The following is a 43,990-nucleotide window of genomic DNA, read 5'->3' as shown; positions in this document are numbered from 1 at the left end:
TCGATTTAGAAAATGGAATCTATCTGTACACCATTAAAATAGATGGACAAGTGGCCGATTCTAAAAAAATGGTGGTATTAAAATAATCTATCAATCAATATCTCAAAAAAACTCAAAGCCTTATTAGTATGACTAGTAAGGCTTTTATTTAACTGAAACTTGTTATAGCACCAACAGGAATTGTATCCCAAAGGAATTGAAGCTTTCTCTATAGCCGTTTCAAGGATTAATACTCCACAACCACCCTATGACTATTTGAACTCTTATAATAAACCTTACTATTTCTAAACATGGTAAAACTTAATGCCAAATAGAAAACATTAGTTTCAAAGTTTTCATAAGGCTTTACATCTACACCATCTATTTTCTCTACAAAATCGGCATTATGAAATGGAGTAAGGTAATATTTGAATTTTAGATTAGCTCCGTAGGGAAACTGAAATCCTACAAATACCGAATGATAATAAGTAGGGACTCTATCACTAAACCATACATTAAACTTCCCTGTTTTTACTTCATTTTCGAAAGTCTTCTCTTTATAGTTAAATGGCAATTCGAATTCATATCCTCCATAAACAAAGAACGAATCCATATTTCCTAACTTAAATCCAACAGGAATACCTAAATCGTATACACGATATTTCTTTTTCACTTGTGTGGAATTATCTTTGGCAATAAAACCAACATTTCTAACATTCAATCCGAAAAACATTCCGGCATGGTCACCAAAATCTACATTTCCGAGGCTCTGAACATTAAACCATGGTGAAAAACGAACTATATTTTGTGGAGTAGGCGCGTCCCCAGAATTAATTTCGGCGAGGGATAAAATGAGCTCCCCGCCAGAGGTAGTATAAAACTTCTGCGCAAATAAGCCATGGGCCATTAATCCTATCAATAGAGTGAATAATAATTTTCTCATAATATTAATTTTGTTGATTTGATTTCTTCTAAGACGAATTAGTGACAATAAAGTTACTAAAGATTTTTATGAGACAAAATGGAATTGAGCAAACATACCCTATTTCTTTTTGGCACTTGGTAAAATCCTCTCTTCCTTTGTGATAAAGCTATTGCACAAAGTTTCACAAAAGAAACTCAAAGGTTGACAAAGAAGAGAATCTATCTTTTGCTGGGGATATCCCATTTTGATATTCCTGAAATCTAAGCAGGTTTAAATTTAAACATTCAAATGCATTTGCCCTGAATAAGGAATAGACATTTAAAAATGACAATAAGCCCATTTTCAGTTTAAAGCAGATGTTCACTAGGATCCCAAAACACCTCTTTTAAGTTTATAATTTGATCGCCATCCACTTTCACCCCTTCACTCTCCAGCAAATCCTTCATTAAATTTTCTTGACCAAAATGGTGCTTACCTGACAAAACCCCTGCTCTATTCACAACTCGATGAGCTGGCACATCCTGTTGATGGCTTCCATTCATGGCCCAACCCACCATTCTCGCACTTCTCGCAGCACCCAAATACTTTGCAATTGCTCCATAGCTAGTCACCCGACCATAGGGAATCAAGCGTGCCACTTGATAGACCTTATCAAAAAAACTAGGCTCCTCCAGTTTACTCATCAGAAGGTAATTTATCTAATTCATTGGAGTTATAAGCCTCGTTTAATGAATATAAAGCATAATTTATCGGAATACCTTTTGCTAAATACTGCTTCTCATAGAATGTCTGAATTTTTGGTGCATCACCATCATAATCCGACTGATATAAATCGTAAGAATGAAATTCTAGAGGAAGTTTAAAATAGTTAATCACCTCCATAGAATAGTCAAATAATTCTCTGCTATCTGTTTTAATATGAATGATACCATTGGGCTTTAAGATCTGACGGTAGAGATTCAGAAAACGAGGAGACGAGAGTCTTCTTCTTTCGTATTTTGGTTGCGGATCAGAAAAGGTTAGCCAAATCTCATCTACTTCATTGGGACCAAAAAAATGTAGAATTTGCTCAATTTTAGTTCTGATAAAAGCCACATTACCCAAGCCTGCTTCTCGTGCATCCGTTGCGCCTCGCCACATTCTGGCTCCTTTTAAATCTACACCAATAAAATTCTTATTGGGATATTTTTGAGCTAAACCCACAGTGTACTCCCCTTTACCACAACCCAATTCTAAAACAACGGGATGATCATTCTTGAAAAAACCGGCTCTCCACTTTCCCTTTAATGGAATTCCTGCTATCACCTCATGCCAATAAGGTTGAAAAAATAATGGATTTTCTGCATTTTCAGCAAACTGTTCTAGTTTCTTGCGAGCCATATTCTTTTTTTTGCAAATATATAATCTTAGCTAAATAAAAAAAAGCAATACAGCCTGAGCCATATTGCTTTCTAAAATTATTTTAAAACCCTTTATTTAGTTTCCACTAAAGGAATTTCTAATGCCAGCTCAGCATTTATTAAAGCATTTATTTTATTGTCAATTTGGAAGAAGCGAGTAGCTTTAGAAGGAGATATTACTTTCTTAAACTTCTTATAATACTTCATTTCTAATTTACTTACAGCTTGTTTTAGCTTGATGTTTCTAGTCATTAATTCATTCGCCTTCACATCATCTAAGTTACTATAGTTTTCGGCATAATCCTTAATGATTTTGATGCGCTCTGTTTGCAATTTATACTCTTCAGCTGAAAACTCTTCATAAAGCGGCCAAAAAACAGCAGCTTCAGCATCAGTAAAAACCATATTGGCTGCTACGGCAGCTTTTTTCTCAGTTTTCAATACTGATCTTTCTATTTCTATAATGTCATCAATTGATTGACTCCAAACGGGAGCTACAAACATGACCATCATTAATGCAAATAATAATTTCTTAATTTGATCCATTTTATATTGTTTTTAATATGATTAAAATTCTTTCTTTAACTGCTTCACCCAAGCCTCCACACTAGCCTGAACATTGCCTGCTTGGTTTTCAAAATCCAATGGCAAACCAACAAAAACACCATCTCTTAAAGCCTGAGACTGATCAAATATATAGCCTTCATTTGGAGTAAAACCAATAACCCTTCCTCCTCTTACTTCAAGAAAATCGGCCATAACACCAATGGCATCTACAAAGTTATCAGGATATCCTTTTTGGTCTCCAGCTCCATAAATAGCAAAAGTTTTTCCTTCCAACGAGTTTTCCTCAACGCTAGGCAAGAATTCATCCCAATAATTAGGTAATTCTCCATCCCACCAGGTTGGCACTCCTAAGATAAAATGACTGAATTTATCAAAATCATCTTCGGTAGCTTCCTCAACATTAACAGCTTCAATTGCTTTTTCGCCAAAGGCATTAAGAATAATTTCCGCAGCGGTACTTGTGTTCTTAGTATTAAAACTATAAAATAATCCTATCTTATTCATATCTCTATCTCCAAATTTAGTAATTTAATAATTCTCTCGAGGCATCTAAAATTCTTTTAGCATTGGGAAGAATGGCGTTTTCAAGAATCCTATTAAAACCTACGGGTGTAAACTCTGCTCCAATTCGTTTTACTGGTGCATCTAAAAACTCAAAAGCATCAGCTGAAATTTGAGCAGCAACTTCTCCTCCAAATCCACCAAAAACTTTGTCTTCATGTACCACCAAAACTCTGTTTGTTTTCTTTACACTCTTCAAAATACCTTCTTTATCTAAAGGCAATAAGGAACGTAAATCTAATACTTCCACATTAGCACCATCCTCTTTTTGCAAAGTTTCAGCCACTTCTAAACTCATTGGCAAAGTATTTCCATAAGTAATGATGGTCATATCTGTACCTTCTCTTCTGATTCTGCATTTTCCAAAAGGAACTTCAAAATCATCTGGGCAATAAGCCTCTGCTTTTGGATCATTATATAATGCTTTAGGCTCTAGGAAAAGAGTAATTCCTTTGGAACGTATTGAAGTTCTTAGTAAACCAGCAGCATCATCTGCAAAAGCAGGATAAACCACTCTAATCCCCGGGAAGGTAGTCAAAGTTCCTTCAATATTTTGAGAATGATATAATCCACCTCCAATATATCCACCCGAAGCTAACCTGATGGTCACATTAGGAACAAACTTACCATTTGAACGATAATAATCATGGGAAGACTCTACCAATTGCTCCATAGCTGGCCAAAAATAATCTGCAAATTCAGCTCCTTCTACAACGATTCTTATATCATCATTATAACGACTCATCCCATTTGCTGTACCTACAATAAAATCTTCAGCGATTGGTGCATTAAAAACTCTTTTTACTCCAAATTCCTGCTGTAAACCTTTAGAGACATTGAAAATTCCTCCCTTATCCTTATTGGCCATATCTTGACCCCATATATAAGTATCTGGATTACGACGGAATTCCGATTTTAAGGTTTCATTTAAAGCGGTAATAAGTTTAATTTTTTTGCCAGAGTTTTGAGTATGCAGACCCTCTGGATATTTTATACTTACCACCGGTTCTGGAGTCACAAAATCATGGATTGAATCTGGACTTGGATCTTTTGCTGTGATGGCAATTTTATGAGCTTTCTTAACTGCTTTAATTGCTTTTTCTTCAATGGCGGCTAACTCTTCTTCTGTAAACCTTTTATAACGAGTTAGCATTCTACGATATTTCGCCAAAGGATCGTATTCCTTTACATAATTTCTTTCTTGCTCATCTCTATACAATAGATGATCATCAGAATTAGAATGCGAGCCCATTCTCACACAATTTGCATGAAGAAGCACAGGGTTTCCTGTTTCTAAAGCATGTTGCTTGGCTTCATGCATAGCGTTCATGGAATCAAAAACGTCCTTACCATTACAATGAATAAGATGAAGATTCTTATAGCCACTGAAATTATCTATTACTTTTCTATTGGCTGTTTGGTCTTTCTTAGGTACAGAAATTCCATATCCATTATCTTGAATAACAAAAATAACAGGCAATTGCTCTCTATCGGCACCAGTAATGGCCTCATAAACATAACCCTCAGAAACAGAGCTTTCTCCTTGAGAACTAATAGCTACTGCTTTTTCGCCATAAGTTTTAATGGCACGAGCAACTCCAACTGCATGCAAAGTATGGTTACCAGTACAGGAAGAAACATTTTCTATATTCCACTCTGGCTTGGCAAAGTGGTTGGACATGTGACGACCACCTGATGAAGGATCATCAGCTTTAGAAATACCATTTAAGATAATTTCTGTTTCCGTCATCCCAGCTGAAATAGCCGTTAACATATCTCTGTAATAAGGAAAGAGGTAATCTTTATTCTTTTCAAATATTTGACCAATAGCCAACTGAATTCCATCGTGCCCCGCATATGGTGCATGATATGACCATCCCAATGCTTGTTTTAAATAATTTGGCGCTTTTTCATCTAATTTTCTGCCTAAATACATTAAATAATACCAGTTCTCTAAAGTTTCTTTAGGCGTATGCTTAATGCTGTATTTTTTATTTGTCATTTTAATCCGTTTAATTCAAACCCTTTTAAATTCTAAACTTGTTGTTATCTAGCGATAAATTATGGAGCAAATTTACAAATAAGTTTTAATTTAGATTAGTTTTAAATAAGTAAAAAATCTCCAATCTGCTCTATTTAAGAAGATTTAACTAGATTTTGGGTAAAAATGATTCCACAAAAACGATACGAATGTTTAGACTTCATCATGATTCTAAGGGTGCTAGCAGCAATAGCAATAAAACAGCTATCCAACATGTAATAAAAAACTGTTAAATTTTAGTGATACCGTAATCTTTGGCTCTGATTTTGTGTTAGTGGGATATAAATTATATAAATAACCATCAAATTGGTTATTTTTGCACTATAAAGACATTTTTTAATGATAAAATTTATTCAGAATCATACATCAGAACAACTAGTTAAGGCAGTTGTTGACGGAATGCAAGAGAGAAAAGCACAAGAAATAACCACTATTGACTTAAGAAGTATACCTACAGCAATTTGTGACTTCTTTGTGGTATGCCATGGAAGCTCAAACACTCAAGTAGAAGCCATAGCAGAATCAGTGGGAATGGAAGCAAAAAAACAACTGAACGACAGACCATTACATGTAGAAGGCGCACAAGCTGCTGAGTGGATATTAATGGACTATGTGGACGTTGTGGTTCATGTATTTCAAGAAACAAGCCGTAGATTTTACAATCTAGAAGGTTTGTGGGCTGATGCCGAGATAACTACTGTACAAGAAAGTATGACAAAATAACCTAGACAGAATGGCAGATAACAATAATAATACAAACCCGAAGAATCAATCCAAAAACCCACTAAACCCAGGAGGGAAGCCAGGGAAACCGAAATTCAGTTTTTATTGGATTTACGGTATTATGGCCGTCATTTTTATAGCTTTAACTTTCTTTGGAAATGATACCATCTCTAAAGAAACGGATTGGGGTCAGGTAAAGACCATGCTCAACAATGGAGATGTTGAAAAAATCATTCTTGTCAATAAAGAAATCGCAGAGATATATGTAAAAGCAGATAAGAAATCTAATTACGATATCAAAACTGAAGGGGGCTCATTAACCAAAAAGCCTGATTTTTCTTATCAGATTGGCAGCATAGAATCTTTTGAAAAAAGAGTTCAGGAAGCTCAAAAAAATTCCCCTGAACCGATTTTTATTCGAAACGAAACCCGTCAAGATTGGGGTAAAGATATTTTCGGATGGGTCTTTCCTATCCTCTTACTCGTTGGGGTTTGGTTCTTTATTATGCGAATGATGAGCAAAGGCGGTGCTGGAGGAGGCCAAATTTTCAATATTGGCAAATCAAAAGCTCAGCTCTTTGATAAAGAAAGTTCTGTATCCGTTAACTTTAAAGATGTTGCTGGTTTAAAAGAAGCAAAAGTAGAAGTAATGGAAATTGTAGACTTCCTCAAGAAACCCAAAAAATACACTGAACTTGGAGGTAAAATTCCAAAAGGAGCGCTACTTGTTGGCCCCCCAGGTACTGGTAAAACACTGTTAGCCAAAGCCGTCGCTGGTGAAGCTAAAGTACCGTTTTTCTCTCTTTCAGGTTCTGATTTTGTAGAGATGTTTGTAGGTGTGGGAGCTTCTAGAGTTCGTGACCTCTTCAAGCAAGCCAAAGAAAAAGCACCCTGTATCATTTTCATTGATGAGATTGATGCTATTGGTAGAGCTAGAGGAAAAAATGCCATGACTGGAGCCAACGACGAAAGGGAAAATACATTAAATCAGCTTTTAACAGAGATGGATGGTTTTGGTAGTAATGCTGGAGTTATCATTTTAGCCGCCACCAATAGAGCCGACATTTTAGACACTGCCTTATTAAGAGCAGGTCGTTTTGATAGACAAATCCATGTGGAACTTCCAGAACTAGAAGAAAGAAGAGCTATTTTTGAAGTTCATACCAAACCTTTAAAAATTGGTTCTCATGTGGATATTGAGATGTTAGCCAAACAAACCCCTGGTTTTTCAGGTGCTGATATTGCCAATGTTTGTAATGAAGCTGCATTAATTGCTGCTCGACAAGATAAGAAACAAATAGAAAAGCAAGATTTCTTCGATGCTATTGATAGAATAATTGGTGGGTTGGAGAAAAGAAGCAAAATCATCAACAAACAGGAAAAAGAAGTGATTGCTTATCACGAATCTGGTCATGCTACTGTAAGTTGGTTATTGGAACACGCTCACCCATTAGTAAAAGTCACTATTGTCCCTCGCGGTAAAGCTTTAGGCGCTGCATGGTATGTTCCAGAAGAACGACAAATCACAACTAAAGAACAGATGATGGACGAGATGTGTGCCACATTAGGAGGCCGTGCTGCTGAACAAGTCATCTTCAATAAAATTTCTACTGGTGCTTTAAACGATTTGGAGAAAGTAAGCAAACAAGCCTTTAATATGGTGGCATTCTTTGGATTGAATGATAAGCTTGGAAACATATCTTATTATGATTCTTCAGGACAACAAGAATATCAATTCCAGAAGCCTTATAGTGAAAAAACAGCTCAGGTCATTGATTTTGAAGTTAGTAAATTAATAGAGGAGGCTTATAAAAGAGCTTTAGATCTTTTAGATAAAAACAAAGACAAGCTTAGCATGCTAGCCAATGTATTAATGGAAAAAGAAGTTATTTTCCGTGAAGATTTGGAGAAAATTTTCGGTTCTCGCTCTTGGGATGAAGGTAAAGATCATCTCATGATTAACAGAGGAAACGAAAATGAATCCACTACTGAAGCAGTAAAAGAAGAAACTGTTGAGGCTAAAGTTGAAGAGCCTAAAGAAGAAAAAGTATAGAGATTTAAGTTTATAAAGATGGACGAGATTACCTCAAGGGAAAAGATTCTAAAGGAAGTTAGAAATGGTTTAATGACCAAATTAGACAATCCTTATGTATCAGTAAATTTGGAGAAGCCTATCATGAAGCCTCTCGAAGAATCCATCGATCTACAATTTGCTCAAGAATTATCTGCATTAGGTGGGAAATTCATCTTTTGTGAAAATGAAAAAGAACTGACCGATATCCTCTCCTTATTACTAAAAGAAGAGAATATTGGTCCTCTATTTTGTAAACATCAAGATTTAAGAAAGCACCTAGATCTAGCAAAAATAGAATATCTTTCAAAAGATGAAGATCTAAAAGATTGCAAATCGGGACTCACAGAATGCGAATTCCTAATCGCCCGATTTGGTTCTGCTTTAATGTCCTCCTCATTAAGTTCTGGCCGTAAATTATACAGCTGGCCAGAGGTTCATCTAATTGTGGCCTATGCTTCTCAATTAGTTCCTGAAACTAGTGATGCGATTATTGGCATGCGCGAGCGTTATAATGGCGTTTTGCCATCGATGATGACCATGGTAACTGGAGCCAGTAGAACGGCTGATATTGAGAAAACCTTGGTTATGGGAGCCCATGGGCCAAAAGAGCTTTTCGTATTTTTTATTGACGATTTAATGGAATAAAATTTGAAAAATCTAATCATAAGAACTTTAGCAGGAGCTGTATTTGCTTCACTAATCATCGGAAGCATCCTATATCACCCTATCGCAGTTTTTATTGTGTTTTTTGCTTTTAATGCCATCGCTCTTTTTGAATATACTCGTATGTTCAAAAAACAAGGTAGTCCAATCCAAACAAGCTCTGTCATTTTCATGGGTAGTTTGATTTATTTACTCATTGGTTCTTATGCCAACGGCTGGATAGAAGTAAAAATGCTATACGCTATCATTCCTCTTACTTTCATCTTTTTCATTAGTTCATTATTCCAAAGAACCGAGAGTCCATTCGAAGATTTAGGTATAAAAGTATTATCACTCATCTATATTGCCATTCCCTTTGGTTTATTCAATATAGTTGCCAATATGGGAATGATTGGCGAAAATCAAACCGAACCATTATTACTTATTAGCTTCTTCGTTTTGGTGTGGTCAAGCGATACTTTTGCCTATTTAAGCGGAATTAGCTTTGGAAATCATCGTTTATTTGAGCGCATTTCCCCAAAAAAATCTTGGGAAGGAAGTATCGGAGGAGCTATTGCTACCATGATTATTGCATGGTTTATTGGTTATTACTCTGGAATATTTACGCCTTGGATCTGGGTTATTATCGCGCTATTTATCGTAATAACAGCAACTTTGGGTGATTTAGTGGAAAGTATGCTGAAACGCCAAACCAAAGTTAAAGATAGTGGCAACATCATGCCTGGGCACGGTGGAATCTTAGATCGCTTTGATGCAGCTATATTTTCTATACCTTTTTATGTATTTTTACTATATTTGCTGGCTTAGTAGAATCGAATGAAACTCCATAGAGAAGGAAAAAACATAATACGAAATTCATTTTTTATAGTAGCATTGCTAGCTTTTGCATTGTTATATTTTGGACCCCAGATCTGGTGGTACCAAGTACCTATAGGCATAGCCGCGATTATTTTCTACACTCTAATTGTTCGTTTTTTCCGTGTTCCAAATAGAGAATTTATTTCTAAAGATGGCCATATCATGTCGCCAGCTGATGGAAAAATTGTGATCATTCAAGAAGTTTTTGAGGATGAATACATTAAGGAAAAATGCCTACAAATAAGTGTTTTCATGTCGCCATACAATGTTCACATCAATTGGTTCCCATTCAAAGGAAAAGTAAGATATTACAAATACCATCCTGGTAAATATCTAGTAGCTTGGCATCCAAAATCATCTTTATTGAACGAACGCACTTCCGTTTGTATAGAAAATGAAAACAAGCAATTGGTTATGCTTAGACAAATTGCCGGAGCAGTAGCTCGAAGAATAGTTTGTTATGCCAAAGTCGGACAAGAGGTAAATCAAAACGACGAAGTTGGCTTTATCAAATTTGGTAGCCGAGTAGATTTATACTTACCTATCACAGCCAAACCTTTGGTTTCTGTCGATGAAAAAGTGGTGGGTGGAAGAACTGTTCTAGCCAAATTCTAAATCCTTTTTTTGTTTTTCTAACATTTTAGTTAAATCCCTTGGGGTGAATTTTATTATTTTTGCTATCCATGAATTCCAGAAAATCCTATATCGAAAAACTTGTTGAACAAGGCGAACATCAAACTCAAGACTTTAAATTTGAGGTATCTGACTCGAAAAAGATTGCCCGCACACTTTCGGCTTTTTCAAATACCAATGGTGGAAAACTTTTAATTGGAGTTAAAGACAATGGAGCATTGGCAGGAGTAAGATCAGAGGAGGAATTCCATATGCTTCAAGCAGCTGCCCAGATGTATTGCAAACCCGAAGTTCCCTTAAAGTTCAAAGAATGGAATGTTCTAGGTAAGCTCATTTTGGAAGTCTCCATTAAAAAGACAGAAGAAGAGCTGGTTTCTGCACCTGATAAAAATGGTGCCTTTAAAGTTTTCATACGACTAAATGATCAGAATATATTAGCCAACGGAATGTTTATTAAAGCATGGCAACAAAAGAGAAATGCTCGCCCTGTGAAAATCAATTATACAGATATAGAAAAAGAATTTCTGAACCAGATAAACGAGAAACAACCAATCAGCTGGAGTCAGTTGAGAAAACAATTGAAACTCACACCAAAAAAAACCAATCAGCTCCTACTCGATTTCCTACTATTGGAAATAATAGAACTAAAAATCTCCGAAAAAGGTTATTTTTATCAACTCAATGAAAAACAATTTGAAAAGGTTGAATCCATATGGAAGTGATAACAGTATTTAGTCTCTAATGTAGAACCTTACAAATATATTTAAAATAATTAAGAATGAAATTACAAAGCAAAGGCCCAAAGAAAGAAGAAAAGGTAAAGTTTCCTGTGAAATTTGATTTAAAGGTAATCATGACTACTCAAGAAAACAATCAAGATAATATTGACCTTTTAGAGCCTGTTTTAAAAAACCTAAATATTAGTTTTGGTAAATGGAGTCATAAACCAAGCGGCAAAGGAACCTATACAAGCTATTCGGTTAATGTTAAAATTATAAGCCAAGAAATATTAACCCAAGTATATAATGATTTAAAAGTTGTACCTGGATTTAAAATGGCATTATAATGATTAAGATAAAAGAAATCAGTAAACAATTTGGAGACTTTACCGCTCTGGATAAGTTAAGCTTACATATCAAAAAAGGCGAGTTTTACAGCCTCTTGGGGCCTAATGGAGCAGGAAAGACTACTTGTATTAATATCATTTCAAATATTACAAAAGCAAGTAGTGGAGAAGTAGAAATTGCTGGTTTCAATAGTCTTAAACAAAAGCAAGATATCAAAAAAACCATTGGAGTTATTCCACAAGAAATAGCCTTATATGAAGATCTGTCTGCTTTTGAGAATTTAAAATTCTGGGGAAAAATCAATCAGGTTTCATCCAATATTTTGACTGATAAAATTCATGAGATATTGCGGTTTCTGGATTTATACGACACTAGAAATCAAAAAATAAGTTCATATAGTGGCGGAATGAAAAGGCGGATTAATATAGCTGCAGCTCTACTCCATGATCCAGAAATTCTATTCATGGATGAACCTACGGTAGGTATCGATCCGCAAAGTAGGCTTTTTACTTATGAGATATTTGAGAAGCTCCATCAACAAGGTAAAACCATATTTTACACCTCGCATAATATGGAAGAAGTAGAACGCCTTTCGGACAGAATAGGCATTATTGACCATGGTCAATTAATTGCAGAAGGAAGCCAGAAAGAGTTAAAAGAGCATTTAAAGATGGAGGAAACACTAGTGATTAGCTTTGAGAAAAAAGTGGACGAGGCCCTACTTTCTAACTCCATTTCCTCGTCCAACTCCTTCTACTTCCAAAATCAACAATTATTTGTCTCCTCCAAAAACGCCAATGAAGATTTGGTGCATTTATTGCAATCCTTTAGTCAAAACGAGATAAAAGTGAATCAAATTGAGATACAGAAAGTAAATTTAGAGATGATATTTTTAAAGCTAACCGGTAATAAATTAAGGGATTAATATGTTTGAGATAGCCAGAAAAGATTTATTACAATCATTTAAAGACAAAAAAGGATTATTATTATCCTTTCTACTTCCAATAGTACTCATTGCATTATTTTCCTTGGTCTATGGTGGCTTTCAAAGCTCCTCAAAAGACAGAGCCCAATCCTTATTATTTTGCGATGATGATCAGTCCGTTTTAAGTCATGATTTATTATCTGAATTAGAAGCCGAAAAAGGCCTCAAATTAACTATAAAACCATTAAGCGAAGCAGAAACATTGGTCATCAATGGAGACTTCCCTTCTGCCCTTCTGATTTATAAAGGGTTTGAGGATTCTATCAATCAAGGAAAATCTACTCCAGTAGAATTCATTTATGATGAGTCAAGAGAATTGGAGATGGGCCTGACTCAAAAAGCACTCATGTCTACTCTTATGCCATTTTTAGGAGAGCAAGGAAGTAAAAGCCAAGTCCATTCTTTTATTAATGATAAATATGGAGATGAAATGCCCGAAGAAATGATAGCTGAAATCCATGATGATATAGATCAACAATTCAGTCCAGACCAAGAAGAAACGAGTGTGGGAACAAGTTCCATAGAATCACGAGCCGTTTCAGTAAAAGAAGACATGCCTTGGGGTTTGATACAAGCATTCGCAGGAACCTCGGTTATGATGCTCCTCTTCAGCATTACAGGAATGGGGAGCTCCATTATCAAAGAAAGAGATACAGGCACCTTAAAAAGAATCCTCTACTCTCCCATTAAACCATGGCAGATTATCTTAGGTAAATTCGGAAGTGGTTTTGTTTTTGCCATGATACAAATGAGCATATTAGTTCTGTTTGCTTGGTTAGCTTTCGGTCTAGACATCTTTAGAAACTTCTCCGGACTGATTTTACTTGTTTTTGCCACCGCGATGGCCGTTAGTGGATTTGGAATCCTCATTGCCTCCTTAGCTAGAAGTCAAAAACAAGTTGAAAGCTTAAGCTTAATCATCATCTTGGTAATGTCAGCTTTGGGAGGCAGTATGATGCCATTATTTCTATTTCCTGAAATCATAAAAACTGTAGCCCATTTTACCATTAATTATTGGGCTATAGATGGCTTCTATGATGTACTGGGTAGAGATGTTGGATTGATGGGTATTATGCAAAATACTCTGATGCTTTTACTCTTCTCCATATTGAGCAGTATAATTGCTATTTTTGTTTTCAACAAAAGACTTAAAAAAGATTTTTAATTATGTTATTTATTATTTCTCCTGCAAAAACATTAGACTATGAAAGCCCTATTTCAGTTCAAGGCCAATCAAATATCCCTTTCCTAAAAGAAAGCAAGCAATTGGTCAAAGTTTTAAAGAAATATAAAGCTGATGATATTGCTAAACTAATGGGCGTAAGCTCAAAAATTGCTTATTTAAACTACGATCGATTTGCGCAATGGAAAGCTCCTTTTATAAAGGGAGAATCGAGACAGGCACTTTATGCATTTAAAGGAGAAGTCTATAATGGGCTAGATGCCTATTCTCTTAGCCAAGAAGATGCCGATTATGCCCAAGAACACATGAGGATGCTGTCTGGCTTATATGGACTTTTGAGGCCTTATGATATGATTCTACCCTATCGACTTGAAATGGGAACCAAACTTCATACTGAAAAGTTTAGAAATCTATATGAGTTTTGGGGAGATAAAATCACCAAGAATATACAAAAAGCAATAGAAGAGAGTGGAACAAGTGTTTTGGTGAATTTAGCTTCGAATGAGTATTTCAAATCAGTTAATACCTCGAAAATTAAAAGCCCTATCATTACTCCGATTTTTAAAGAAGCCAAAGGTGATTCTTATAAAGTGATTGCAATATTTGCTAAAAAAGCCAGAGGATTAATGAGCCGCTATATCATCGAGAACAAAATACAAAACCCTGAAGAATTAAAACACTTCGACAAAGAAGGCTATTTCTTTAATGCAGAGCTGAGTACCGAAACCGAACTAACATTTACAAGAGGATGATTATAGGAATGTACATATACGCTTTAATCTCCTTTTTATTAGGAGCTTATAGTATTTACAAAAAGAAAGCTATTTTGGCCTTTTTCTTTTTCTTTATGGGAGTGATTCTAGGAATTACAGGGTGGGTAGCAGTATATTACTACCCCCATATTATGCCTTTTTAATAAAACATTTCAGCAACCTTTTCACGGGTTCCCTCTATCTTTCTACCGTTGTAATTCAACACTGAGTTCTTTTCTATTAAATGCTTAACCTGACAATTCACGAGCTTGAGTTTCTTGGTATCAAAAACTGCTGTACCATACTCTGGTTTCTTTCTTAATGCTACCAAACCATAATAACAATTTTCGATATTTACATTCTCAATACTAACATGAGATAGATCTTTAGAAGCAGCTCCAATATTACAATTAGTAATATTAGTATTCTTCACCCAAAGTGTTGAACCTTCACCTCCACTAATTCCTTTATCTTGGATATTGGTGATTTCACAATTTTCTATATAAATTTGGCTGGTACTAAAATCGATGGCATCGTTTCCTACCCTGTCGAAGCTTGAATAATCTAATAAACCTGTACAAAAATCAGAATCAAAAGCATCGGCATAGATATCTTCAAACTTAGATTTGGTCACATGAAAATCGGATCGTATGATGTTTAACGCATCTTCACAATGATTTTTAAGGAAGCTGCAATTTGTAATATCAACATCTGATTCGTAAAAATTAACTGCTCCAGTTAGGTTCCAACCATCATACTCAAGTGTGTTTAAGTCTTCGAAAACCACATGAGACAATAGACTTCTTTTATTTGCTTGTAGCACAATAAATGCATTTGCAGTAGTATCAGTTGAGTATATTTTAATAGGCTGCTCTTTCGTCCCTAGCATATATACAGGCGAATGCGAAATAATGGTTCCTTCATTTAGGATATTCACTTGAGCTCCTGCTTCAAAAACTACTACTTTACCCTTAGGTACTAAAACTTTGCTTGTTAATTCATGAATTCCTCTAACTATTAACGAATCTCCTCTGTCTTCAAATAACTCACAAGTTTCTATGTTAAAGTTCCTCAATAATTCCTGATATGGACTAGGATTTGTATTCTTTCTAAACAACGAGAGTTCTGAGAACAGAATCTCCTCATGTCCTATCACACGATAGGCCAACTGGTTAGCATTAGAGGTATATCTATACTCAATAGTGGTATCAGCCATATTACCTTGATAAGCTTGAACATAAAAAGGTGATTCGAACAAATAAAGCATTTTACTGTTTTCATCTGCCAAACCTAGCACTTCAATTTCTTTACCAAAGAAATTCTCAACTTTAATATTAGCGATACCCAATTGTTCTTGGGAATAATATGCATTAACAAAAAAAGGTATAACAGCAGGTAAATAGGTGGTATCTCCCTTTACATTTTCTACAATTAGCTCGGTTTTATCATAAACTCCAGATTCTATACTATCCCTAAGCTTAGGCAATTGGGGACGCAAAATCTCAGCATTTCTCATGATAAAATGAGGATCGAAATCATAAGTAGTGAACTCTTCTGCAATTAATTTCGTGTAGCGACTTGTTTCTTCCAATTCACTGTCAATAAATTCTTGCAAGAATATGGGATCAGTATATTTCTCTAAATAGAATAGATATTTATCGAGAAATACTTTAGAAGTAAAAATATGCTTTAACATCTGATGTTCAGACTCCCCTATCCAGTTTTTATTCATGATAAATGCAGATAAAATTGGTTCTTCTTCCTCATCATAATAATCAGTGAAATTATCAAAATCAATAGGCTCTAGCTTACAAATAACTGGGTTAAAATAAAGTCGTTGGTTGTGCCAAACAATACCATGTCTACCATTTGTGATATCAATTAATGCCCAGTATCTGGCCAATACATCAACATTAAACAATTCCTCTACTGGACTTAATAAATTTTTATATTGATATACTAAACTATGTGCAATTTCAAATTGGCTTTTTAAATTAGGTTTGGCCAAGGTTTTACTCAAGCCAAAGGCACCAACTTTAGCTGCCTCATAATATGGATAATTATATATGAGATCGGTAGTCATTTCCTTTTGTCGCTCTCTCCACAAAGGGTTTTCATCAATCTTTAAGATAGGCCCTTCACGTCGCAAATTATATTCGATTAATTGTTTAGCAAAATGCTCTTCATAAGCATAGATACCTATACTCTGACCATTTAAATAAACAGGAGTGAACCCATACCTTGTAGTTAAAACATCTTCTTGATTAAACAATTGGTGGGCAAAATACTCATGTACAAAGTACCGTGTAACAGGGTTTTGTAATGAAAAGACTCTCATTCTTTTAAAGGTATAATCATCTCTCATTTTTGTTCTAAACGACCACTTTTGTCCTTCCAAATGGTCTAGCCAATCCCCCTTAAGGCGAGCCTTAATTGGCATGACCCTGTTTTCATCTGACATAACTCCTTTCATCCATTCTCCGTCACTAAAATGGATTCTACTCATAAAAGCATTATAACGCTTTTCATTGAACTTCTTCATCTTAGAATCAGAGAAATACAAATGTACCTTTTCATCATCTTTAAAATCGGGGTATTTAACCACTCCTAATTCTTTTATCCTCAGGTCATCAAAATATACAGAATCGCCATTTATATTCCACACATAAACTTTCAGAAGAGAAATATTTGGAGGAATCTGAACCTCAATCTCAATTTTCTCCCAATCATTTTCGTCTTTTTCAATTGATTCTTTTTGACCGATCCACAAACTTCTTACAATATCGCCTTGGACAACAAGAGCAGATTCTGCTGAATTGCCCTTCCGCCAAACACTTATCAAAAATCGCTCATCTCCTTTTATATTTTCAAAGTCAGTACTTAATCCATAAGCTTTTTCTTTAGTCAATAATACACTGTGCACTCCTGAATGACTCTCTTTTGAAGACAAAAATCCTCCAAGCTTCATGTTTTGATTTATCAAGGGCATGCCTGAATCATACCAAAAAACATTATCCTCATCTAAAGCGGCAGAATCGACAGAACAATAAATCTCAGGTCTTAATCCATCATTAGTATCCTGAAATTGACAAGAAGCAAACCAAATAGAAATAGCAAAAAATGCTATATTAAAATACCACTTAAAAGAATGTATGATATGGGTATGATTTTGCATATTTTATATTGCTAAATGATAATTAAAAACCTCTATACCAAATACATATTTAGAAAACTTCCCTAATCGAAAAGGCAGATATTTAGTCACATTACCAACTGTAGTATCATACTGCATATCATATTTCAATTCCAGTACAGTAATGTCTTTTTGCTTAACCATTTCCAAAAACCCTCTGTTTTTAGAACTGAAATTATAAAACGCCATCGTATGATCAATGGTAAATCTATAATGTTTATTAAATGATTTATAATACTTTCTCTTGTAAGTATTCAAAAGAGTTGGTGTTAAATACAAGAGCTCATCCACTACCCATGCCGGAATATCCGATGAACTAAATAACTTTTGAATTTCTTGTTTTGTTATATTTCGATGAAAATTAAATGAATTTAATTTGAAAGACAATTTCCTGCCAACAGCTCCAGTCTTCAATTTAAATTCTAAGATAGGAGATTCTACTTTGGTAAAAGTATCACCATACCATCTAATTCGCACTTTCACTCGTTTACTTTTGCCAAAATGATTATCGTAATAATTACGAAGATTTTCAGTATCGAAGTAGACATTATTAATTTGACGCTCGTAATAAGCAGGTCGAAAGGCGCCAGGATTCATCTTTACAATTTTCTCTACATAAGGCACACCACCTCTCTCAATGACGAACTTACGCTCGAATCGACTGGTTTTTAACTCCGTATATTCTTTACTTAAGGCCATTAATAAGCTTTACTATCTAAGAAAGATATATTCAATTCTGGGTATTTAGTTCTTACTTCAGTGCGGAAAGCTTCTAATTTTTCAGATTTTTTAATATCAGCAACAAAGGAAATTTCTAAAGTATCTTGATTTTCATCGTAGCGCTTGAGCTGAAACTTATTAAAATGGCTTTTCATAATGGACTGAACTTCTTTAAGTTTCACATCTGAATTACCTTCAGTATTTAAGGTAACGAAAAGATTTTGTGACTCATCGCGTCCATTTAAGAAGAAACGAGACCATAAGATCACCATTAAAACACCAAAAGCTGTAGCTACAATATATACTTGATTGGCACCAAGTCCTAATCCCATGGCAATGGCAAAGAATAGATAAGCTAATTCTTCTGGTTCCTTAATAGCAGCTCTAAATCGAACAATAGAAAGCGCACCTACCAAACCTAATGATAAGGCTAGTGAAGATTTTACGATAGTAATAATCAACATGGTTGTAAAAGCCAAAAGCATAAAATTCGCGCCAAAGTCTTTTCTATTTGACAGAGTCTTAGCTACCTTTTGGTAGGTTAAAGACAATAACCAACTCATAATGATGATAAGAACTGAGCTCACTAAAAAATCATTGACTGATAAGTTCACATTTTCTGTGATCAAAAACTTCTCAAAGAGATTCCACTTATTTTCCATAAAATAGGGTTTACATAATTTTTGCAAAAATATGATTATAATTTAAGCTATGAAATGTTTTCAAAATATATATTAATTTCAAACGAAACCTTTATAACTGTTTTTATGTCTATTTATTATTAACTTTACAGTTTATTATTTTATTGGGTACTTGACCACATTTTTACAATTTATGCATTATGAAAACACCACTTATCAGATTATTTCTTTTGATTTTCATTTTTTCTCAATCATTTTTTGAGTTGCTCAAAATAAAGGACAAGATGATTTTGAAGCTCCAACCAATCTTTATGTTACCCCAACTGGGTTCATAAGTTGGGACACTGTAAATGAATCTCAAAATGATTTTATGTTTTATCGAATCTGGATGGATGAAATATTTATTGATGATTACATTTGGGGAAACTGATATTACCTTGAAGAAAATAGTGTTTGGTTTCCTTTATTTATTCCAAACCAAATATATACAATAAAAATAGCAGCAATATATAGTTTAGGTTCGTCTGATGCCGTGTATTTTGATTTTATTTACCTCCCTTCTGGGTCCTTCCAAGGAGTCGAGAATGTTCAAATTGAAGACTTTGGTAATGATTTTTTATTCACTTGGAATCCCATTTCATCAAAAGAAGATGATTACGAATGTATTGGAACCAATATCTATAAAAACGATGAACTTTTGATGTTCGTTCCTTAACCTGACACCTCTTTTTTATATGAAAATGTTGACCCAGGATACTTTACTTATTGTTTGAGGAGAGTTTATACCGAAGATGGTGGCGAGCACTCTTGGGATTCCGATTCTGAAGAAAACTGTCTAGATGCTGGCTATAGTGAATCTCCTAACCCACCAAAAGAGTTAATTGCTTTCAGGACTGGTTCTAATCAAAGCACTGCAGTTTTAAACTGGACTCCTCCATCCATTTATGACAATAAGGAACTCTTACACTATAATATATACCGAGAAGGGGAATTAATAAATTCAGAACCTTATTTTGATACTATATATTACGATGATAATATAGGCCCAGAGGATATTTGCTATGAAATTACCGCCGTGTATAGTCAAGCGGGCGAATCTGAACCTTCAAATGTGGCTTGTGCTATGATGGTTTGGGGTACCAATGAACTAGAGATTAATACTTCTATATATCCCAACCCCGCTGCAAGTATATTAAAAATAGAAGCTGAGCACCAAATAAAGAATATAAAAATACTAAATGAGTTGGGACAGAACTTGATGATAAGTGGTGATATTATAAAACAATACTACCAACTTGATATTAGCGGCTTTGAAAATGGATTATATTTTTTAGCCATTGAATTTGAAAAAGGAGTCATCACAAAGAAACTGATCATTCAAAAATAATTCCTAAATTAGATCTCCACAAAAAATTTAATACAATGAGATACTATTTAGAAAACGAACACCTTCACATAGGTGTGAATGCCATTGGCGCTGAACTTTGTCACCTACAATCAAAAAAAAGCAATATTGAATATATCTGGCAGGCTGATCCTGATATTTGGGGGAATCACGCTCCGATCCTATTCCCTATAGTTGGAGGATTAAAAGAAGATAAATACATTTTCGAAGGACAAGAATACCATCTTCCTCGTCATGGCTTTATCAGAAGAAACGATCAATTGAAATTAGTTGAATACAACAAGACTGATTTAAAGCTCCAACTCTCGTCCAGCCCAATTACACTAAATTACTATCCTTTTGAATTCGACTTCCAAATTAGTTTTAGACTCCTCGATAAAACACTGAAAATCACTCATAAAATCATCAATAAAGATGACAAAACCATGTACTTCTCCTTAGGTGGACATCCGGCTTTTAATTGCCCACTAAAAGAAAATGAAAAATATGACGATTATTTTTTAGAATTTGAGCATAAGGAATATCTAAACACTTGGAATTTAGATAAAAATGGAATGATAAAAGAGGAGGGTGATTTAGTCATGAACCAGACTAATAAACTAAATCTACATCTAGATTTATTTAATAATGACGCAATAATTTTTAAGAATTTAAAGAGTAGACAAGTGAGTTTGAGTCACAAAAACCGTGGCCCGCAGCTAACGGTAAAATTTAAGGATTTTCCATCACTTGGAATATGGGCAAAGCCAAAAGCTCCATTTATTTGTATTGAATCCTGGCTGGGATATGCCGATTCTTCCGATACCAATCAAATATTTGCTGAAAAAGAAGCCATACTTAGTTTAGAAGCAGGGAAAGCATATACAGCTTCCTACTCCATTAAAATAGAAGACTAAACTATTTTACTAATTTTGTGTTCTAAAAATAACTTAAATGCGAAAGCTTCTATTTATTCTATTTGGATTCCCTCTTCTTGCTTTGGCTCAGCCTGGGAATTATTGGACAAATAGTTTTAATACAGAAGCTTCTTTGCTTTCTGGCGCAGTGGTTGGCGGCAATGCAGAAATTACTGCCATATTTTATAATCCAGCTGGGATTGCTGATATTGAAGAATCGCGAATAGATTTAAATGCTAGCCTTTTTAATTTAGAATATAAAAAATACACCAACCCCTTGGGTGAAGGTACCGAAATGGAGAATTGGGTTTTTAAGGTGTTTCCTCGTTTTGCTTCTTATCTTTTTCAATCAAAAAGAGTTAAACATACCAGTTTTCAAATTGCTGTTTTTAATAAAAATAGCACACAAACCTCCATCTATAATAGGGTACGACTCAGCAATACCAACATCTCCAATCAAATGTTTAAAGAGGAATACACTGGTCTTTTTGATTTGAATAGCAAATTTGATGATTATTGGGGAAGTTTTGGTTGGTCAACTAGGCTTAACGAAAAGTGGTCTATCGGATGTAGCATTAACATAAGTGTTCAAAGCTTAAATTATTTTCGTTCTGCCACAGCAAACATCACTCCCGTTGATAACAATCCTATTACAGATTCTATTCCAAGGGTTTCTAGCAATTGGCAGTCATATGAAAAACTAAAAGCATATAATTGGCGACTGATTGGGAAATTAGGCATATTATATAAAGCCAAAAATTGGAGTTCAGGACTAAGCCTCACCTTGCCCTCAATAAGATTATTTGGTGATGCAGATGTCAATAAAACAGTCAGTCAAAGCAATATATTTCATGATGGGCAATTTATAGATGATTTTTATCATAATGAGTATCCTCAATATGTATATTTTAAAATGCAAGATCCTTTATCTCTTTCTGTTGGCCTTAGATTTTCTCCCACAAAAAGCAGGAGCGAATACTATTTTACCATGGAATATTTCATGGCAATTAAAGAATATCAATCTATAGATCCAAGCAGAAAAACTTCCGATAAAAGCACATTAGGAAGCGATTTCTCGGCTTATAATTTCGGTAACAGGCAAATCATCAACTTTGCTGTTGGATACAAACTTTTCCTTAAGGAAAATTTGGGATTTCTTGCAGGGTTCAGAACCGACTTCAACCCATATATACAAGGTTATAATCCGAAGTTTTGGGAATCGAATGGATTTGAGAATTTAAATGTGGATTTATTTCACCTCACTGGAGGTGTGAACTTCAAATACCATAAAGCAGCCTTCGTTGTCGGACTTCAACATTCATATGGCTTCAAACAAAACCAAACCGAGTTTATCAATTTCTCGGAACCTGTTGCTTATAACCAAGACACCAAATTAGCCCTGCAAGGCAGCAGAAAAAACAATATGAAATACAGCTATTCCTCTTTGGGTTTTTACTTTAGCTTCTCTGTTTCCTTCTAAGCTTTTTCTCTAGGATAGTCTATACTAAAATGGAGTCCTATACTTTCCTTTCGCATCTGAGCCATTTTAATAACTAGATATCCTACATTTATTAGATTTCTTAGTTCACAAATCTCAATGGAAAGGCTTGACCTATCAAATAAAGATTCTGTCTCACGATATATAATTTCTAATCGATCAAGAGCCCTCTTTAATCTCACATTACTTCTTACAATACCCACATAATTACTCATCATTGATTGTAGCTCTTTGGTACTCTGAGTAATCAATACCATTTCTTCATTATCTATCACTCCTTCATCGTTCCAATCTGGAATACCTTCGCAAAACGAAACTTGATCGATGAGAGATTTGCTATCAACAGCAGCACGATGACTAAAGACTACAGACTCCAAAAGTGAGTTCGATGCCAGGCGATTAGCACCATGCAATCCGGTAGCCGCACATTCTCCAGAAGCATATAGGTTTTTAATGGAAGATTTTCCATTTTTGTCTACTTTTATACCTCCGCAACTATAGTGAGCCGAAGGAACCACGGGAATCTGATCTCGAGAAATATCCATTCCCAAATCTAAACATTTAGCATATACTTTAGGAAAACTATTCATTAAAGATTCCTTAGAAAGGTGCGTACAATCGAGAAACACATGTTCTTCACCGCTATGTTTTAATTCATTATCGATGGCACGAGCCACAATATCTCGAGGAGCAAGAGAGCCGCGTTTATCATAGTCTTCCATAAAAGCCCTTCCCTCACTATCCTTTAAAATCCCACCAAAACCTCTTAAGGCTTCGGTGATTAGAAAAGCTGGTTTCTCTCCTGGATTAAATAAAGACGTAGGATGAAACTGAACAAACTCCATGGATTCCACGTCTCCTTTGGCTCTATACACCATGGCAATTCCATCTCCTGTTGCTATTTCTGGGTTGGTGGTGCTGGCATATAAATTTCCAAGACCTCCAGTGGCTACCATAGTGATTTTAGCAAGAACAGTATGTATTTTATCTTTTTGAGGATTATAAACATAAGCTCCATAACATTCCACATCGGTGGTTTGTTTATCCCTTTTTAAATCAACATGAATATCTTTTCTCTTTCTTCTTACACGAATACCCAGATGATGTTGAGTGATAATATCAATTGTGAAATGGTTCTCCCATATTTCAATATTGGGATGATTTTGAGCTTTTTCTAATAAAGCCCTTTCTATTTCTAAACCAGTGCTGTCTTTATGATGCAACACTCTGTGTTCGCTGTGTCCTCCTTCTCTGCCCAACTCGTACTCTCCTAGTGAATTTTTATCGAACTGGGTTCCCCAATCTATCAACTCCTTAATTCTAGCTGTTGATTCAGTGATGGTCATCCTCACTACATCTGGATCACTCAGGTAATCACCAGCATTCATAGTATCTTCGATATGTTTTTCATAAGAATCAGGATTATACATAACCGCAGCTATACCTCCTTGGGCATACTTGGTAGCCGTCTCATCTGATTTGCTTTTGGTCACAATAAGCACACTTCCTTTTTCAGCTACTTTTAAAGCATAAGACAATCCGGCTATTCCTGAGCCTATCACTAAAAAATCTATTTCTTTACGCATAAAAACAATATTTAAGACACCAATGATTAGTCTATATATAATATTCTCATTACATCACTCCATCATCGCAGAAGATAGGCAATAGATGTAAGAATGGCTAAATTAGTGAAATGACAAAAACCAAAATCATTCCTCCCTAGTTTTTTTCAGATTTAAGTGAATCACGATCTGTAGAAATTCCTACTTTTGCATAAATCTATTTCATGAATTTTCAAAAGCCTCTTATTATTGATCTTAAACTAGCCTTGGAGAAAGCAGCAAAATACTGTGCCTACCAAGAACGATGTCATTGGGAAGTGGAAAGGAAATTAAAAGAATGGAATATTGATGAAGACATTCAAGACGAAGTGATTTCAGAACTTATTCAACAGAACTTCCTTAATGAAGAAAGATATGCCAAAGCATTTGTGCAAGGCAAAGTAAATATCAAGAAATGGGGACGATATAAGATAAAAATGGAACTACAATCACGTCAAATTTCCACATATTCTATAAATAAAGCACTACTAGAAATTGATGAGGAGAAATATATACTAAATTTGCAGGAATTATTACAAAAAAAGTCCCAGACTGTTATAGCTCAAAATGATTTTGAAAAGAAAATGAAACTTCTAAAATTCTTATCATCAAAAGGCTATGAAACAGAAATCATTAACGAACAGATAGAAAATCATGGTATTACAGGATGATATAAAAGCATTAAAAGCTCGAATAGATGCTTTGAGGAGGTATCTTTGACATTGATAGAAAGACAATCGAAGTCATAGAAACGGAAGAAAGAACACAGGCACCCGATTTCTGGGACAATGCCAAAGAAGCAGAGAAAATACTGAAAGAATTACGAAGCCTAAAGAAATGGGTCACAGATTTTGAGGAGGTCATAGAATCACATGGCGACCTAGAAGTCATGCTCGAGTTTCTACAAGCTGGAGAATCCATAGAAGAGGAGTTGGACGAGCAGTATCAAAGTTGCTTAAAGTTGATTGAGGATTTAGAGTTCCTCAACATGCTCAGCTCGGAAGAAGACAAGATGGGAGCCATCTTGAAAATTAATCCGGGTGCTGGCGGAACAGAAAGCCAAGACTGGGCCGAGATGCTCATGCGAATGTATATCCGTTGGGGAGAGGATAATGGCTTTAAGGTAAAAACCGTTGATTATCAAGAAGCCGATGTTGCAGGAATTAAAACAGTAAGCTTGGAGTTTGAAGGCGATTTTGCCTATGGATATTTAAAAGGAGAAAATGGCGTACATCGCCTAGTTAGAATCTCTCCATTCGACTCTGCTGGTAAGAGACACACTTCCTTTGCCTCGGTATATTCCTATCCTATTATTGACGATGCCATAGAGATCGCTATTAATCCTGCACATATTTCTTGGGATACTTTCCGTTCTAGCGGTCCTGGTGGCCAGAATGTAAACAAAGTAGAAACAGCAGTACGTTTAAAACACTCAGAAAGTGGATTGATTATAGAATGTCAAGAAACCCGCTCGCAAGGCCAAAACCGAGAGAAAGCCATGCAGATGCTCAAATCACAGCTCTATGAGATTGAGTTGAGAAAAAAGCAAGAAGCCTTAGATGCCATAGAAAATACGAAAAAGAAAATAGAATGGGGATCACAGATTCGTAATTATGTAATGCATCCTTATAAGTTAGTAAAAGACTTAAGAACCAGCTATGAAACTTCCAATGTCCAATCGGTAATGGATGGTAATTTAAACGGATTTATCAAAGCCTATTTAATGGAATATGGTTCTTCACATACTGAACAAAAGGGAATTTAATGGTAATAACAGCCTAATAATGATTAAAGGTTTCTCGTTACACTTTGAAATTAATGTGCTTTGGCAACTGAATAGGAAGAAGATATTTGCTTTAGACAAAGCTAAAAACAAAACATCGGTTAAATCAACTACTTTAAGGTCATTTTAATCACTTCAATTCTGTTTTCAGTCGCTTTCACTATTTTAAAACAGTAGTCCTTAATAGTTATTTCTTCGCCTGGATGGGGGATACTTCCACTATTGATGATAATATAGCCAGCTAGAGTTTCATAGTCTTCGCCTTCTGGAATTCTCAAGTGATATTTTTCATTGATATGATCTATTTCAATTCGTGCAGAAAACAGGTATTCTTTCTCACTGATTTTACGCTCTATTTGCATTTCTTTATCATGTTCATCTTGAATTTCGCCAAAAATCTCCTCCATAATATCTTCCATGGAAACGATACCACTGGTTCCTCCAAACTCATCAACAACTACAGCTATCGATTTATTCTTTTTAATGAATAAAGAAAGAGCCAAATGTGCCATCATAGTCTCAGGTATAAAATCAATTGGCCTCAGAATCTTCCCAAGATCCTCAGGCTTTCTAAACAAATCGAAGCTATGTATGTACCCTATAATATTATCAATATTATCACGATAAACCATTATTTTAGAGTGACCGCTAGCCACAAAAAGATTTTTTACTATCAGTAAATCCTCAGTCACTTCCACCGCTTGAACCTCTGTTCGGGGGATCATGCATTCTCTAATTTTTACGGTACGGAAATCAATAGCATTTTTAAAAATCTCTTTCTCTTGCTCTCCAATACTCAAACTTTCTTCAGCCTCATTTATATCCTGCACCAACTCATTGAGCTCGATAGACGAAAATTGCTCTTCTTCTTCTCTTAACTTTAAACCAAATCCAAATCGTAGAATTGCAGAGGCCATCCAATACACAAACACCACAATAGGCGTTAATAGATAATACAGAACAAAAATAGGGATAGTGAAGAATCTCAAAATCCTATTAGGATTAACACTGAATAAAACTTTAGGAATAAACTCAGCCATAATTAAAATAACTATCGTAGAAATAATAGTTTGAGCCAAAAGAATCATAAAATCATTACTCCCAAGTGGCCCAAGCATTTCAACCAATGGTTGCTGTAAAATCTTTGCTGCAGCAAATCCATAAAAAACCAAGGATACATTATTACCCAAAAGCAAAGTGGCAATGAGTTTGTTTGGATGCTTATATATGGCATATAACCAAGGCTTGGAACTTCCTTTCTTCTCAATCTCCATTCTTAAGCGAGAAGAACTTACAAAAGCTATTTCTAATCCACTAAACAAAGCAGAAAAAAGCAAACTCCACAGTATGATATAATAGTCATTCATCATTTTATGGTATCTTCTTCAACAATATCAATAGTAGCGCGAACCTGAAACAATTCAAAATGGTCTAAATTCTCACTGGCTCTCATACTATCACCGTGCATGATCCTTCCATTTTCTTTAATGGTAACAAAAGCATCGTTCCACACCTTCTGCTTAGCTTGGTCCCAATAAAGCACTTCTGTGAGAAGTTCTTTACCTTTTTTATGATCGTAGATAATGACATTCTTACGAACTTCCATCATCTTTTTCTTTTCATAACTAATGGCATAGTCCGATTCTATTTCCGAGGTCAGAGCATCAATGGAATCGTAGAAAAACACATGTATTCCATCGGGGAATAACATATAGGGATCATCCCCATAATATTTTAATAATTGTGGGCTTTTCAGAACTACCTTTAAATGGCCTGAATCAGAAAAATGCACCACTATATTTTTGGCCGATTCAGCTGGCAAAGTATCCTGACTGGTAAGATTTTGGATGGTAGCCATCTCATTCTCACAAGAAAAAAGCATAGCCAGTATAAAAATACTGGCCATGCTTTTCGCGATAAAACGATATGTTTTTAGTATATTCAATTACATTTATTTAGCTGCTCTCACAGTTGTATTTTCGTTAATCCAGCATTCAACTTTATAAGGAGCACCTTCTACCAAGTCGTGGAAGAAGATTTTATCCACCTGAGGGAAGTATTTTGACCAAGTAGCTATTCTTTTGTTAGCAAGCTCTGCTAATTCTGGATCCGCTTTTTTAGCTTGATAATACTTATCTACAGCAGCCCAATAAGCTGTTTTCTTAGTTAAATCATTATCTCCACATTGGTCAGCTGAAGCAGCATACATATCACCAATTAAAACATAAGACATACCGTCTTTAGGGTTTAATTTTAAAGCTTTAAGGGCATAAGTTCTAGCTTTAGGGTATTGATTTAACTTATAATAGATTTTCCCTAAATCACTTAAGATGTCCGCTTGTTCTCTTGGGTCTTCAATCATTCCAACAGCTTCTTCCATCAATACAGCAGCATCAGTATAGTTCTCTTTAGCAATTAGCATTTTACCCATGAGCATAGCTGCATTTGGTGTTGGCTCTAGAGTGTATAGTTTTTCAGTAGCTGTAAAAAACAATGGAGAATCAGTACACTTTTTCTTTTTCAAGATTTTAGTTACTTTTTTCAAAAGGTCAATATCTTCTGGTGTTTCTTCCATTTTCTTTGCATAAATTCCAACTAAGGCATCACAAGTAGCATAAGGCTCAAAAGTCTTTTCTACATTACCTCTTGCATTTTCCCATCGTGCTAATAATTTAGGGTCATCTGCACTGGCATCAATATTTTCATCAATCAAAGTACTTAATTCATCGTAAGTATCTACAACAAGTGTCTCTTCAGCTTTTCCCATTTTAACCATCTTGATGGTAGCACGGAAATAATAAACCAAATTTGATACAGAAGAATTCCCTTGCTCCAAAGCAACAGATTCTTTTAAATAATTATATGCTTTCTCCGCATTTTCAGGAGATTTCTGCATCAACTCAACACCTAATCTTCCATAAAGGTCACCTTTTTGGCTTTGTCCTTTTCTTGTTGGGAAGTTTTCTAAGCGTTGTAAATATATCATCTCAATAGAATCCACATAGGCTTGCTTTTGCTCTTCCGGTGCTTTATTGAACCTAAATTCCATCATTTTAACACCATCCAAATACATATTCTGAGAAGCCATAGGACAGCCATTATATACTTTTCTCCAAGGTTTGATGGCATCATTAATAGCTTCACTTTTATAACCAGTAGACTTCCATTGCTTAAAATATTCTCTGTATAAAGAAAGATTAACAATACAGGTTGCACTATCTTCACCGTATTTACCATCCCCAAATAATTCACTATTATTGGTATTCAGGTTTTCCTCAAAATTATAGCTGTTAGAACTGGCAAAACTTGAAAGGCCAATTAAAACTGCTATTGCCGTGTATAGGATCTTTGCATTCATGATACTCTATTTTTTATAAATATTTACTTTTTCTAAACCAGGTTTCTTTTATCGAAACTCCTAACATTACTCTAAAGAATCTTTCTTGGATGAGTCCTTTTTCTACCGTCCCATTTTGTCCCAATTCGAAACCTAAGTTAACAAAGGTTTGACTCTTTCGCAAAGGTAAGCCAAATCCGACAGATAAAGCATACTCTTTCATTTCACTATCAGCAAACTTCATGCCGAGATGCTCATATCTAAATCCCATACGATAATGAACCATCTTCCAATAAGCAGATAGGTTGTTGCTTTCAGGGATAAATTCCGCTCCAATATTTGCTCTTAATTTATTACTTAAATCAAGTTGACTATCCAAATATTTGAAATCTTTCCAATTCTCAAAACGAAAATCAGCAGCTACTGTCAATTTATCCTTCTTTACCCAACTGACTCCAAAACCTAAGGAATAAGGAAGCCTAACGCTGTTTTTCTCTTTTTCCCAAACGCGAATTGTATCTACTGTATTATTGTTATAAGTGTCATCACCCAAATAGGTAACTGCTGCATAATCTGTTTCTGCATTTAATTTAGATTCGTTTCCGTAAGTCAATCCAAATCCTAAAGTATTATTGGCATTCAAAGGCAAATGATATTGCATACCCAATTCAAAGAATAATCCATTTAAATGAACAGATTCTTTTACTAATGAATTAAAGATATAAGCCGAATCAGGGAAATTCACTGTTCTTGAATGCTCTAATTTACCAAAATAATAAGAAGAGTTGATACCAAATGCCAATCTCTTGTTAACGGAAAAAGCATTAGACCAAGAAATAGCGTCCATTCCGCCATCGCCATCATACAAATACTCTGCACGCCCCACATTATCAATATCATCAAAGTCGTTTACCTCATATCCCACACTAGAATATGGAAGCAGAAGAACTCCAGTTTTCCACCATCGTGTTACAGGAAATGCAAATGCCAGATGATTGATGTTTGCAGAGGAGAATGAACTTTCCAAATCGTTGGTACGATAGGTAGAATTATTCATGGACACGCCCACACTTCCAACAAATGAAAGACTATCAATACCTGACAATCCAGCTGGATTCATCATATTGATATACATGGGGCTTCTCAGTGCAATATCCACACCTCCCATGCTAAGCGCTCTAATGTTTCCCTTAGCATAGCTATCACCTAATCCAATAAAAGAATAAGGAGAAGTTACAGTCCCTTGAGAATAGCCAAATGAAGCCATTCCTAGCAAGATGGTCAACACAAATAGTAGTTTTTTTCTATAGATCATTATAGTCCAGTATATAATTTAAGCCTTCGAGCACTAAATTTTCGCTTGCAAAGATGTCATATTTTAGGCTTTTTTCAAAATAAATAGCATCTCCACCTGTTAAAATAATTTTTAAATCTGAGAATTGATTCTCATATGCTTGTATCATGGTACTTAGCTCAGCTATGGCACCATTCACAATTCCACTTTGAAGACAAGATTCTGTATCATCTCCAACTAATTTTACTTGTAATCTAGGTTCAACTAATGGCAATTGATCCGTAAAATGATTTAATGCCTTAGCTCTAAGATGAATTCCCAATGAAATAGCTCCTCCAAGATAATTAGCATCTTTTGTAAGGATTTCATATGTTATGCTACTTCCTGCGTCAATAATTAACACATTCCGATTGGGAAAACATTTAAAAGCGCCAATAGCCGCAGCAATCCTATCTTTACCAAGAGTTACAGGAGTTTTATATGCATTATTAATGGGTATCTTAGTTTCATGATCGAATAACAGAAATTGGAAATTTTGCTTTAAATAATGTAGAAGATGCAAATCGATATGAACTACCGTGCTCAAAATAGCGCTATTCATTTGCGGATACTTCTGTCTAAATAGCTCTATAATTGTGACAATATCTGAGCTGGTAGATTGTAATTCCACCAAGCTATCGCCATGAAAAACAGCTGCTTTCCTTAATGTATTGCCGAAGTCTAATACCAGTTTATAATCCATGAATGTTAATTAAAGGCCAAAACTACTTGATTTTATGTCAACCTAAAGATAATGACTGCTATTCTTAACAATTATTAACCCCGAACTAGTCGTCTCATCATAAGATTCATCCAAAGAAGATAGAACACTGATTTTGCGGATGAACACTGATTATTTCTTAGATATTCATGAATTCTCACAGATGAAGCCAATTAACACCAATTCCATTTCTCCCAATCACCAGTTCGCCTTTCTCCCTTTCTCCAACTCTCCTGCTCATTAAAATAACAATCTCATATGTTTACACGATTCAAAAACGAAACTTCAAACTTTAATTAAAAAAATCTGACCATTTCTTTATCTTTGCAAAAATTTTGAAAAAATGGAACTTACAGCTCTTAATGCCATATCTCCTATTGATGGAAGATATAGAAGTAAAACAGAAAAATTAGGGGAGTATTTCTCTGAGGAAGGTTTGATTAAATATCGCGTTCAAGTAGAGGTGGAATACTTCATTAGCCTATGCGAAATCCCTCTTCCTCAATTGAAAGATTTTAATTCTAATCTTTTTAAGGATTTACGCCTTATTTATGAAGCATTTAAAAGTAGTGATGCCTTAAGAATTAAGGATATTGAATCCATAACGAATCACGATGTAAAAGCTGTGGAGTATTTCTTAAAAGAAAAATTCGATGCCTTAAACCTGAGCCAATATAAAGAGTTTATCCATTTTGGACTCACCAGTCAAGATATTAATAATACCGCTACTCCTTTAAGCTTAAAACTTGGATTTGAAGCCGTGATTATGCCTGCTTTAAATGAACTTAGAGAACTATTAATGAGTAGAGCAAATGATTGGAAAAACATTCCCATGTTGGCTCGTACTCATGGACAAGCAGCTTCTCCAACTAGCTTAGGAAAAGAGATTTATGTTTTTGTGGAGCGTTTAGATAATCAATTTAAAATGCTTGAACAAATCCCTTATGCTGCCAAGTTTGGTGGTGCTACAGGTAATTTCAATGCACATCATGTGGCTTATCCTCAGATTAATTGGGTAGAATTTGGAAATAAATTTGTTGCTGAAAAGCTAGGGCTTTCTCGTCTACAAAATACCACTCAAATTGAGCATTACGACTATATGGCTGCCTTTTTCGATAATTTGAAAAGAATCAATAATATCATGATGGATTTGGACCGTGATATCTGGACTTATGTCAGCATGGATTATTTTAAGCAAAAGATTAAAAAAGGAGAAGTTGGTTCTTCAGCTATGCCGCATAAAGTAAATCCTATTGACTTCGAAAACTCTGAAGGAAATATAGGACTAGCTAATGCCATTATGGAGCACTTGGCAGCAAAACTGCCCGTTTCTCGTTTACAAAGAGACTTAACAGATTCTACAGTAACCCGTAATCTTGGAGTACCTCTAGGACATATGATTATTGCCATTCTATCTTTACAAAAAGGATTAGGTAAATTGATTCTTAATGAAGCCAAATTAGCTGCTGATTTAGAAAACAACTGGCCTGTAGTTGCTGAGGCTATCCAGACTATTCTGCGTAGAGAAAACTATCCAAATCCTTATGAGGCGTTAAAAGATCTAACCCGTACCAACGAAAAGATAAACGCAGAAAGCATAGCTGTTTTTGTTGAGAATCTTGAAGTTTCGGATGCTGTAAAGGAGGAATTGAAAAGAATTACACCTTCTAATTATACCGGAATCATCAATTTCTAATAAAAAATATAACTGTCTGAATTTCTAGATAGCGTAGACTCAGTTTTTTTTGTTTGCCCCTACTCTAAAGGAATCAAAAAAAAACGATATTACCTACGATGTTCAGACAGCCATCATAATATCATACACCTCAAACAAAAGTGAAAGTCAGCGGTTTTACCTTCATCAGAAATGCAGTACTCTACGATTATCCTATTGTAGAAAGCATCCAAAGTATTTTACCACTTTGCGATGAAGTAGTGGTTGCCGTTGGAAAATCGGAGGATGCCACTTTAAAACTTATTCAGGATATTCCATCGGGTAAGATCAGAATTATTGAAACCGAGTGGGATTTGAGTTTACGAGAAGGTGGTAGAGTTCTGGCAGAGGAAACCAATAAGGCATTAGCCCATGTGAGCAAAGACAGCGATTGGGGTTTCTATATTCAAGGCGATGAAGTGGTTCATGAGAAATATCATAAGACCATAAAATCTGCTATGAATAAATATAAAGAGGATGGTGAAGTTGAAGGATTGCTCTTCAAGTACCTACACTTTTATGGTTCCTATGATTTTGTTGGAGACAGCCGAAAATGGTATAGACGAGAAATACGAGTGATTAAAAATAATCCCAATTTCCAGTCTTATAAAGATGCACAAGGCTTCAGAAATAATGGACAAAAGCTCCAGGTAAAAGAAATAGATGCCTATATATATCATTATGGCTGGGTGAAGCCTCCCGAGATGCAATCTGCCAAAATAAAGAACTTCCTCAGTCTTTGGCATTCGGATGATTATGTGGCCAAAAACCAACCTCAAGGACAATTTGATTATAGCCAAATAGATAGCTTAAAACTCTTCGATGGAACGCAGCCTGAGGTGATGAAGAATAGAATAGAGAAATTAAACTGGAGCTTTGATTTCGATCCTACGAAAAAGAATTTCGGATTAAAAAACTGGTTTCTTTATCACCTGGAGAACTTAACTGGGATTCGTATTGGGGAGTATAAGAATTATCGGAAGGTTTAGAAAGTTGAATGCTTGAATAAGTTAATGAAAAAATGATAGAATAAGTGCTTTTTCCTACACTTTACAATTCCTTACTACTCTTTACAATTCCATACCCTTCCTTACAACCCTTTACTTTTCCTTACAATTCTTCAAAATAATACAGCCAGTACAGATCATAAGATCCATACCAGCTGGTATTCCTTTATTCATTAATAATTTAGAGGCTTAGGTTATTCTTTCTTCGCCTCTATTTTTATTTTTCTTCTTGGGAAGTAAAAACCTTCTTACCTGCATAGGCCCCGCTTAAAGCCACCAAAATAGTTAGACCAGAAGCAATAGGAGCGCCACCGCCGGGAGGAGCATCACCATTGGTTCCATGACCACCAGGCATTCCTGGAGGATCGGCTTGAACAGGACTCGTGATTAAAAATGCGGCAACCATAATAAGACCAATGGCTAATGTTTTAAATATATTTTTCATTTTTCAAATTTTATTCGTTTTCATCCACTTTAAAAGCATATTTCTATTTGCGCTACTAAGTGGTCTTATTATTTCTTATAAACCTTGTTAGTATATACGACATCTTCACTCTGGATAGTCACCAAGTAAATACCTGTACTTCCGTTTACAGATATGCGTTTCATACTCTCCTTACTCATTTGAGCTTGCCCCACCAACTGTCCATTAGTATTATAGATAAAGATGTCCGCATCTAAATCTTGAGCATGATTGATATAAACTACATCCTCCACAGCATAAACCTGAGGTGCATTTTCTTCACTTAATTCCTCAACAGCGGTTACGCCATTAAAATGTAATAGGAAACGATTGGCATTGTCTTCTGTGGTGGCTTGGAAGGTATATGAAGGATTCTCACGAACATTAGTCATGATTCCTGTCTCCAAATCTTCTAAATTAATTCTTACCGTATTAAAGAAAGAATCCATTCCTGAGAAATCTAATGTTAGTTCTTCGTTTTCTTGAAGATATAAACCAAGAGGAACTGTAATCGTTTCTTCGGAATGGTTTAAACAATTTATTGAATACTGTATACCGTCTATTTCAGAATAGATTTGTGGGATGGTTGCCCAACCGAAGAGTTTGTATGCATCAGCATGGAAATCAAATTCCTCAGTGGCATCATCTCTAAACTGGAAGTATGTTTTATTAGATGAGTTATCACCAACTAAATCTACAACTAAAACCTCTTCAAAAGCATTTGATGACTTCTCGTACTGATTTGTGGTATGTACCTGATCATCTGTCGCAATACCTATCGAGGAAGCTGCACTTACTTGTACAAAGAATCCTTGATGTGGAGGAATATGACCATTAGGAAAATCACTAACAGCTGCTCCATTTGATGACTTATAAGTACCATCGGCAGGATTTACAATATAAAATGCACCTCCAATATTTCCTGCAGAATTATCCAAAGCTGTCCAATCTAGTCCTGAACAATATGGATTTCCTATTAAGTTCCAACCATCTCCTTCTCCAGCAGTATAGGTTAATGGTATTCCATTAACACCTACAATATATGAGCTAGAATTTAAACTACCTATAAACTCAAAAACACCACCTGTATTATCAGCAAATAAATAGCCTAAACCATTTTGAAATTCAGTTTGACCAAATGTTCCACCCTCATAATTAAGCCATTTCTCATCTGCTACAGTAGTTTCTCCCCATCTGTACAAATCAAACGTTCCACTTACAAAATCAGACCCCGAAATGGTCATATTATGAACTGGAGATGATAGAAAATGCCAACCATCACTGTTACCAGTATAGGGAGTTATATATCTTTCAACTGTAGTACTAGTGAAAGATAATTTCTCTTGCCCAGTTAATGATGCATCACCTGATGCGTCAGATTTAAGAGTTATTGTATTACATTCACCATTGACATCTACAGTTAAAGCTCCAGTTGTTTGAACAATAACATCATCATGCTGCCCTGGCACTCCATGGCCCCATGTAGAGCTACTACTCCAGTTGCCACTTCCAGAGACAATGCAATCTGCAACCCATTTATAATCGTCTGTGTTTTTTAAGCCGATATGAGTTCCAAAGTAAGCCTGAAGATCACCTTTAAGTATTATCAGTACTCCTTCATTAAGAAGAACATTGGATAAACCTAAGATTTCTCGAAGACCGTTGTCTGGAAGTTGGACGTATACCATGTTCAAATGATTTGTCTCATCCACATCATCCGCAATAGCAATATTTGTGCTACTGGAAAAAGGAGCCTCGATATTCACATTTGTTTCTGAAACAATATTTCCTACAATATAGCCTTTTACCCATTTATCACTAGTTCCAGAATTACTTAAAGCAATTGCCTCGGCACAAGAGTAAGGATTACTCATACTTCCATCACCAGAATTTGTGATATCAAAAGTACTACTTTCTAAAGATGAAATTTCACCTCCATCAGTATCAGCAGCAGTAATAGTTCTTCCTATAGCTTCAGTAGAAAATTTAAGATTACTAAAAGTTGCTACCCCGTTACTTGCATCTAAACTTGTTATTGCTGAACCAGAAAATGTTCCAGTAGTGGTCATAGTTACAGTGGAGCCTCCTCCATTTTCATCTGCATCCACATTTCCATTTTCATCTGTAAAAGCAACCTCAACAGCTGGGTTCATAGCAACATCAATACTTACATCGCTTGGCTGTTGGTTATAAGTAAACTGAGTAGCGTCAACGTCGATAGTAAAATCGTTAGAGTTAAAATCACCACCGCTAAAAGTAGCCATAAAACCGGTTCCACTAGCATCAGAAGTAAACCCATGATTATCTGCATCCACCATAAATGAGAGAATTTCGCCATCGGATAATCCAGATGCATTCAAATAAATAGAAAGGGTTAACTCTTCAAAATCTCCATCTGCAATATCAAGATTACCTGAAGAAATTGTAAAATCTATATATGTATCTGTTATATCTACTGTTGCAGTAACATCAGAGCTACCATCATTTAATACAGCTCCCTGAATATGATCAGTCCAATCTGCTGTGTTAGTAGTATGTGGTTTAATTCTTACTTTTGATATATGGGTTGGTAATCCGTCGGTATCTCCACCATCACCAATATACATATTGAAGACACTTACTCTTTCAGCATACGTATCATCTAATGAACTAATACTATTAGCCCCAGGTTGAGATCCTGTGGTATATGCTTCTGCGTCGGTATCATTTCCTCCACCAAAAGCCGTTCCTTTTAAAATAATATTATCCACCCCAAAAGCTTCATAATTCGCATTGGCGTCACAAACAATTTTTATATTCATCGAAGTCCCTGTACCAGAGAAATTATTCGTCGCAATTGTTGTCAGGGCATATGTAAGGGTTGTCCCATTTACTGTATTAATTCCACTAGATGCATTTCCAGTCAGCGAAATAGGTTCATTAGTACCATCTCCTCCAGCAGCAAAGCTAAACAATGTATTCCATGTTCCTCCATCAATTTGATATTCTACAAACAAATCATCTGCCTCATCCCAATCACTAGGTACTGCACCAAAGTCTGCATAAAGCTCAAAATTATCATACCCAGAGATACTGATAGATGAAAATAATAATTCCCCAGGGCTTCCACTGTTAATAGTATTAGGGTTTGAACCAACAAACAACCAGCTATTTGTAACATTTGTATAAGGCCCCACTGATCCCTCATAAATATCACCATTCGATGGTTCTGCCCTATGAAAATATTGATCTCCAGGATCACTACTTGGTGTTTGCGAAGGAGTATGAGAATAACCAGTTAAATCCGTCTCAAAATCTTGAGAGTATAACACATCCTGCCCAAAACCAGCAAAAGCAAACCCAACAAACAACAATAAAAAATAAATCTTTTTCATAAATAAGTATTTTAAGTATATACGTTAATTGAAAATCCGGCTGCGTAAACAGCGGTTAATTTTGGTGAGTTCTTCCAGAAATTTCTCTCTAATTAATATAGAGCAAACATAAACAAATAGGTTTTTTGGATAGGTATTCCAATGTAATGTTTATGTTAAGAATCGAGCTTGATTAGCTAATGTGCGAATATAGAAGATATTATGAAAATTTCAAAATCAATTTATCAAGAATGTGTTGAAATCTTTTGAGGAGGGTAGCAAAGTAGTGACGAGCTGGCGATAAGCAAACTGGTATGTTTGGAGATTAGGGTTTCTGTAGAATATGTTTAAAGTTTAAAGTTCAATGTTTAAAGTTCAATGATGAGTATATGTATAGAAATTAGGTCTCAAATCGAAGGGGTGAGGAGGAGACTGGGAGACTGGGTGGATTGGGGAGGAGGGGTTTCGGTAGAATATATTCCATGTTCCAAGTTTAAAGTTTAAGGTTGAGTATAAGTATAGGAATTTGGTTTTAAATCGATGGGGAGAGCTGGAGAGGCGGGGGAATGAGTGAATAAAGAAAATAGGAAGTTCCTTTATGAACTTGTGGCTTAGCGTGATGTTTTTTGAGAAAGTAAAGAACAGTAAGAAAAATTACCAAAACTTAGAAAAAGCATTTATTCTATCATTCCTGTATTTTACCATTCTATCATTACAATCCTTTGTGCCTTAGTGTCTTTGTGACCACACCCCTACTTACGCAACTCAAAGTTCTTACCTAGATAAACCCGTCTCACATGCTCATCTGAAGCCAATTCCTCGGCTGTTCCACTTTTTAAAACAGAACCCTCAAATAGTAAATAGGCCCTATCGGTAATCTTCAAGGTCTCATGTACATTATGATCAGTAATCAGTATGCCAATATTCTTTTCTTTCAACTTACTAACGATGGCTTGGATATCTTCTACAGCAATAGGATCTACTCCTGCGAATGGCTCATCTAAAAGAATAAATTTAGGATCTGCGGCTAAACATCTGGCTATTTCTGTTCTTCTTCTCTCTCCTCCCGACAATTGAATACCATGGCTTTTTCTGATATGCTGTAATCCGAATTCATCGAGTAGAGAATTGAGTTTTTCTTCTCTTTCATTAGCATTGAGCTTGGTAAACTCCAATACTGCACTGATATTATCCTCTACACTCATGGTACGGAATACGCTGGCTTCTTGGGCTAAATATCCTATTCCCAGCTGTGCCCGTTTATACATAGGCTCCTTGGTAATCTCTTGATCATCTAAATAAACAGCTCCATCATTGGGTTTAATCAATCCTACCATCATATAAAAGCTAGTGGTTTTCCCTGCTCCATTTGGACCCAAAAGCCCAACTATCTCACCTTGTTGCACATTCACTGTCACCCCTTTTACCACGGTGCGCTTGCCATATTTCTTGATGATGTTATCAGTTCTTAATATCATGGTACAAATTTATAAATTAAATGATAGCCTGTTAGGGGAATAATAATTTCGATGGGTGGATTTATGATTTTTTATACTAACACAGAATGCGGACAACTGATTTGACTGATTTACACTGATCTATTCTTAGAAGTCCACGGATTTTCACTGATTTATTTCTCTAGCTCGCCAGTTCACTATCTCTCCAGCTCTCCAATTCATTCATTCATTCATTCATTCATTCACACTCCAACTATCTAGCTCCTATATATTGTATTTTCACGCAAAGAAAATGCAAAGGAAAATCGCGAAGATCGCAAAGAAAATGGAACGCAGATAAAACGGATTTAATGGATTTGCACGGATTGATTTACCTTGAATACTTGACGCTGCGGTATGGACTAGCTTTAAAGCTTGAACTTTCTCCAGCTCTCTAACTCTCCAGCTCTCCAGTGACGCTATCCCATTAATGGCTATCATCCCTTACATTAGACCAAGTTTAGTTTTCATTTACTCAATCTACGACAGAATAATAGACAGGCTCAACCCTCTTAGGTTTTGGAGCCCTATTATTTAATTTAAACCACTAACTTTTAACTATTAGTGTTCACTGTTAACTGTTAGTTTTTAGTCGTTAGTTGTTAACTAAAAACTAAACTCAAGGGCAAAGAAAATACCAAATTTCTGTGCATTAGGATGATCGAAATGATTCATTCTCCAGATAAAATCCACACGGGCTATTTTGAAGATGTTTTCAATACCAACACCCATTTCGTAATATGGTCTGGTTAGTGAATAAGAATAGGATGGGAAGACTGAGAATTCCGCATTAGCCTCACTAATATTTCCTATGATTCCTTTGGCATGGATTACCTCGCGCCATTTTAGCTTACGGAGTAAGGGAATATGGTTAAAGAACAAACCATCGAAGTGATGGGTATAGAAAATGCTTACATATTCATCATTGATAAACTCATAATAGTTCATCAGGTTATAGGCATATTGGTCGCTGATTAGAGTTTGGTTACCTGGGGCTACTTCTAAAAGCGGATAAGGAACGGTTCCCCATAACTTACCTCCCTCTATCACATATTTACTCCAGCCAATACTCCCCACATTAAACCATTGTTTGGTTTGGAATATCATTCTAAAATATTCTTGATTGGAAGCAAAAAGACCGGGGATTCCATAAGTGGCATTGAGCTCAAAAATAGGATACTTAGTTCCTAAGCTAACCCGTTCAAACTCCCCCATCAAAAAACGTTCTTGATAGGCAAACCTCACTTTAACACTAATCTCCGAGGTTTTAATAGCAGCCACCTCAGCATACCCATCACCATCTTTAATCTCAAAAGTAGCCCCGCCTACCGGATACATTTTTCGCTGATTAAAAGTCAATTTAGTATTGAAACCATTAAACCACTCATGGTCATAAAATAATTTATAACCCTCCACTAAAGATTGCTTATCATTGGGGCTTCTTCGGAAAATGGAAGTCAGGAAATTATCTTCTGAAAAAGAAGTACTCCGTTGACCCAATTGCTCTAAATCGTATTTAAAATCAGCACCAACTTTACGATAAGGATTCTTCTTGATCATATACAAAAAGCCTCCTCCACCTTTTATTTGTTCATCTCTAAATCCATAAGCGGCATAACCATGGAGCATTAAGCGCGTTGAGAAATCGTTACTCGTTCTTCCTCCCAACCTCATGCGAAATCCTTCTATGGTATTATAGCTAATGGTTTTATAGGTGGGCCCAAACTCAAATTTTTCCCATTTCAGATAGCCACTGGTGAGCATATACATCACATCCACATAGGTGCGAAAAAGTGGGATACTCTTTACAGAATCTACCATCTCATAAATCCCTTGCTGATTTCTAGTGAGCGGAACATCACGATTCTGACTCCAATAGCTTTCATCTTTTTGATCCACCCGATCTGTCAACAACACATGAACAGGACTAGAGAAAATACTATCTGCTGGCTGTTGGTTGAATTTAAAATCGGAATAATAACTGGTTCGGCTGGTATAGAAACCAGGCACCTTCATGGTATTCTCAATGATGTTTAAATCCAATACAATCTTATCTTTGGAAAGCACCCATTTATCTTCTACCAAATCATATTCCAAACTCATGGCAATATCATTAATATAATTGATATTGGCATCTACAGCAGCTTTCATGTCTACTCGTGCAACAGCAAAAGTAGTATCATGAATCCAAAGTTCTCCAACAAAAGTCAACTCCTGTTTTCGCTTGGGTTTAAACATTAAATGGAAACAAGATTTCGAGCCCATCATGGTGGTATCTAATATGATATAATCATAGGTAGACCTTCCATTATTTGAAATGGGGCTGATAAAGTTTTTATCGAAAATGGAGATATAATTATCGTAGACATTTACTTCTTGGTATAAGCCTCCCATAAACTGACTGAGACTTTCATTTTCGAAACCAGACATCTGAGAACCCAAAATCACTTCACGAGTAGAACTAGGACTGGCACGACGATAAACTCGGCTTACTGTTTCCGTTAAAAACAAAGGCAAGTAAGCTTTTCCATTTACAGTAGAAGTATCTATATAATTAAAGACCACTTGAAATTTTTTGAGGAGTCTGTTTTTTTGAAACCTGTCGTTCACATTATTGGCATCCACTTGAACTTTATTATAAAGTCTGTATTCGAGAAACTCATACTCTTTAGGATTATTCTCTTCTTTATGATTAATGATTTTATTAAAAAGGATAACCATGGGGTCAGATTCCGCAAATATCTCCACTTCATTAAGACTAAACTCTGAGGGTTCTAAGAAGTATTCAAGCTTCTGAAAAGAGCCTTTTTTTATTCTTTTATAATCATTATGAAATCCCAAAGAAGAAGCCACCAAAGTATCGGAAGGAATATCTACTTCTAGGGAGAACTCTCCATCAAAACCAGCAGACACACCAATAGTGGTATTTTTAAAATACACATTGGCAAAAGGGATGGGCTCTTTACTGTGAGCATCCTTAACCACTCCCATTATTTTTGTTAATTGAGCCAAAGAAAACAGAGGAATCAATAACAATAGAAGTAGCAATAAAAGATATGGTTTTTTAAATGACATGGATGTTAAAGAATCCCTTCTTTTAAAATATCATGAAGATGGATAACACCTACATATTCGCCATTTTTGGTCACCAAAACCTGAGTGATATTATTCATACGCATCATATTTAAGGCATCTACCAATAAAGTATCATGAGCAATGGTCTTAGGAGCGACATTCATAATTTCTGCCGCAATTAACTTTGAATAATCCACCTGAACCTGCAACATTCTACGTAAATCACCATCGGTAATCATTCCTTTGATTTCCCCATCATCAATTACAGCAGTAGCTCCAAGCCTCTTTGTGGTCATTTCTACTATCACGTCCGAAATAGAAGTACCAGAATTCACCATAGGTTTCTCATTATTATTAAAGATATCCTCAGCTTTAAGGTATAATTTCTTTCCAAGCGCTCCTCCGGGATGTACTTTTGCAAAGTCTTCGGTGGAAAACCCTCTCATTTCGAGTAAGGCCACAGCTAGGGCATCTCCCATAACGAGTTGTGCAGTAGTAGAAGTAGTGGGTGCCAAATTATTAGGACAAGCCTCTTTTTCTACAGTAACGTCTAAAACGAAATTAGCTTTTTGAGCCAAATAAGAATCTGTATTTCCAGTGATGGCAATGATGGTATTTCCACGGAATTTAATCAGCGGTAATAAGACTTTAATCTCTGGAGTATCTCCACTTTTACTGATGGCCAATACCACATCATCTTTTAAGATAATCCCCAAATCGCCGTGAATAGCGTCCGCTGCATGCATAAAAATGGCAGGTGTTCCTGTAGAATTCAAGGTAGAAACAATCTTCTGCGCAATATTGGCACTCTTACCAATTCCAGTCACTATCACTCTTCCCTTTGAAAGAAATACGGCTTCTACAGCTTTCGCAAAATCTTCGGTAAGTTGATTCGACAAGTTTTGTATACCTTGTGCTTCTTGCTCAAATACTTTCTGAGCAATTTTTTTGATATCCTGATTTGCTTTCATAATTATGCATGATTTGAATATGCAAAGATACGTGCTATTTTTCGAAAACAAACTGAGGACTTGTTATAAGAATGTTTAAGAAATGCTAAATTGTGGGAAGCTGGAAGTTTGAATAGAGAAGCAGGAATACGGAAGTTCGAAGCTTAGGACTCTGGACAAATAGACATTGCTCAAGCGGAAATGTTTTCCGCTGGTTATTTCGGGTCACATTAAAAATTATGGGGAGCAATGTTTTTTTTAGCCTTTTCATAGTTAAATTGCTATTAAGCAATAATAACTTTGGAATTAGGCGGGGTGGTCTCTCCCAAACACGACGAAGTGTAATCGGTGAATTATAGAATATTAGATTTTTCAGCAAAGGGCTTTAGC

Annotated in this window: 38 protein-coding genes; 18 read left to right on the top strand and 20 right to left on the bottom strand. The window is 35.5% G+C overall.

Annotation, left to right across the window (positions count from 1 at the left end; genetic code table 11):
• Positions 1-226: 226 nt before the first annotated feature.
• The 6 genes from HNS38_RS12870 to HNS38_RS12845 form a co-directional block, all read right to left on the bottom strand.
• Positions 227-922: a hypothetical protein gene (locus tag HNS38_RS12870; RefSeq protein WP_172346575.1), complete on the bottom strand. Its 696-nt coding sequence runs from the start codon at positions 920-922 to the stop codon at positions 227-229.
• A gap of 329 nt (positions 923-1,251) precedes the next feature.
• On the bottom strand, positions 1,252-1,587 hold the full coding sequence (locus HNS38_RS12865; protein ID WP_172277446.1) for an MGMT family protein: 336 nt from the start codon (positions 1,585-1,587) through the stop codon (positions 1,252-1,254).
• A complete protein-coding gene (gene trmB / locus HNS38_RS12860; protein WP_172277449.1) occupies positions 1,580-2,284 on the bottom strand; it encodes a tRNA (guanosine(46)-N7)-methyltransferase TrmB in 705 nt (234 codons plus the stop codon). Before trmB ends, HNS38_RS12865 begins: the two co-directional genes overlap by 8 nt.
• A 92-nt stretch (positions 2,285-2,376) precedes the next feature.
• Positions 2,377-2,850 (bottom strand): hypothetical protein, encoded by a 474-nt coding sequence (locus tag HNS38_RS12855; protein ID WP_172277452.1) that lies wholly within the window; start codon positions 2,848-2,850, stop codon positions 2,377-2,379.
• 21 nt (positions 2,851-2,871) lie between these two features.
• The gene (locus HNS38_RS12850) at positions 2,872-3,375 is read right to left on the bottom strand and encodes a flavodoxin (protein ID WP_172277455.1); all 504 of its coding nucleotides are present in this window, start codon (positions 3,373-3,375) and stop codon (positions 2,872-2,874) included.
• A gap of 16 nt (positions 3,376-3,391) precedes the next feature.
• Positions 3,392-5,434: a thiamine pyrophosphate-dependent enzyme gene (locus HNS38_RS12845; RefSeq protein WP_172277458.1), complete on the bottom strand. Its 2,043-nt coding sequence runs from the start codon at positions 5,432-5,434 to the stop codon at positions 3,392-3,394.
• Between the two features lie 378 nt (positions 5,435-5,812).
• Between HNS38_RS12845 and rsfS the strand changes: the two genes are divergently transcribed.
• The 10 genes from rsfS (at position 5,813) to yaaA (ending at position 14,411) form a co-directional block, all read left to right on the top strand.
• Entirely contained in the window at positions 5,813-6,196 is a 384-nt protein-coding gene (gene rsfS / locus HNS38_RS12840) for a ribosome silencing factor (RefSeq protein ID WP_172277461.1), read from the top strand.
• Positions 6,197-6,206: 10 nt separating this feature from the next.
• Positions 6,207-8,249 (top strand): ATP-dependent zinc metalloprotease FtsH, encoded by a 2,043-nt coding sequence (gene ftsH / locus HNS38_RS12835; protein ID WP_172277464.1) that lies wholly within the window; start codon positions 6,207-6,209, stop codon positions 8,247-8,249.
• Positions 8,250-8,267: 18 nt separating this feature from the next.
• Entirely contained in the window at positions 8,268-8,915 is a 648-nt protein-coding gene (locus tag HNS38_RS12830; protein WP_172346574.1) for an LUD domain-containing protein, read from the top strand.
• 3 nt (positions 8,916-8,918) lie between these two features.
• The gene (locus HNS38_RS12825) at positions 8,919-9,740 is read left to right on the top strand and encodes a phosphatidate cytidylyltransferase (RefSeq protein ID WP_172346573.1); all 822 of its coding nucleotides are present in this window, start codon (positions 8,919-8,921) and stop codon (positions 9,738-9,740) included.
• Between the two features lie 9 nt (positions 9,741-9,749).
• Positions 9,750-10,406 (top strand): phosphatidylserine decarboxylase family protein, encoded by a 657-nt coding sequence (locus HNS38_RS12820; protein WP_172277473.1) that lies wholly within the window; start codon positions 9,750-9,752, stop codon positions 10,404-10,406.
• 68 nt (positions 10,407-10,474) lie between these two features.
• Complete coding sequence (locus HNS38_RS12815) at positions 10,475-11,146, top strand: helix-turn-helix domain-containing protein (RefSeq protein ID WP_172277476.1); 672 nt, start codon at positions 10,475-10,477, stop codon at positions 11,144-11,146.
• Positions 11,147-11,202: 56 nt separating this feature from the next.
• Positions 11,203-11,490 (top strand): DUF493 domain-containing protein, encoded by a 288-nt coding sequence (locus tag HNS38_RS12810; RefSeq protein ID WP_172277479.1) that lies wholly within the window; start codon positions 11,203-11,205, stop codon positions 11,488-11,490.
• Positions 11,490-12,416 (top strand): ABC transporter ATP-binding protein, encoded by a 927-nt coding sequence (locus HNS38_RS12805; protein WP_172277482.1) that lies wholly within the window; start codon positions 11,490-11,492, stop codon positions 12,414-12,416. The genes HNS38_RS12810 and HNS38_RS12805 overlap by 1 nt, the downstream gene beginning before the upstream one ends.
• Before the next feature lies 1 nt (position 12,417).
• A complete protein-coding gene (locus HNS38_RS12800) occupies positions 12,418-13,641 on the top strand; it encodes an ABC transporter permease (RefSeq protein WP_172277485.1) in 1,224 nt (407 codons plus the stop codon).
• Between the two features lie 2 nt (positions 13,642-13,643).
• Positions 13,644-14,411, top strand: a complete 768-nt coding sequence (gene yaaA, locus HNS38_RS12795) for a peroxide stress protein YaaA (RefSeq protein ID WP_172277488.1) — start codon at positions 13,644-13,646, stop codon at positions 14,409-14,411.
• Between the two features lie 160 nt (positions 14,412-14,571).
• On the opposite strand, the gene HNS38_RS12790 is transcribed toward yaaA, so the two are convergent.
• Genes HNS38_RS12790 through HNS38_RS12780 form a run of 3 tightly spaced genes read right to left on the bottom strand, consistent with a single transcriptional unit; the run spans position 14,572 to position 18,986 of the window.
• Complete coding sequence (locus HNS38_RS12790; RefSeq protein WP_172346572.1) at positions 14,572-17,586, bottom strand: right-handed parallel beta-helix repeat-containing protein; 3,015 nt, start codon at positions 17,584-17,586, stop codon at positions 14,572-14,574.
• A gap of 3 nt (positions 17,587-17,589) precedes the next feature.
• A complete protein-coding gene (locus HNS38_RS12785) occupies positions 17,590-18,303 on the bottom strand; it encodes a VTC domain-containing protein (RefSeq protein WP_172277494.1) in 714 nt (237 codons plus the stop codon).
• Positions 18,303-18,986, bottom strand: a complete 684-nt coding sequence (locus HNS38_RS12780) for a DUF4956 domain-containing protein (RefSeq protein WP_172277497.1) — start codon at positions 18,984-18,986, stop codon at positions 18,303-18,305. Before HNS38_RS12780 ends, HNS38_RS12785 begins: the two co-directional genes overlap by 1 nt.
• Positions 18,987-19,497: 511 nt before the next feature.
• Between HNS38_RS12780 and HNS38_RS12775 the strand changes: the two genes are divergently transcribed.
• Genes HNS38_RS12775 through HNS38_RS12760 form a run of 4 tightly spaced genes read left to right on the top strand, consistent with a single transcriptional unit; the run spans position 19,498 to position 22,746 of the window.
• The gene (locus tag HNS38_RS12775) at positions 19,498-19,680 is read left to right on the top strand and encodes a hypothetical protein (protein ID WP_172277500.1); all 183 of its coding nucleotides are present in this window, start codon (positions 19,498-19,500) and stop codon (positions 19,678-19,680) included.
• Between the two features lie 54 nt (positions 19,681-19,734).
• Positions 19,735-20,352, top strand: coding sequence for a T9SS type A sorting domain-containing protein (locus tag HNS38_RS12770; protein WP_172277503.1), 618 nt, complete (start codon positions 19,735-19,737; stop codon positions 20,350-20,352).
• A gap of 35 nt (positions 20,353-20,387) precedes the next feature.
• On the top strand, positions 20,388-21,266 hold the full coding sequence (locus HNS38_RS12765; protein WP_172277506.1) for an aldose 1-epimerase family protein: 879 nt from the start codon (positions 20,388-20,390) through the stop codon (positions 21,264-21,266).
• 37 nt (positions 21,267-21,303) lie between these two features.
• Positions 21,304-22,746, top strand: coding sequence for a hypothetical protein (locus HNS38_RS12760; RefSeq protein WP_172346571.1), 1,443 nt, complete (start codon positions 21,304-21,306; stop codon positions 22,744-22,746).
• Here the strand turns inward: HNS38_RS12760 and nadB are convergent.
• A complete protein-coding gene (gene nadB / locus HNS38_RS12755; RefSeq protein ID WP_172277512.1) occupies positions 22,743-24,350 on the bottom strand; it encodes an L-aspartate oxidase in 1,608 nt (535 codons plus the stop codon). The two genes, HNS38_RS12760 and nadB, sit on opposite strands and share 4 nt — an antisense overlap.
• A 203-nt stretch (positions 24,351-24,553) precedes the next feature.
• Between nadB and HNS38_RS12750 the strand changes: the two genes are divergently transcribed.
• Entirely contained in the window at positions 24,554-25,039 is a 486-nt protein-coding gene (locus HNS38_RS12750) for a regulatory protein RecX (RefSeq protein ID WP_216663716.1), read from the top strand.
• Positions 25,023-26,133 (top strand): peptide chain release factor 2 gene (gene prfB / locus HNS38_RS12745; protein ID WP_172277516.1). Its coding sequence is split into 2 segments (ribosomal slippage): positions 25,023-25,085 and positions 25,087-26,133, totalling 1,110 coding nucleotides; the frame shifts between segments, so codons are not numbered across the junction. The genes HNS38_RS12750 and prfB overlap by 17 nt, the downstream gene beginning before the upstream one ends.
• Positions 26,134-26,261: 128 nt before the next feature.
• Here the strand turns inward: prfB and HNS38_RS12740 are convergent.
• From HNS38_RS12740 to HNS38_RS12720, 5 genes are read right to left on the bottom strand one after another with little or no spacing between them, the layout of a single operon-like run.
• A complete protein-coding gene (locus HNS38_RS12740) occupies positions 26,262-27,521 on the bottom strand; it encodes a hemolysin family protein (protein WP_216663715.1) in 1,260 nt (419 codons plus the stop codon).
• A complete protein-coding gene (gene lptC / locus HNS38_RS12735) occupies positions 27,518-28,096 on the bottom strand; it encodes an LPS export ABC transporter periplasmic protein LptC (RefSeq protein WP_172277523.1) in 579 nt (192 codons plus the stop codon). Before lptC ends, HNS38_RS12740 begins: the two co-directional genes overlap by 4 nt.
• Positions 28,097-28,102: 6 nt before the next feature.
• Entirely contained in the window at positions 28,103-29,509 is a 1,407-nt protein-coding gene (locus HNS38_RS12730) for a M48 family metallopeptidase (protein WP_172277526.1), read from the bottom strand.
• 13 nt (positions 29,510-29,522) lie between these two features.
• Positions 29,523-30,803 (bottom strand): hypothetical protein, encoded by a 1,281-nt coding sequence (locus HNS38_RS12725; protein ID WP_216663714.1) that lies wholly within the window; start codon positions 30,801-30,803, stop codon positions 29,523-29,525.
• Positions 30,793-31,524 carry a type III pantothenate kinase gene (locus tag HNS38_RS12720; RefSeq protein ID WP_172277532.1) on the bottom strand — a complete coding sequence of 244 codons (732 nt, stop codon included), beginning with the start codon at positions 31,522-31,524 and terminating at the stop codon, positions 30,793-30,795. Before HNS38_RS12720 ends, HNS38_RS12725 begins: the two co-directional genes overlap by 11 nt.
• Before the next feature lie 361 nt (positions 31,525-31,885).
• Between HNS38_RS12720 and purB the strand changes: the two genes are divergently transcribed.
• Together purB and HNS38_RS12710 are read left to right on the top strand one after the other, a co-directional pair.
• Positions 31,886-33,238, top strand: coding sequence for an adenylosuccinate lyase (gene purB, locus HNS38_RS12715; protein ID WP_172277535.1), 1,353 nt, complete (start codon positions 31,886-31,888; stop codon positions 33,236-33,238).
• Positions 33,239-33,378: 140 nt separating this feature from the next.
• On the top strand, positions 33,379-34,245 hold the full coding sequence (locus HNS38_RS12710) for a glycosyltransferase family 2 protein (RefSeq protein WP_172346568.1): 867 nt from the start codon (positions 33,379-33,381) through the stop codon (positions 34,243-34,245).
• Positions 34,246-34,480: 235 nt separating this feature from the next.
• On the opposite strand, the gene HNS38_RS12705 is transcribed toward HNS38_RS12710, so the two are convergent.
• The 5 genes from HNS38_RS12705 to HNS38_RS12685 form a co-directional block, all read right to left on the bottom strand.
• The gene (locus HNS38_RS12705; protein WP_172346567.1) at positions 34,481-34,708 is read right to left on the bottom strand and encodes a hypothetical protein; all 228 of its coding nucleotides are present in this window, start codon (positions 34,706-34,708) and stop codon (positions 34,481-34,483) included.
• Positions 34,709-34,776: 68 nt separating this feature from the next.
• Positions 34,777-38,100 (bottom strand): DUF6359 domain-containing protein, encoded by a 3,324-nt coding sequence (locus tag HNS38_RS12700; protein ID WP_172277544.1) that lies wholly within the window; start codon positions 38,098-38,100, stop codon positions 34,777-34,779.
• Between the two features lie 731 nt (positions 38,101-38,831).
• Entirely contained in the window at positions 38,832-39,557 is a 726-nt protein-coding gene (gene lptB / locus HNS38_RS12695) for an LPS export ABC transporter ATP-binding protein (protein WP_172277548.1), read from the bottom strand.
• A gap of 624 nt (positions 39,558-40,181) precedes the next feature.
• A complete protein-coding gene (locus tag HNS38_RS12690) occupies positions 40,182-42,623 on the bottom strand; it encodes a DUF5686 and carboxypeptidase-like regulatory domain-containing protein (RefSeq protein ID WP_172346566.1) in 2,442 nt (813 codons plus the stop codon).
• Positions 42,624-42,655: 32 nt separating this feature from the next.
• On the bottom strand, positions 42,656-43,621 hold the full coding sequence (locus HNS38_RS12685) for an SIS domain-containing protein (protein WP_172277555.1): 966 nt from the start codon (positions 43,619-43,621) through the stop codon (positions 42,656-42,658).
• Positions 43,622-43,990: the final 369 nt, after the last annotated feature.

The sequence above is a fragment of the Lentimicrobium sp. L6 genome (assembly GCF_013166655.1).
Taxonomy (GTDB): domain Bacteria; phylum Bacteroidota; class Bacteroidia; order Bacteroidales; family UBA12170; genus UBA12170.
The sequence above is the reverse complement of the archived record's forward strand: the minus strand, read 5'-3'. Positions and strand labels throughout refer to the sequence as shown.

Coding starts and splice junctions, on each gene's coding strand:
- HNS38_RS12870 (WP_172346575.1), bottom strand. CDS start 922: ATGAGAAAATTATTATTCACTCTATTGATAGGATTAATGGCCCATGGC.
- HNS38_RS12865 (WP_172277446.1), bottom strand. CDS start 1,587: ATGAGTAAACTGGAGGAGCCTAGTTTTTTTGATAAGGTCTATCAAGTG.
- trmB (WP_172277449.1), bottom strand. CDS start 2,284: ATGGCTCGCAAGAAACTAGAACAGTTTGCTGAAAATGCAGAAAATCCA.
- HNS38_RS12855 (WP_172277452.1), bottom strand. CDS start 2,850: ATGGATCAAATTAAGAAATTATTATTTGCATTAATGATGGTCATGTTT.
- HNS38_RS12850 (WP_172277455.1), bottom strand. CDS start 3,375: ATGAATAAGATAGGATTATTTTATAGTTTTAATACTAAGAACACAAGT.
- HNS38_RS12845 (WP_172277458.1), bottom strand. CDS start 5,434: ATGACAAATAAAAAATACAGCATTAAGCATACGCCTAAAGAAACTTTA.
- rsfS (WP_172277461.1), top strand. CDS start 5,813: ATGATAAAATTTATTCAGAATCATACATCAGAACAACTAGTTAAGGCA.
- ftsH (WP_172277464.1), top strand. CDS start 6,207: ATGGCAGATAACAATAATAATACAAACCCGAAGAATCAATCCAAAAAC.
- HNS38_RS12830 (WP_172346574.1), top strand. CDS start 8,268: ATGGACGAGATTACCTCAAGGGAAAAGATTCTAAAGGAAGTTAGAAAT.
- HNS38_RS12820 (WP_172277473.1), top strand. CDS start 9,750: ATGAAACTCCATAGAGAAGGAAAAAACATAATACGAAATTCATTTTTT.
- HNS38_RS12815 (WP_172277476.1), top strand. CDS start 10,475: ATGAATTCCAGAAAATCCTATATCGAAAAACTTGTTGAACAAGGCGAA.
- HNS38_RS12810 (WP_172277479.1), top strand. CDS start 11,203: ATGAAATTACAAAGCAAAGGCCCAAAGAAAGAAGAAAAGGTAAAGTTT.
- HNS38_RS12805 (WP_172277482.1), top strand. CDS start 11,490: ATGATTAAGATAAAAGAAATCAGTAAACAATTTGGAGACTTTACCGCT.
- HNS38_RS12800 (WP_172277485.1), top strand. CDS start 12,418: ATGTTTGAGATAGCCAGAAAAGATTTATTACAATCATTTAAAGACAAA.
- yaaA (WP_172277488.1), top strand. CDS start 13,644: ATGTTATTTATTATTTCTCCTGCAAAAACATTAGACTATGAAAGCCCT.
- HNS38_RS12790 (WP_172346572.1), bottom strand. CDS start 17,586: ATGCAAAATCATACCCATATCATACATTCTTTTAAGTGGTATTTTAAT.
- HNS38_RS12785 (WP_172277494.1), bottom strand. CDS start 18,303: ATGGCCTTAAGTAAAGAATATACGGAGTTAAAAACCAGTCGATTCGAG.
- HNS38_RS12780 (WP_172277497.1), bottom strand. CDS start 18,986: ATGGAAAATAAGTGGAATCTCTTTGAGAAGTTTTTGATCACAGAAAAT.
- HNS38_RS12765 (WP_172277506.1), top strand. CDS start 20,388: ATGAGATACTATTTAGAAAACGAACACCTTCACATAGGTGTGAATGCC.
- HNS38_RS12760 (WP_172346571.1), top strand. CDS start 21,304: ATGCGAAAGCTTCTATTTATTCTATTTGGATTCCCTCTTCTTGCTTTG.
- nadB (WP_172277512.1), bottom strand. CDS start 24,350: ATGCGTAAAGAAATAGATTTTTTAGTGATAGGCTCAGGAATAGCCGGA.
- HNS38_RS12750 (WP_216663716.1), top strand. CDS start 24,554: ATGAATTTTCAAAAGCCTCTTATTATTGATCTTAAACTAGCCTTGGAG.
- HNS38_RS12740 (WP_216663715.1), bottom strand. CDS start 27,521: ATGATGAATGACTATTATATCATACTGTGGAGTTTGCTTTTTTCTGCT.
- HNS38_RS12730 (WP_172277526.1), bottom strand. CDS start 29,509: ATGAATGCAAAGATCCTATACACGGCAATAGCAGTTTTAATTGGCCTT.
- HNS38_RS12725 (WP_216663714.1), bottom strand. CDS start 30,803: ATGATCTATAGAAAAAAACTACTATTTGTGTTGACCATCTTGCTAGGA.
- HNS38_RS12720 (WP_172277532.1), bottom strand. CDS start 31,524: ATGGATTATAAACTGGTATTAGACTTCGGCAATACATTAAGGAAAGCA.
- purB (WP_172277535.1), top strand. CDS start 31,886: ATGGAACTTACAGCTCTTAATGCCATATCTCCTATTGATGGAAGATAT.
- HNS38_RS12705 (WP_172346567.1), bottom strand. CDS start 34,708: ATGAAAAATATATTTAAAACATTAGCCATTGGTCTTATTATGGTTGCC.
- HNS38_RS12700 (WP_172277544.1), bottom strand. CDS start 38,100: ATGAAAAAGATTTATTTTTTATTGTTGTTTGTTGGGTTTGCTTTTGCT.
- lptB (WP_172277548.1), bottom strand. CDS start 39,557: ATGATATTAAGAACTGATAACATCATCAAGAAATATGGCAAGCGCACC.
- HNS38_RS12685 (WP_172277555.1), bottom strand. CDS start 43,621: ATGAAAGCAAATCAGGATATCAAAAAAATTGCTCAGAAAGTATTTGAG.